Source organism: Paenibacillus sp. HJGM_3 (assembly GCF_045062745.1).
Lineage (GTDB): Bacteria > Bacillota > Bacilli > Paenibacillales > NBRC-103111 > Paenibacillus_AA.
In genome coordinates, this window is record NZ_JBJGED010000048.1 from 1 (window position 1) to 42,271 (window position 42,271).

A 42,271-nucleotide genomic window follows, 5' to 3' on the forward strand; every position below is an offset into this window, starting at 1 on the left:
CCCCATCGCTCCATGGTTTGGTTAGGAATTATTAACCAATATTATGGAGTTTGAAAAGGGAACCTAAGTAGTAACGGCCGGGTTTATTATTAACGAAAGATAGCCTTACAAACTGGTGAAAATCGCCAAAAAGTCGCGAAAATAGTAAGGATACCCGTCTAATTTGTAAGCTTTGGCTTACAACGGTTCGAAGTCCGAGTCGGCAAACATTTTCGAGGCAGATGCGCCCCCGGTAAACATACGGAACCATCCGTGGGGGACGTCTGGGCAGAGGCCACCTGTTTACGTGTCCTCTTGTTAGGCGAAGTTTACTTATTGTATGTCTAAATTTACAATTTTGGCGCGACGCTACCGCAACACCGTCCGTTAGTAAGGCAAAGTTATGTTAATAGGAAGGCCGGGTTTATTATTAACGAAAGGTAGCCTTACAAACTGGCGAAAATCGCCAAAAAGTCGCATAAATAGTAAGGATACCCGTCTAATTTGTAAACTTCGGCTTACAACGGTCCGAAGTCCGAGTCGGCGCAATTTTAGGGGCAAAGGTACCATGGTAAACATACGAAACCATCCCCCTGGGCGGCGACGTCTGGGCAGAAGCGACTTGCTTACGTATCCTCTTGTTAGGCGAAGTTTACAAATAAGCATAGTCGCCTAACACGTTATTGGTCGTTTTGGCCAGTGTGAGCCGTTTAGTAAAGCTGCTTTGCCTTAATAGTACAGCCGGGTTAATTATTAACGAAAATTTTGTTTGCAATTTACTCGGAGTGTCGGATTCTACGCGGAAATGGTATGGTTTGGTTTGTAAATTTCTCTTTACGAAGTCGAGTCAAGACTATGGCTTGCAGACCGGCAGCTACAGAAGGGCAGCAGTTATAAAAAAATCGCCCAGCAAGCTGCCGCGTCGGCAACTGCTGGGCGATCTTCGTCTCCCGCTCTATTCTTATCCTACTTCTTCATCGCTTTCAAGGCATCGGTGATTTCCTTGTCGTACTCGCGACCGCCGGCCTTCTCCCAGCCGGAGATCATCTCGGCATACGCCTTGTCGAATTCAGGTGCGATGATCGCCTTCGACACGCCTTCGTACAGCGATTTCTCGATCGCTGCCACGCTCTTTTGCGCGACTGGGCGGGGAGCGTCGATCAACACCTCCGGCTTGCCGAATTTCTGGAACACTTCGTACATCTTAAGCGTCGAGTTCGCATACTCTTCCTTCTTCTCCGGCGTCGGGAAATCCGGGCTGTTCGCGACGAGCTTCAGCAGCTGCTCCTTCGTATACGGCGGTACCCCTTGCTGGATGAGCGCCAAGTCTCCGGCACTGGACACCCACAGCGTTTTCTTGCTCGCCTCGGGATCCATACCGATACGCAAGCCGCCGTCGTCCTTCCAGTGGACGCCCTCAATGCCGCTTTGCACAGTAGCCAAGTTTTTCGGCTTCACCATCCAGTCGAGATACTTCACGACCGCTTCCGGATTTTTGCTCGATTTCGGCACCGCGATGAACATCCCATAGTCGGCTGCGATCGGTTGACGCTGCGTCCCGTCCGGCCGCTTGAGCGGATCCAGGGTGACCCATTCGGCCGTAGGCACCGATTTGCGCGTGTCTATGTTCAACTGCACCGCGGAAGTGTTGGAATCCGTGAAGCCTGCAACCCCGCTGTTGATTTGCTGGATATATTGCTGCGAGTTGATGTCGGTGACGAACTCCTTGGAGATCAACCCTTCCTTGTACAGCTTATTCATCCAACCCAGGAAATTCTTGCCTTCCGGCGTGGCGATCCCGGAGGTGAAGACGCCGTCCTTGTAGTTGCCGTTCGGAGCGTAGAACTGGTTGCCCGGACCGTCGTTGTTCACGCCGAAGCCGAACATCGGGCCGAAGAAGAAGCCCTTGGCGCCCTGATTGATCGCCGGCATCGCGAATGGGACGACCTTGTCTTTGCCTACCCCGCCCGGGTCCTTCTCCTTGAACGCCTTCAACACTTGATACAGCTCTTCGGTCGTTGTCGGCAGCTTCATGCCGAGCTTGTCGACCCAATCCTTGCGGATTTTCATATGAGCGCCGGCATAGGTGTTCGCCCGGATCGCCGGAATCGCATACCGTTTGCCTTTGTACATCCCGGCCTGGTCAAGCGCCTTCTTGTTGTTCTTGATGAGATCCGGATACTTGGCGAGGTACGAGTCGAGCTCCCACAGCCCGCCCTGCTCGGCGAACTTGAAGATCGTGTCGATCGAATACGTGATGATGACGTCAGGCGCTTCGCCGGAAGCCATCCACACGTTCAGCTTCTCCGACTCCTGCGCTCTCGGCAGGGAGACGAACTCGACGTCGAGGCCGATCTTCTTCGTCTCGTCGATGACCCACTTGATCAGATCGTTGTTGCCCAGGTTCTGCCCTTCCGGCGCATTGGCCCGATCCCACAGCGTGACGCGGATCTTGACCGGCTTCTCCGGTTCTTTGCTCGCCGACGGCGACGTGCTGGTACCCGGTGAAGATGTGGCGGTGCTGTTGTTGTCTGTTTTGGAGCAAGCTGCCAAAATACCCGATAGCGTGAGCGCCACCGCCAAGCTTCCGACTACCCCTTTTCTCAACCCATAGACCATACCGCGTTTCCTCCCCAACATGATTTCAGAATCGATCTCTCTCTCCTCCGATGGGCTCGCACCCATCCCAATCCGGGAAATTATGGTGATGAAGCGTTTTCATTGTTAATATAATCGCTTACATGCGTGGATTCCATTCGGTATTCTTGTCAATTTATTAGGTTTTTTGCTCTACCCTTTAACAGAACCGAGAAACGAGCCTTTGACGAAATATTTTTGCAGGAACGGGTACACGATCAGAATCGGCACGGTCGCGAACACGATCGTCGCCGCCTTCAGCGACTCGGCAATAACGTGGAGATTGTTCTGCGTCTGCTGCGTCTCCAAGGATGTATCCATCTGCGAGAGCAGCAAAATGTTGCGCAGCTTCACCTGCAGCGTGTATAAGGTGGAATCGTCGATCAGCAGCACCGCGTTGAAATAGCTGTTCCAGTGGTTTACTGCGTAAAACAAGCTGATCGTCGCCATCACGGCGCCGGACAAAGGCAGGATCACTTGAATCAAGTACCGCAAATTGCCGCACCCGTCCATGACGGCTGCTTCTCGAAGCTCTTCCGGGATGTTCTGGAAAAAGGTTTTCATAATAATGACATTAAAGGAGCTGATCAAACCCGGAATGATGAGCGCCCACAGGGAGTTCAGCAAACCGATCGATTTGATGACCAAATACCAAGGTATCAGCCCGCCGCCAAACACCATCGTTACGATCATATAGTTCATAAAATACTTACGGCCCTTCAAATCTCTGCGCGACAACGGGTAAGCGGTCGTAATCGTAAACAGCATGTTCAATGCGGTTCCCACTACCGTAACATAGACGGTAATCCAGAGCGAGCGGATAATGTTCGCATCGGTCAAGACGGACCGCATCGCGTCGAACTGCCAATCGACCGGCCACAGCACGACCTTCCCCGTCTGGATCGCGTGGTTGCTGCTGAAGGCGTTCGCCAGCGTGTTGAGGAACGGGAAGATGCAGATGAACGTGAACAGGATGAGCAAGGTGTAGTTCACGATATTGAAGCTGACGTCCCAGCCGGTATACCGGCCGAAGGGCTTACGCTTGATGCGTTGTTGCTGCACGTTGGTTGCCATTGATGACGCTCCTTTCTCCGATTATTACCAGAGCCCCTCGTTCCCGAGACGCTTCGCAAAATAGTTCGCACCGAGTACGAGCACCAGATTGATCACGGACTGCGACATTCCGATCGCTGTCGTCAGGCCGAACAGGCCTTGCTTAATCCCGGCGGAATAGACGTAGGTGCTGATGACGTCGGAGATGTTCATGACGACTGGATTCTGGAGCGCGAACGGATGCTCGACGCCGATGGAGACCATGTGGCCGATGTTCAGAATCAGAAGGATGACGACCGTAGGCATAATGCCCGGAATCGTAATGTGGATGATTTTGCGCCACCGCCCGGCGCCGTCCATAACCGCGGCTTCGTACAAGGACGGATCGATCGTCGTCATCGCCGCCAAGTAAATGATCGTACCCCACCCTGCTCCCGCCCACACGCCGGACAACGTATAGACGATAACCCACCAAACTTCCTCGATCATGAAGTAAATCTCTTCCATCCCGAAAAAGCGCATCGTCGCGTTCACGATCCCGTATTTCGGCGACAGCAGGTTGTAGATGATGCCGCCCATGATAATCCAGGACATGAAGTGCGGCAAGTACAGGAGCGACTGGGTGATTCGTTTGAAATATTTGGCCCGCACTTCGTTCAGCAGCAGCGCCAGGATGATCGGGGCCGGGAAGCCGACGATCAGTCCCAGCACATTGAGAAGCAGTGTATTGCGGACGACCTTGTAAAAGTCGGGAACCTGCAGCATATCCCGGAAGTGCTGCAGCCCGACCCAATCGGAAGCGAACACGCCTTTGAAAATGTTGTAGTCTTTGAACGCCACGATGAGGCCGAACATCGGAATGTAGCAAAAAATGAAGAAGAAGAGAATCCCGGGGATGAGCAAAATGTACAAATCGTAGTTTTTGAACAGTTCCTTCGTAAACGCGCTTCGCTTCTTTGGTTCAGCCGCGACCGTTACGCCCGGCGATAGATTGTGCGAACGTGCCTCCATACCCTCGCTCCTCTCTCTCGTTTACGCTTCGTGGTGTAAGCGCTTTCTGATTCTAAGTATACCGCGCCGGATCGGCTTATAAAATGTAATGAATTTTACATTTTATTAGTTTTCTTTACTTGCGGGCGGCGATCGTCTTCGTCCCGTTCGCCTGCGTCCAGCGCTCCATGTGCCGGCGGATCGACTCCAGCGTCTCCCGCTCCTCGGCGGGCATCGTCCGGATGAAAGTACGGCCCTGCTCCTCGCGCAGGCGGGTGCCCTTCTCCTTCACATAAAGGACGAACTCCTCCTGCGTCCGGTCGTCGCCGTAGTGGCGCATGAGCTTCTCCACCCACTTGTGGCCGAAGCTCACATGCAGCGTCTCGTCGGCGAGATCGAAGCGCAGCATCTCGACGGCCAGGTCTTCGCCCCCAACCTCGCGGGCGAGCCGCTCCAGATAGTCCGGCTTCACCTGGAAGCTGCCCGGCTCATACCAGCACGTCACGGCGGCATACCGCTCGTATGGCGCCATCTGAATGGAGCTCATGTACGTGGCCACCCACACCTCGAACTGCTCGGGCTTCAGACCGAGCGCCTGCATGAGCCGGAAGCCGAACTCGGAGTGCCGGGCTTCGTCCCATGTATGGCGGGCGACGTCATAGTAGAACTCCCAGGGCATGCCCTTCACCTCGTATAGGATCGGCGAGATGTATTCGGCGGCGTCCAGCTCGTTGTAGAGCCAGACGGCCAAAGCGGCCCGCTCCACGCTAGGGTCGCCCTTCAGGTTGTGCGACCACAAGTACCCTTCGATCGGATGCTCGTAGGAGTAATGCGAGCCGAGCGTCCGGTGCATCACGTCCGGCGAGCGGTACTCGCGGCCCGCGAACCGCCGCAAGGCGTTAACGGCCGCCTCGTCCGCGTCGCCGTAGAGGCCGTCCGCCGCTTCCAGCAGTGTGGCGATGTGGCGGGCCCACGCTTCACTGCTGCCGCCGGCGCCCGCGGCGGTAGTGGAATAGACGCGCTGCAGGAACGCGCTGCCCTCCCCAATCTGCATGGTGAGCGTGTCGATCACGTCGTCCAGGATATGCACGGTCGGCCGGTCGGGCAGCTCGTTCGTCCGGTCGCGGTACGTCGCATAGGCGTCCCGGAGAGCCGGCAGCAGCACCGTGTACAGCGCCGTCCCGAACGGAGCTTCGTCGTCCGCGAATAGCGCCTCCTCCAGCACGGCGGCGAGTTGGGGCTCGAGCGCCGCGTCCGGCTTGCCGCCCGGCATCTCGCCGAGTCGGCGACGCAAGTGATCCACATGCGTCGTCCACTCCCAGAGATGGCGGGCGGCCATGTACTTGGCCTCGGCGTGGCGGAGCCGGGCGATCCAGGCCCCGGCCGTGCCGATCAGGTGGCGTTCGAACGCCACCGGGCGGCGCAGGCTGGCGGCCTGCGGGATGCGGCGCAGCTCCTTTCGGCCGAGCGGCTTCTGCGGCTGCGGGCTCGGCTGCGATTGTTGCGGATGCTGCGATTGTTGTGGATGCCGCGGTTTCGGTTCATGCGACTCGTTCATGGTCGATCCCTCCCCGATTCATCATTAATCCTTCATCAATTCGTACATCGCCTGCAAGCAAATCTCTCCATGGCGCATCATGTCGTCGAGGCGGACGAACTCGTCGGCCTGGTGCACGTTCGTGTTCACGCCGCCCGGCAATCCCGCCCCGAAGGCGACGCCGCGACCCTGCAGCTTGCGCGCGTACGTACCGGCGCCCATACGCAGCAGGGTCGCCGGCTCGCCGGTGACGGCCTCGTAGGCGCGGCTGAGCCGGGCGATGACCGGATGGTCCTCCGGGACGTGAACCGGCAGCAGATGCCGGGTTCTCTCCGCTCGGAGGCCGTAGCCGGCCGCCTGCCGGGCGATGGAGGCGAAGATGCCGTCGCCGTCGTGGCTCACCGGATATCGGACGTTGCACAGCGCTTCGGCGCGGTTGCTGCCATCGGCCGTGATCGTGCGCAGGAAGACGATCAGCCCGCCCGACACCTCGTCGCGGCATGCGATGCCGAGAGAGGCGCCATCGGTCTCCGCGCCAATCCGCTCGTGCAGGAACGCGAGCAACCGGTCGATACCGGTGGCATAGGCCAGTCCCCGCAGGAAAGCGACCATGTTGGCGACCGCATTCCGGGAGCCGGTGGGGCTGCCTTCAACCGGTTCGTTTCCGGCCGTGAGCATAAGCGCTCCCTCCGGGCCGGACAGGCTCACCGCACCGAGGTTGGCGTGAGCCTCAACTTCCCGCTGCAGCCGTTCGGCCTGCTCCGCGTCGAGATGCTCCAGCGAGACGATCGCCGTGCATGTCTCCGGCACCAACGTTCTCGTGTTGCCGCCCTGAAGGGTGATGACCGGGAGTCGACTGGGCCCACACGACGACCAAGTATCGGCCGGGGCCTGCTCCTCCACGAGCAGCACGTTCATATTGCCCATCTCCACGTTGAAGATCGGATAGCCGGCATCCGGGACGAAGGCGAGACTCGGCAACGGCTCTCGCTCGAAATAGTAGTCGAGGTCGTTCATGCCGCTCTCCTCGTTCGTGCCGAAGATGAGCCTCAGCCGACGACGGCCCGTGATCCCTAGTTCCTTCAACGTCAGCAGCGCGTAGAGTGCGACGACGGCCGGGCCTTTGTTGTCCGACGCCCCACGGCCGATAATGCGTCCGTCCTCCAGCACGCCACCGAAGGGCGGGTACGTCCAGCCGTCTCCCTCGTGCACCGTATCCAGGTGGACGAGCACGGCGACCAGCTCCTCGCCGGTGCCGTATTCGGCGTGGCCGGCATAGCCGTCCACATCCTTCACTTCGAAGCCCAACGATGCCGCCAGAGCCAGCATATGCTGGAGCGCCCGATCCACGCCCGCACCGAAGGGCCGGCCCGGCTCGGGCGGCTCCTGGACGCTGCGAATGCGCACCAGCTCGGAGATTCCGGCGGCGATCGCATCGCGGTGCTTGTGAATGTGCGGTCCGATCAACATACTACGTACGCGTCGCCTCCTTTACATTTCGTTCAGCGCGCGGTCCAGATCGCCGATGATCGTATCCGCATGCTCGAGGCCGACCGAAATGCGCAGCAGGCCGATCGGAATGCCCGATTCCCGGGACGTCTCTTCATTGACCCACAAGCCGGGGGAATTGATCAAACTTTCGAACCCTCCCCAGCTCGGCCCCTCCTCGAAAAACCGCAAGCTTTTCATCATCGACTGAATCTGCTGCCGGTCCCCCTTCGGAATGAAGCTGAGCAGGCCCGAATAGCCGGACATCAGCTTGCGGCCCAGCTCGTATTGCGGGTGGCTAGGCAGCCCCGGGTAATGGACGGCGGCGACGCGCGGATGCGCTTCCAGGAAGGCCGCCACCTGCATCGCGTTCGCCTCATGCTGCTTCATGCGGACCGGCAGCGTCCGCAGGCTACGGATGAGCAGCCATGCCTGATGCGGGTCCATCACGGCGCCGAACAGGCTGCGCTCGTTGTTCATAATCGAATCTAGCACATCCCGGTTGCCTACGATGACACCGCCCAGAATGTCGCTGTGCCCGCCCAAATATTTGGATGCGGAATGCACGACAAGATCGATGCCGTGCTTCAGCGGATTTTGGAACAGGGGCGTCGCCCACGTGTTGTCCACGATGGTCGCGATTCCGTAGGACTTAGCCAAAGCCGCGATGGTCCCGAGATCCTGCAGCGTGAAGACGTTGGAGAGCGGGCTCTCCAAATAAATAAGCGTTGTACTCGGCCGGATCGCCTGCTCGATCTCTTCGACGCTGTCCCCGGCAACCAACGTGACTTCGACGCCGAATTTCTCCATGTAAGAGGAGAGGAACGCTTTGGTCGGCACATATACGGCGCGGGGACAGATGACGTGGCAATCTTTCTTCAAATAGTGCGTGATCGCCGCGCTGATCGCGGCCATGCCGGAGGAGAAGCAGCGCGCCGCCTCTCCTTCCTCGAGCGCGGCGATCTTCCGCTCGGCGATCTCGATCGTCGGGTTCGTCACCCGGGTATACGAATAACCGTGATTGATCGTCTTCCGGGTGAACAGCGAATTCTGGAAGATCGGAGGGACGATTGCCCCCATGTACCGGTCGTACTCGTCGCCCAGGTGGGCGCAGATGTCCTCCTTGCTCATGCGTATATCCCGCGTGTCCTCGCTCATGGGAACCCTCCTTCCTATTACATTCGACCCGCTTAGCGCGGGAGCGACTTCGCACCGTCCCATGCTCTCCACTTGTGATCGACAATCCGCCACTGCTGCGTCTCGAATTGATACGAGCTCAGCTTCGGCGTCTCGAACAGCACCTCCCCGTCGAATTCGAGACGGAACCCGTTCAAAAATCCGTATTGGAGCTCGGCCGAATCCTCGATGACGTAAGCGAAGTCCGCATCGGTCGTTACGCGGCCGTACTCGACCTTGCTGTCTACCCATGTGTAGCGGGGATAAGCTGCAGGGTCAAGCAAGCCATGCTCCAGGTCCAGCTTGTAAGCCAGATGGATCGCGGAGCTTCCGCGATACGTGAGCGAGATCATGTCGGCGCGGTCCGATAGCCGCTCCACCGCAACGCGGCCGGTCACCTCGGGCGCCGGGACCGATCGGCGGTGAGGCGTCAGGACGGTGACGTAGGCGCGCATCTCCCCCTGCCGCAGCGACGCCGATTCGGTCTCGTACAGCATGACCGCTTCGCCGTAAGCACGCTTGATCGGCTCCCGGCCGATCAAGCGGCCGCTGCCGGGGAACTCGATGGCGAGCGCCCATTCGCTGCGGTTCAGGTACGGATTTTGGTCTCCGGGGCCGCGGTGGACGTGCCGGACGAACGTGTCGAAGCTGCGCTCCCCAAGCTCCTCGGCCGACCCGGTGTGCCACAGATTGGCCGTCGTCACCGTCAGGTCCGCATCCGCCTTCGTCCAGTCGACGATAATGAAGACGCCATCTTCCTTGATATAAGTGATGTTACGATCCCACGTTGTCTTCGTCGCCATATCGTACATGCGCGTCCGGCTGTACTCCAGGCGTGCGAACGTCTGCATGTGGATTTTCTCGGTGATCGCCTGCTTGTAGTGGCCCTGGTCGTGCAGGAAGTCGTAGACGCTGCTGCCGTCCGGGATCGCGCCTGTTCGGAACACGAGCCGATTGTGGTAAATGTCGTTGCGGTATTTGCCGTTCGGCAGCTGCTCGCGATACCCACCGTCATGGAGCAGGATGTTCCCGTCCTTCACGAGGCAGCTGACCGCATTCTCGTCGCTGTGGCCGTGGTGCGCCTTCTCCGCCTTGACGGAGATCGTATTGCGCAAGTAATGGCGGGGCGTGAACGCGTACTGGCCTTCATCTCGGTAGCTCAGCAACATGTAGGCGTCCTCTTCGTTCCAGCCGTCGCGGAAAATGATTTTTTTGCCGACCACGTCCTCCAGCAGCTCCTCGGTGCCCCAGTCCGGCCGGACCGGCTGCACCTCGTCGTTCGCCCACATGTACGCATATGTCAAGTAGGCCGCCAGACCGATCGAGACCGTATCGCCGGTTAGCGCCATCCCGTGCTCGAACACCTTCTGCGCGGCATACTTCATATGCCCGTCGCGATAGACGGCTGCACCCTTCTCCAGGCAGGCCGCCCACAAGTACCAGTTCGAACCGTAATGGGAATCGCCGTAATCGGGAACGAATCCTTGCGGCGTCACGATGCGCAGCAGATAGTCGTAATAATACTTCGTCTGCGGCAGCCGGAAGTACGTCAATTCCTGGCCGGAGTAGAGCGCATACTCTTGACAAGCCACGAGCCACAGGATGAGGTAGAGCTGCGCGTCCTCAATCGACCATTTGCCGATCGACTCCTCGGCCAGATAACGCCGCATTTTGTCCCAAGTCCGCGTCTCCTCCGTATCGCCCAGCGCCTCGATCGCAAGGGACAGCGTCCACACCCGCAGCATGGACCGGTTATGCGCCCCCCATTCCGGGTAGTGGAACAAGGAGTCTACGCTGCACCGGATCGACTGCTCGATACGGGCCCTCTCTTCCGGCGTCACGACGCCGCTGTCCTTGATGTGCAAGTACCCGTACAGGAAATGTGGCGCCTGGAACATCGCTTCCACGACCGGCACGCCCTTGGCATATTCCGGGTGGCGGCGCCGATGCTCCTCCGGCACGATCGACGTATACGTATCCGCTTCCAGCAGCAGCCGTTTGGCGTGCTCCGCATAATCCAGGTTGCCGGTGATGCTGTACATGAAGCCCTCCAGCTGCACCTGAACGGGAATAATGCCCGGGGCCGTGTACATGCCAAGGAATTGATCCGGCTTGTACGCTTGCTTCCAGTTGCTCATATGCTCGCCGAACGTCTCCCGGCCGTTCGCCACCGCTTTCTCGATATAGGCCAAATAGGCAGCTCTGCTCATGTGTAGTTCCCCTCCCTATACGTCATTCATCGCCCGGCCGCGGACCGGCAGGATCGCCATTTCCGCCCAGAGCACCGTAAACTCGTCTGCCGGCAGCAGATCGATGGCGTTATACCCGTCGCGTACGGCTCCAGCCGGGACCTCGAAGGCATAAACCGGTCCTTCCGGAATCGGTTTGGGCAGAGTGATCCGACCGATGAAATCGCAATCGGCTCCGTTCAGCAGCAACCGCAAGCCTGTAGGTTCGAGCGTGTCGTCCATGCCGACACCGAGCCGCACTTCGGCATACTCGCTATCGGCGGGCATCGGCCCGATGTGGATGCGAAGCGCGGCATGAGCGCCTGCGGCGCAAGCGATAGGCAGCGCATAGGCGGCTCGCTCACCCGCCGCCCACGTATCGGCATACGTGACGACATGGCGTCGCGGCTTGCCGGCGAGCGTCTCCGGATGGCCGACTTCGCGAATGAGCTGCGGGTAGTCGTGGATGTCCTCGATCGTCGTATCGGAATCCATGTAATTGAACAGATAAATCCCGTCGGCGCCTCTCGCTAACAGCGATGTCGCCGCTCCCCGCACCGTCTCGAGCGAATTCGTCTGCCGGAGCGCCGAAGCGGGATACGCCCGGATCAGCACTTCCAGGCCTGCCGCCAGCCGGACGCCCGTCCCTTCCAGCAGCCGCTTCCACAGCTCAATCGGCATATCCGTCTCGATCGTCGCCCAGAATGGAGTTACGACGATCGTGTCGACCAAGCCTCGTCGCGCCCATTGGACCGCATCCATGCCAAGATGGAGCGCGGTCTGAGGGCGGGACGGGACCCGGGCCGACAGGGAGATGCGGTGTCCGCGCTTCGTCTCCCATTTGTCCAGCAGCGCCCGGACGTCGGCCGTGAAGGCGGTGAGGATAGCGGCACCCTCCTCCTCGTATCCCGGCTTGAAATGGTAGCCGAAACGCATCCAGTCGAGCTCCAGGCCGTCGGCATCATATCGCTCCATCATCTCCTGGATAAGCGCGAACGCATACTCTCTCACTTCCTGCTGCCCGTAATCGAGCGCCTTATCCGTCCAGCTCGTGAACTTGTAGGGCACCCGCCGCAGCTCCGGCTTGTCACGCCAGAAGCTGCTGTGCATCGGGTGCCGCTCTTCGTCAACACTGTGCACATCGTTCATGCGCATCGACAGCCGTGCCTTCATGCCGTTCACCCGGCAGCGGGCAATCCACCGCTCATAGATGTCGATGCCGTCGCGATGCAGCTGCCATGCCGTATGAATCCACTCGCGTGTCGTCTTCCGGGCCGCTGGCGTCACGTCCGCCAGGAACGGCTGCTCATCGCCGCCTTCCGGATCGTAGCCGTGCCACCACGGCTCCCACACCCGGCTCGCGTACGATGTGCGCATGGCATTGACGTTCAGGATGAGCTCATCGACCTGCGTTCCGGCGTACTGATCCGCCCAGGTGTCCACCTCGCGAATGCCCAGCGCTTTATTCCGGCGGTTCACGAAAAAGTGGTTGCAGTCCTCATTCAGCATCAGCCCGCTCATGCGTGATTCCCCCTGACTTGTGCTTCGATAAGCGCATGATACGCGCCTCGTTGCTTCAGCAGCTCCTCGTGCGTGCCCTGCTCCCGGATGACGCCGTGATCGAGCACGACGATCCGGTCCGCGCTGCGGATCGTGCTGAGCCGGTGAGCGATAATGAACGAATTGCGTCCGGCGAGCAGCGTCTTGAGCGCTTCCTGGATTTTCACTTCCGTCTCCGTATCGATGCTCGCCGTCGCCTCATCGAGGATGAGGATGCGCGGATTGGCCAGAAGCGCCCGGGCGAACGAGAGCAGCTGGCGCTGGCCCATCGACAGCATCGAGCCCCGCTCCTCGACCTCGGTATGGTAGCCGAGCGGCAGCTTCGTGATGAAGTCGTGCGCGTGCACCGCGCGGGCCGCCGCCTCGACCTCCTGATCCGTCGCCTCCAGCCGGCCGAAGCGGATGTTGTCCAGGATCGTACCGGAGAAGATGAACGTGTCCTGCATGACGATGCCGATCTGCGAGCGCAAGCTATGGAGCGTGACGTCGCGGATATCGTGCCCATCGATGAGCACCCGCCCTTCGACGGGATCGTAAAACCGGCACAGCAGGTTGACGATCGTGCTCTTGCCTGAGCCGGTATGGCCCACTAGTGCGATCGACTGCCCTTCCCGCACCTCCAGACTGACGCCGCGCAAAGCGGGACGGCCTTCCTCGTATTCGAACTCGATCCGATCGAGCCGGATATTCCCTAGGATCGGGGGAAGCGCCGGCGCGTTCGGCTTCTCTTGCACGACCGGCTGTTCGTCCATGAACTCGAAGATGCGCTCCGACGACGCCATCGCTACGAGCAGCTGTTGGTACATCGCTCCGAGCCGGTTGATCGGCTCCCAGAAGTTGCCGATATAGCTCGCGAACGCGACGAGCAGGCCGATCGTAATTTCATTCGACTCCACGAGCCGCGACCCGTACCAGAAAAGAATGAACGTGCCTACCGCCGCCGTCATCTCGATCACCGGGCCGAAGCTCATATTCAGGGAGATCGCCTTGTCCCACGACTTGCGGTTGCTTTCGATCATGTCGCCGAAGAAGCCGATGTTGTTCGACTCTTGGCCGAACGCTTGCGTCACCCGGATCCCTTGGATGCTCTCATTAAGATGGGCGTTGATGCGCGACTGGCGGGTGCGCACATCCTGCCAGGCGATGCGGATTCGCGTGCGCAGCGCCTGCGAGACGACGAACATTAGCGGGACGGTGACGATAATGGCAAGCGCCAGCTTGAAGTTCAACACGAGCAGAATGGCGACGATGCCGATCAGCTGCACGCAGTCGATCATCAGGTTGACGGCGCCGTTCGTAAACAGGTCTTGTAGGGAATGCACGTCGTTCGTCACCCGGACGAGCACCGAGCCAGCCGGCCGTTTGTCGAAGAAGCGGAACGACAGCTGCTGGAGGTGGCGGAACAGATCGAATCGCAGATCGTGGATGATTTTCTGACCGATCACGCTCGTGTACCGGGTGCGGTAGCTGTTCGCCGCCCACTGGATCACATACAGGACGAACATCGTCGCTACATAGATCGCAAGCAGACTCCCGTTGCCGTCCAAGAGCGCCCGGTCGATCGCCAGGCTGATCAGGAACGGGATTGCCAGCTTCGTCAGCGCTCCGACGACCATCATGATGATGATGACGGGCAGCAGCTGACTGCTGTAGGGTTTCAAGTACCCGGCGAGGCGGCGCAGCTGCGCCCAGTTGAACGACTTCTCCATCTGCTCGTCGTCTTCATAGACGAACCGATGTCCTTGTGCCGGCTTACTCATACACCACCAGCCTCCTCTCGTCGGCACCCGGCTTTCGGGCTCCGTCGAAGTCTCCCGAGCCGTACGACGCCTGCATGGTTCCTCCATCCGGTATGCTTCCGTCTTTCACGATTCCAGCTGCCCCGATCCCCGTATCCTGGCTTGCCTCGTGCTGGATCCGGTACGTCTGTGCGTACCGGCCTCCCGCCGCGAGCAGACCGTTATGGCTGCCCCGCTCCACAATACGGCCTTCTTCCAATACGATGATCTCATCGGCATGCTGCAGCGAGGAGATCCGGTGGGCGATGATGAAAACGGTGCTGCCTTGGAGCGAGCGAATACCCTGCTGGATGCGCAGTTCCGTCTCCATATCGACCGCACTCGTCGCATCGTCGAGCACGAGCAGCTTCGGCCGCTTGATGAGCGCCCGGGCGATCGCGATCCGCTGCTTCTGCCCGCCGGACAAGCCGAGGCCCCGCTCGCCGACTACCGTGTCGTAGCCCTCCGGCAGCTCCATGATGAAGTCATGAGCCTGGGCCAGCCTGGCCGCCTCCTCGATCTGCTCTTGGCTCGCTTCGAGCAGGCCGTACGCGATGTTGTTGCGGATCGTCGAAGAGAACAGGAACGTCTCCTGGAAGACGAACGCCATCCCGCTCCGCAAGTCCTCGAGGCGCACGTCGCGGATATCGCGGCCGTCGAGCGAGATCCTGCCCTCGCTTACGTTGTACGCACGCATGAGCAGTTGAATCAGCGTCGACTTGCCGGAGCCGGTACCGCCCAGGATGCCGATCACCGCTCCCGGTCGTGCGTCAATGTCGATCTGCGTTAGCGCCGGCGCCTTCTCCCCGTAAGCGAACGAGACGTTGTCGAAGACGACATGGTGTCCGCCCGAGGCGGAATTCGGGAGCGGCCCCGCATCGGGTGCGTCCTTGATCTGCACGAAATGCTGGAGCACCTCGACGACCCGCTCCGCCGACGCTTTCGTCTGCGCATATACATTGATATGGTAGCCGACATGCCACAACGGGCCGATGATGTAGCCGACCAGGCTGAAGAAAGCGACCAGATCGCCTAGCGACAGCTGGTCCCGCAGGACGAGGTAGCCGCCCGCGCCCATTAGAATAACTAAGCTCAGATTGACCGTCCATTCCATCGCCGGAATGTAATTGGAGAGAATCGTGGCGGTCGAGATGTTGATCTCTTTGTAGCCTTCACTGTGCTTGCCGAACTTCGCCACCTCGTAGGGCTCCCGGGAGAACGACTTCACCGTCCGCACGCCGGAGATGTTCTCCTGCGCCGCGCTCGTCAGCTGGCTGATCGACTGGCGAATGGAGCGCAGCGCGGGCTGGACGCGTGTCTGGAACTTGACGGCGAGGACGACGAGCAGCGGCATCGTGACGAGCACGATCAGCGTCAGCTTCCACGAGATCGTCATCATGACCGCGGCTCCGAACAGGATGCTCGCGCAGAAGTTGAACATGTGCGGCAGCTCGTAGCCGAAGAAATGCCGGACCGCCTCCAGGTCGCCCGTTAACCGCGACATCAGGTCGCCCGTCTTCGCCTTGTCGTAGTAGGAGAAAGAAAGCGCCTGCAATTTCCGGTACGCCGCGTTCCGCAGGTTGTAGGCGATCCGATTCCCCGCCCTCCCGCCGAAGTGCCCGTAGGCAAACGTGAACGCCGCCTTGACCGCGGTAACCGAGATCACGAGCAAAGCCAGCATCGGCACTTGGTCGAATTGCCGCTGCATGATGACGTCGTCGATCAAGTAGCGGAGCAGATTGGGGTACACGAGGCCTAGCGCCGTGCTCAGCAGCAGGCAGGCGATGGTCAGCACGATCAGCTTTCTTTCCTTGCGGTAATGCTCCTTCAGCGCCCTGAACACATTCATCGATGGTTTCCCTCCAAAGCCCAATGGTCGGTTATCGCCTTGGCGTGCTTGGTTTGATTTCAGTGTTCATTGTAAGGGCTGGCGGAGGCGTAATATATGGGAACTCCTTGCTCTTTTATTAGGTTTCTTGACATCGGGAGGAGGGCTCGTTCGCGCTTGTAAGGGCGAATCCCGATCTTTTTTGTTTAGTTTGCCTTACAATTTGTAAACATCAGTTCACTCCCGTTTCGTCCATCACTATCACCATCACCATCACGCTCACACCCGCACGACATCCACGTCCCAGCCGGCGGTCCGCACCGGGTCGAACTCCGCCTCGATCCCGACCGGCAGCGAGACGCGCATCGTCCGCTTCTCCTCCTCCCGGGATCAGGCGACGGCGATCCGGCCATACGGTGTCGGGATCGAGCCCTCGGCCCAGAGCAGCTCCGTCTCCGGCGGGCTGATCCGGACGCGCACCCAGCCGTCCGCCAGCTTGCGGACGCCGAGCAGCTGATCGCCGAGCACGAATGCCGGCGCCGCGGACCAGGCGTGCGCGTGGCTGCGCGGGAAGACGGCGAACGTCTCCCACGTAGTGGTCGCTCCGTACCGGATCTTCCACGGTCAAGGATCGGTACAGCCTGCTCTTGCTCCAACGTCGGACAGCCTCCTATCTTTCTCCTCCTTCCTACTACTGTACACGACGAGTGAAGGGGTTCTAATGAGACAGATTTGAGCTTTTATAAGAACAGGCCGTAAAAACCATACCTTTAGGCGTTAGGATGTAAGGACTTCGGATGGGGGCGGCTAAGCCACATCAAGTATCGGAAAAAACAAACATTTGTTCCCCTCCTGTGTTATACTAGATACAGGAGGGGAGCCATGTTACGAACATATAAATTTCGATTGTATCCTACAACAGAGCAGCAAGAAAAGATCGGTTTTACACTGGAACGCTGCCGTTTGCTATACAATCGTTTGTTGGAGGAACGTATCCTCGCCTACAAAACGGAAGGTAAAAAACTGTCATATGGCCAGCAAGCGAACACGTTTAGCGAACGCAAACAGCATATCCCTACCTTGAAAGAAGTCCATTCCCAAGTATTGCAAGACGTCGCCAGACGCCTCGACAAGACGTACCAAGCCTTCTTCCGACGTGTCAAGAACGGAGAAAAGGCGGGATTCCCACGCTATAAGTCGATTAGCCGCTACGATTCATTTACCTATCCGCAAAGCGGATTTACTTTTGAGGGATCACGTCTTCAACTATCCAAGATCGGAGAGGTATGAATCAAGCTGCATCGGCAGCTGCAGGGGACAATCAAAACCTGCACGATCACGGTAAAAAACGGCCGTTATTACGCTTGCCTGTCGTGCGAAGTCGAAGCGCAGCCGCTTCCCAAAACAAACCGTCATGCGGGTGTGGATCTTGGCGTCAGGCAATTGGCAGCAACCTCGGACGGACAAGTTTTTGCAGCGCCGAAGTATCTACGAAACTGCGAGGCGAAACTCAAACGGCAACAAAAGAATGTATCCAGGAAACAGCGCGGCTCAAACCGCAGATGCAAAGCAGTTATGGTGCTGGCGCGGCAGCATGAGCACGTAGCCAATCAGCGCAAGGATTACGCGCACAAAATAAGCAGAAGGCTAGTCAACATGTACGACCTCATCGCCTTCGAAGATCTGAACGTGCAAGGGATGGCGAGAAATCATCATCTTGCCAAAAGCATTGCGGATGCGGGATGGAATGCACTCATACAATTTGTGACGTACAAGGCTGAGAGCGCCGGTCGTCAGGTTGTGCGGGTTGATCCGCGCCATACATCGCAGCATTGCTCCGTATGCAACAAAATCGTGAAGAAGACGCTTGCCGAACGAGTACATCACTGCCCGCATTGCAGCACAACATTAGACCGGGACGTGAATGCGGCGATCAACATCCTGAGACGCGCGAAGCAGCAAGTCTCGTAACCGAACCAATAATCGTCAGGCTCGGGCGGAGCCTTCGCGGAGGGATGAGGTTACGAGTCCCAATGATTCGAGAAGCCCACAGCTTTAGCCGTGTGGAGTCGTCACTAGGTTTCTTTACTTCGGTTCTTGAATTCCTTCGGCGACTGCCCTTCGATCCGCTTGAACACTTGGTAAAAATAGGCGTATTCCTTATATCCGACCCGTTCGCCGACTTCGTTCACTTTGTTCTTCGGATCCATAAGCAGCTGCTTCGCCGCTTCGATTCTCGCCTTGGACACGAGGTCCACGAAGTTGATGCCGGTCTCGGTCCGGAGCAGCCGGCTCAAGTAGCTGGGGCTCAAGCCGAAATGGTCGGCGATCGACGTCAGATTGATGTTCTCGGCAAAATGATTGTTGATGTAGTCGACGACCTTTTTCACAATCAGGCTGTATTCCTTGTCCTCGCCCTGGAGCTTCTTCTTGATATGCCCGATAAAGGCGGCGAGGTAGGCCGACGCTTCCCGCATACTGGACAAGCGGTACACTTCCTCGAGCATTTGATCGACGCTCTTGCCGAGACCGAACTCATCCCCGGTCACCCGGAAATAATAGCGCGCCGCCGCGAGGCATACTTCGGACAGCAGCCCCTTCACTACGAGAATGTTCCCGTCGCTGTATACCGAGATCTGGTTCAGGAACCGCTCCATATGGGCGATCATGTCTTCGCCCGACTTGTGCTCCAGCATCTGGTTGAATTGCTCGAGATCTTGAATGATCGAGAATTTGACCGTTTCCTTCGCCTGGGCGCCCTGCTCCGGGAAGAGCACGCTCTCATCGGCGCGGAAAAAGCTCGTGTCCATGAGCTGCGACGCTTCCCGGTACGCTTCCGGCAGCTCGCGCAGCGACCGGTAGACGGAGCTCACGGCCACACAGCAGGCGACCTGCTCATGGAGAGCGGCGGCGTCGATGAACTCTTTGCAGAAGCTCTGCAGCTTCATGCGCATCTCCCGGGGCGGCAGCACCTTGGGGAACAGGCAGACGAATACGAGATCGTCGTGGCGCAGCGACTCGATTAGCTCGAGGTCCCGCTTGGCGGTCAGCCGATGCGCCCGCTCCGACAGACGGAGCCGGAGCTGCGGCATTAGCTTCGTCTGCGTCAGGCCGGCGGCGCCCTTCGGCTGCTCCTTCGCCCGCACGAGCAGCAGCGCGAAGCGGCTGAACAATATTTCTACACGGTGCCCCGACTCCTGCGTCTCCGACTCCATCGACGTTCCGAGAATCATGTCGCCGATTAGCTTGCTGCGCAGTGACGGAATCACGCTCGAATGCTGCCGCTCAAGCTCGACGAACGCGCTCGCGATCCGGGCCGCATTTTCCTGCTCCGTCCGTTTGCTGTCCAGCTCCGCTACGGCACTGCGGATTACTTGGCTCAGCTCGTCATTATTGACCGGCTTCACGATGAAATCGAAGACGCCTAGACGTACAGCCCGCTTCGCATACTCGAAGTCCTGGTATCCCGTAATCAAAATCGTCTTCGCCTGCGGCAGCGTTTCGATCATCACCTGCGCCAGATCGAGCCCGCTCAGTCCGGGCATCTTAATATCCGTCACGAGAATGTCGGGCTTCAGCTCGAGCAAGAGCCGCTTGCCTTCCAAGCCGTCTTCGGCCTGCCCCACCACCTCGCAGCCCAGCGCCTCCCAGTCCATCGTCTTCACGATCGCTTGGCGGATAAGCGGCTTGTCGTCGATCACCATCACTTTGTACTTCACTAGGAGGCCTCCTCGGTCAAAATCGGCAGACGAATCCGGATGGACGTGCCGTGATGCAGCTCGCTCGTGATGCTGAGTCCGTAGCGGTCGCCGTACAAGATTTGAATCCGTTTATGCACGCTGATGATGCCTACGTTCGTATGCTTGTCCTTCCTCTTCAGCTGCGAGCCCTCCGACGGGCTGAGCAATTGGCTCTTCGTCTCCTCGTCGATGCCGACGCCGTTGTCGGACACTTCGAGGTACAGATCTTCGTCCTTCACCCAACAGCCGATGCTGACGATCCCTTTGCCCGGCTTCTCCTCGATGCCATGCTTGATGGAGTTTTCCACCAGCGGCTGCAGGATGAATTTGGGCACTTGCAGCGACATCAGGCTGGGCTCGACATGTACATTCACTTCGATTTTGTCTCCATAAATGATTTTATGGATCGCCAGGTAGCTCGTAATGTAGTCGACCTCGTCCTGCAGCGGGATGATGTCGCCCTTTTTGCCGATACTCTCGCGGAGCAGCTTGCCGAGCAAGTAGATCATGTCGCTCACTTGCTTGTCGCCGCTCAGCTTGGCGAGACTATGAATCGACTCCAGCGTGTTGTAGAGGAAATGGGGATTGATTTGCGCCTGAAGCGCTTTATATTCGAACTGAAGCGTGCGGTATTCCGCCTTTTGCTTGAGCAGCTTCTCCTCGTATACCGTGTGGATCAGCTCGCCGATCTTCTCCGCCATGGAGTTGAACTTCTCCGCGAGCAGTCCCACCTCGTCCCGGCTCCGGGCGACGATCCGCTTGTGGGTGAAGTCCACGGAGAAGTTCGTCATGCTCTGCAGCAGCATCCGCACGTTTTCCGTAATGTTTTTGGAGATGATGACCGCCAGGATGAACGCGATGAGCAGAGCGACCGCTATCGTGCTGACCGTCCAGAGCTTGATCGCCTCCGTGCCCCGCTTCAATTCGTTCACCGCGATGATCTGGATGATTTTCCACTTGTCGTACGGGGTGGTAATGATCGTGGAGATGTAGGCCTCCCCTCCGTACTGGAACCCCTGATTCGTCTGCTGCGTCTCATACATGCGGTGCTCGACGAAATACCGCGAAGGGGCGGATTCCAATTTGTTAAGCAAGAGCGGGGTGAGCTCCTCGTTCAGAATGACGATGTTGCCTTGGGTCAGCTCGTCCACATTCGAGTAGATCGCGTTGATCAGACTGCTGTCCACCCCTACGATAATGATGCCTACGTAACGGTTGGAAGCGATATCATAAATGGCTTTTTCCATGAAAATCACATTGCTGCTCCCCGGCACCCACGAAGCCCGTCCCCGCTTCTCCTGGATCAGGTCGATGTTCGCGTCGGCGAGATCCTTGTTGTAATTCTGAGTGGCGCTGCGTTCGAGTCCGAACCGCTTGCCGGTGCTGTCGATCACCATAACCGACATATAGTAGTCCCTCGAGAACAACAGCTCGTTCATAAATTCGCTGATCGTGCGATCTTTCGTGAATAAGTCTGTTGCAGAGCTATTGTTGGAAATGCTAAGGGCGGCGCTGAGCGAGGAATTGCGGAACTGCTGGAAGACGTGGTCTTCGATGTCCTTCGTCCGCTTCTCGAGATTGATCCCGATCTGTTCGATGAGGTATTCGGAGAAATTAGCCGTATTGCGTTTGATCGCGTTCATGGACACGTAATAATTGACCGTGCTGATCATGAAGATCGTCAGGAGCACGATCACGGTAAAAGAAAGCAGGAACTTCGTGCGGAGCTTCAAATCGTAAAACCGGGTCATCAGCGTTGCCATTTCCCCACCCCCTTGCTCGCGCTCGTAATCTACGTATTCCACCTTCGGGCAGGAATCCCTGCTGCGCCGGTTGCTGCTCGAGCTTACGCTACTCGGTTGCGTGCTTCGCCTTCACCTGCTGCCGGAACACCTCCAGCTTCTCCAAATAATTCAGCGCGATGTCCACCTGCAGGTCCATCAGCAGTCGTCCCTTCTCGGCGGTCGCCGCCTCCGGGAAGCCCCAATAGCCGTCCTCCGTCAGCTCGGACGTATCGAAGTAGTCCATATAGTCTTGCGGCACCGTCGTCGGCGCGCGCTGCGGGCGGATGTCCCGTACCAGCTCGGGCGCATGGGACAGCATGAGCGACGTCTCGAATTCCCCGGCGTGAATGTCGTGCTGCGTATGCTGGAGGATCGTGGGCGTCCTCGGGTCGGGTATCCCCGGGGTGAAGATCAGGACCACCTTCATGTCGGTCCCCTGCGCCTCGAAGTCTTTGTTCAGCTGGCGGATGGCGGGCTTCAAGCTCCAATTGCCGCCATGGAAGTTGACGACGACGAGCTGCCGGTACCCGGCATAGCGGAGCGACTCGGCGATATCCCGGACGAATAAGGCTAAAGTAGTAGACCGGATGTAGACGGTTCCGTGCGAGTCCCGGTGCTCGATCGAGGAAGAGATCGGGAGGGCCGGCAGCAAGTAGGCATTGAGCTTGTCCGCCAGCCGCCGGGCTAACTCCTGCGCGAAAATCGTATCCGTCCCGACCGGCAGGTGGCTGCCGTGCTGCTCCAGCGCACCGATGGGCAGTACCGCCGTACGACAGCCGGCCTGTTCGAAATCACGCCGCGTATTGTACATCGTAAGCATAAGGACCCGCCTCCTAGGAATAACTTCGTGTTATTCTCATTATACAGATTGAAGCGGGTCGGAAGGGCGGTAATTAATTGTTATAATTTTCTGACTTTTTACACAGCATTAACAATCGTGTGGTATGATTCAACTATTACAAGCAGGAGGGATGTCCATGCCAATTATGATTTTCGCGTTCATCGTTTTCATCATCATCGTCGTTAGTGTAGTTTCCAAGATGTCTCAAGCCGACAACGGCGGCCCCCGGAGGAATACCCGGAATCGGGGCCGGGCGGACGACGGATATTCCGGCTTCCACTCGCCGACTATGACGCCTTATCCGCATAACGGGGGGAGAGATGTCGGCCAGGATCTCAATTGCCGGGACGGCAACGGTGACCGGGGCGGCTGGAGCAATGACGGAGACGGCGGACGCTCGGGCAGCGACAACGGGGGCTACAACAGTGGGGGCAGCGATGGCGGGGGCTGGAGCGGCGGAGGAGACAGTGGCGGAAGCGGCGGCGGTGGAGATGGCGGCGGCGGCGGTGGCGGAGGGGATTAGTCGGAATCCGCAACACCTCCCCACAGCCGCACAGCCGCTCCTCTCACAGTCTGCTCGCCCGGCAAGCGTGTACGAACGCTTCGAACAGCAGCCTGGCCGCAGGATCGCCGGAGCGGGTCATGTTCTCCGGGTGCCACTGCACCCCAAGGGCGAACCGGTGCTGCGTGCTCTCGATCGCTTCTACGATGCCGTCGCTTGAATAGGCCGTAATTGCGAAGCCGGCTCCGGCACGGCGGATCGCCTGGTGGTGGAAGCTGTTCACCTTCAATCGGATGTTCTGCACGATGCTGTGGAGCATCGATTGCTCTACAATGTCGATATAATGGGACGCATGTTCTCTAGGAGCCTTCTGCGAATGCTGCAGCAGAGGGCGTCCGGACTGGGCATAGATGTCCTGGTACATATCCCCGTCCGCTGCCACGTTCAGTACTTGGCATCCTCGGCAGATCCCGAAGACCGGTTTGTTGCGCTGCAGAAACCGGCGTATCAGGGCGATCTCGAACTGGTCCCGCTCCGGGCTTACTTCGCCTAGAGCCGGGTGCGGCTCCTCGCCGTACCATGTCGGATCGACGTCCCCCCCTCCCGTCACGAGCAGGCCGTCGAGCGAGGCGGCGAGCTGATCCAGCACGCTCTCGTTTGCTATGTTCGGCAGCACGAGCGGTACACCTCCCGCATTCACGACGGAATGGGCGTTATCCATGCCCATAGTTAACAACGTGCCTTCCCTGATCGAAGAAGTAACCCCGATAGACGGCGCCATAACGATCCCCCATTTCCTAATTCCGTTACCTCATTATAGTTCGGGAGGGTTCAAAATACATCCGGAACGATCCGAAAATTTATGACGCCGCTTCCTCTTCCATCTGCGCATATACGAGCTTCTTGTAAATCGTGTCGCCCGCCATCAACGTGTCGTGCGTCCCCTCTTCGGCGACGCGCCCTTGGTCCATGACGTAGATCCAGTCCGCGTTGCGGATCGTTGAGAGCCGGTGGGCGATGATGATCGTCGTGAGCCCCTCCCGCGCCTCGTCGATCATCTTCTGCACCCGGCGCTCGGTTTCGAGATCGAGCGACGACGTCGACTCGTCGAGAATGAGGATCTCCGAGCGCTTCAGCAGCGCCCGCGCCAGCGCGAGCCGCTGCTTCTGGCCGCCGGACAAGTTGATGCCCCGCTCGCCCAGCTCCGTGTCGTAGCCTCGCTCCAGCGAGACGATGTAGTCGTGAATGTTCGCCTGCCTGCATGCTGCGACCACCTCTTCCTGAGTATGGGAGCGCCCCATGAGCACGTTGTTGCGAATCGTGTCCGGGAATAGATAAGGGTCCTGGAACACGACCGACAGCCGATCCGTCCAGGCCTCGCGCCGGATGTCCGTCAGCGGGATCCCGTTCACGAGGATGCTGCCGCTGCTCGGATCGTAGAATCGCACGAGAAGCTGGGCGATCGTCGATTTCCCGCCGCCGCTCGTCCCGACGAATGCGACCTTGCGGCCTACCGGAATTGAAAGCGACAGCTGCTCCAGCACGTTGCGGGTCTGATCCGAGTAGCGGAACGTCACCTGGTCCAGCTCGAGATTCGCGATCGGCCCCTGAATATCCCGCTCGCCATCCTCGATCTGCGGGCCCTCCACCAGCGCGCGAATCCGGTCGACCATGGCGAGCCGGCTCTGGGCTTCCATCGCGAAGCCATAAATATCATGGATGGCGGTCATGAGCTGGGACGTGAATTGGAAGATGACGACGTACATCCCGATCGACAGCGCCCCGTCCATCACGAGGTACCCGCCGTACCCGAGCACGAGCAGGCTCGCCCCCCACTTCAGCGGATCGCTCCAGAACAGCTTCTTGTTCTCCAGCTTCGCTTCCTCGAGCACCTTCGCATACAGGAGAGCGAAGTTATCGTTCATCTTCCGCTGCTCCCACTTCTCCCGGTGGAAGGCGATCACTTCCCGCGTCGACGAGACCCCTTCCTCCATATGGACGAGGAAGCCGGACCGGGCATCCTGGACCTCCTTCGACAACCGGCGGATCGGCTGCCCGAACTTCCTCCCGAGGGCGAGATACAGGAAACTGAAAGCGAGAATGCTGACCAGGATTACCGGACTGCTCCACCCGATGACGGCGCACAGGATGATCGCCGATACCACGTTCGCGATGCCGTTCGGCACGAACTGGGTGAACGCCACGATCGTCCAATTGATGTCGTTCGTGAAGTAACTCACGTACTTGGCGATTCGTTCATTGTGATACACCTGCGTAGGGGTCCGGTAGATGGTGCGCATCGCATCTTCAGTCATCTGCGCATAGATCCGGTACGCGTTCACCCGGCCGGTATGCGTCCACAAGACGCCGAACAAGCCCGAGCAGACGATAGCGGCCGCGAACCAAAGGAGCGTCCCGGGCAGCAGCTCATACTGCCCGTCCAGGAAAATATCGTCGATCACCACTTTTTGTACCGCCGTTACGGCGATGCCGGCTACGGTCGATAACAAGAGGAAGAAGAGCCCGATCAGGAAGCCACCTCGAAATTGCAGCACATATCGCTTCAGCCACAGCACGCTTTTCATACCGCCGCCCCCCTCTCCGTTCGAATCGCCGCTGCGCCGCCGTCCGTCCGCACGGCCGCGTGCGCCGCGTCTTCCACATGGGTTCGTTGCATGACGAGCCGATAAAAAGCACCCTGCAACGCCATAAGCTCTTCGTAAGTGCCCGATTCGGCCGCACGGCCGTCTTCCATCAGGATCAAGCGGTCATAGTCCTTGACCGTCGACAGCCGATGCGCCACCGCCAGTGTCGTGCGGCCTACCAGCAGACGCTCCAGCGCATGCTGCACTTCCTTCTCGCTCACGTTATCGAGCGCGGATGTCGCTTCATCGAGCAGGATGATCGACGGGTTGTTCAAGAACATCCGCGCGATGGCGATACGCTGCCGCTGTCCTCCCGACAGCTTAATGCCGCGCTCGCCGACCAGGGTCTCATAGCCGTCCGGGAACTGCAGGATGAAGTCGTGCGCGTAAGCGGCTTGGGCCGCGGCGACGATGTCCTCGTCGGTCGCATCCGGACGGCCGAAGCGGATATTCTCCTTCACCGTCGTGCCGAACAAGTATGTATCCTGGAACACGAAGCCGATCGCGCTGCGCACTTGGTCGAAGCCGAGCTCCGGCAGAGGAACGCCGTCCAGCCGCACCTCGCCCTCGCGCGGATCGTAGAACCGGCCGACGAGCTTCAGCACCGTGGACTTGCCGCCCCCGCTCGTCCCGACCAAGGCCACCCGCTCGCCCGGCCGCACATGCAGGGAGAATCGCTGCAGAATGGAGGGATGCTCACCGTAGCCGAAGCTGACCTCGTCGAATTCAATCGCTCCTTCTACGGCAGGCAGGCGCTTCGGCGACGCGGGCTCGACGACTTCCGGCTGTTGCTGCAGGAAGTCGTACAGCGCTTCCGCCTGCGACGCGGCGACCCGCTGCTCGGTTATTACCGCCACGAGAGACGTAACCGCGCGCATGAACAGCATATAATAGAGAACGAATGCGATGATCTCGCCCACGGTTAGCGTTCCGGCCTGGATATCCCGCGCGCCGAACCAGAGGATGAGCACCAAGCCCATCGAAGTCGTAATGTTTCGCAAGTTTTGGCACAAATGCCCGTTCAACTGATACTTTACAATCATCTTCACGATATGGTTCGTGCCGTCCATCAGGCGGCCCATGTCCCACTCTTCCGCCGAGTGGGCGCGAAGCTCCGGCGTAGCGGAGATGCTGTCGTAAATTTTTTTATTGTAGAGCAGCCGGTACGACATCGTGGCGCTGATGTACTTCGAAGCCAGATGCTGGAAGTACGGGCTGATTACGTAGTAGGATAGGAAGCAAGGTATAGCGAGCAAGCTCAGCCTCACATTCATGAACAGCATGACGATACCGAACAGCACCACCATGAACAATCTCTGCACCATGTCGGGGAACTGCCACCGGTACAGCCGCTGTACCGCCGCGACCTCCGTATTCATGAGCGACAGCGTCTCTCCGACCGGGTTCTGCTCATGGTAGGCGAAGCCCAGACGACGCAGGTGCCGGAACAGCGCGAACTGCAGATCGCGGCCCGCCTGCATCGAGAACACGCGCTGCAGCTTGTTCCGAACGGCGGTGAGCGCGATCATGATCGCAATGAAGCCGATGACGACGGCGAACAGCTGGAGCAGCCTTCGCCCGTCCCGATCCGGGACGATCTCATCGACGACGGCTTGCAGAAACTTTGGGATCACGAGCTCGGAGAACGAGATGACAATGCCGCAGGCTATGAACAGGAAGAAGTGGGGCCAATAGCGGATCAAGTAGGAGACGGCCCAGCGGTAGACGCGGAGCGCTTTGGCGGTACGGGCGAGCCAGGATGCAGACAGAGGTTGGGGCTTGAATTTAGACATGGGGGCAGCCAGCCTTTCCGGGACAAATTCCTGGGCATTTACAAAATTTTCTTAAATCTAACTCAGTGTATAGAACGTATGTACGGAATGTCAACGGGGAAATTGGGTATGAGGGAAACTAGCGGCAGGCAGCTACGTTTAGCTTGGGGCGATTCGGTTTACGATAGTTTGGTAGGCATCATCGTTTGATAGGCATCATTCGAATTATGGAGGGTTGGCATGCGTATAGCGAAGGATTGGTGGAACGATGTGCTGGAAGCGGGAATGCTGCTGCTCGCGGCCGGTTGTTTGATCTATTTTCTCGTGGTCGGCTCGTGGCCCAAGGTGCTGGAGTGCATCCTGATTATTACGGTGCTGGTCGGAATTCGGCTGCTGCTCAAGCTGAAGAAGACATCGCTTTTCCCGGTTCTCCGTACATCGATTTTGCTCTTCATATGTCTAACGATGTTCGTTGCGAATATATTCGGCATGTATGGCGTTATCCCTCATTTGGACGACATTGAGCATGTCGCTTCCGGGGTTATTCTTGGTTTTGTCGGGCTTCTCGTATTCCGGCAAATCAGCAAAAACACGAACCTCGAAACGTTTCGATCGTCGATGATTCCGGTCTGGTTCTGTTGGTTTTTCGCCGTGGCCATGGCGGGCTGCTGGGAGATGTACGAGTTCACGACGGACCAGCTGCTCGGGTTCCACTCCCAAGGGGGCGGCCTGGTCGATACGATGGGCGATATCATCAACGGCTCCCTCGGCGGGACCGTCACCATCATGTACTTGGCCTCGCTGGCCAAAAAAGGGAAGCTCCCCCTATAGGCGGAAGCTTCCCTTTGTTAATTTAGCCGGGGATCACTCTTCTGGCAAACAAATAATGCTCGTACCAATACTCCCCTTCCTTCTGGTCTTTATGGATATTGCTGATGATGACGCCGATTCCTTGTTCGTACGTATGCAGTATTTTTCCGTCCCCCATATAAATGCCGACGTGGCGAACTTTATTCAGACCGGTCTCGTTCGGGAAGTCCTCATCGGAAAAAAACATGAGATCTCCTTTACGCAAATTGATAAACGGTATTTCATCGCCTTGGACAGCCTGATCTCTCGAAGTATACCCCAGCTCGATCCCCCGGTTGCCGTACAAATACTGCACATAGGAAGAACAATCGAACGCTTTGTCGTTAAATCGTTCCGCGCCGTAAACATACGGCGCCCCCATATAAGTAACCCCCTCGGCAATAATGGCGTCGGCCGTCTTCTCCCATTCGGGCGCATCCGCCGCTTCGTTTATTTTGAAAGGTTTCGTTTCTTGCGCCGTGTAAGGCCCGTTCCTTTCGTTTTCATTGGCTCGAGGCTCCTTCTTGTACTGACAAGCCGATAAGACGCCAAAAGCGCATGCGATCATGAGAAGCCAAACGGTTGCGCCCTTATACCATTTTCCTTTCATTCCTGTCACCTCCAGTGGTAATAATGGATTATTTTGCGTCGGACTTTCCGAATTATTCATGCACGCTCCTGATGGATGCGACAGGCCGAAAATAATAAAGCAGCCTCCCATATTGGAAGACTGCTTGAATCAAAATGAATCTTTCCACTCTTATATCCCGCTAGATCAACTTCTTGATCCGTTTCTCCAGCTCCTCCCGGTTCACCAAATTCAGCACTTCCACGATTTTGCCATTCTTGTCGATCAAGAACGTCATCGGCAGCGCCGCCACCTTGTACAGATCGAGCCCGACCGCGTCCGGATCGGTCAGGATCGGGAACTTCAGCCCGAACTGCTGCACCTTCTTCTGCGCCAGCTCCGGCTCATCGTGGAACGTGGCGTTCACGCCGTAGATGTCCAGCTGGTCGCCGTATTGCTCATACAGCGATTGCAAGTCCGGCAGCTCCTCCTGGCAAGGCAGGCACCAGGAGGCCCAATAATTGAGCAGCAGCGGCTTATCGCGCTGTCCGCCGATCGCCCACTCCCGGCTGCCGTCCAGACTCTGCAGCTGAAGCGACGGCGCGGCGAATCCGGGCTTCGGTGCGCCATCCACGGGCACCGCATTCCGCTTGGCCGCCCCATGCTGATAGACCGCGCCGCCGAGCAGGACGAGCACGAACGCCGCCACGATCCAGTTGCGTGTACGTTTCATCCGCATCCGGCCTCCCTCCCCGCTTAGCAGCTGCCGCCGATGCCCGGCAGTGCTTTCATTTGAATCCCGTGCGGTATCGCGCCTACCTTGATCCGCTCGATCTCCGCTTGAGCCGCCGTGTCGATGACAGCCACCTCATCGGTGCCGCTCAAAGTCACGTATGCCTTCGATTGCTGCCGGTTGAAGCTGATATGCCTCGCCCCGCTCAAGCCGGTCAACGTCTTCACGACTTTATTGGCCTTTAGATCGACGAATGCGACGGAGCTGCCTTCCATGCCGGTGACGATCGCCGTTGACCCGTCCTCGGTTATAGCGACATCGGTTGCCCCGTCGACCACGTCGATTTTGGACACAAGCGAGCCGTTCTCCGTATTGTACACCTCAAGGGTTTTTCCTTTGGCCGTCGGCACGTATAGCGTCTTCCCGTCCTCGCTCAGCTTGACAGCCCGAGGCACCGCTCCTGTGTTCAGCGTCAGCTCCACCTGCTTCGTCTTCGTATTGACCGCGTACACTTTGTTGTTCTCATGATCGCTCACATACAGACGGCTGCCGAACAGAGCCAAGTAATTCGTCTTCGCGCCGGTCCCAAGATCGATGGTGCCCGCTTCCTTCCGTTCCTTCGTATCGATCGTGTAAATGAATTGGTCCGCGACTGCCGCCACATAGAGCGTTTTGTTGTCCGGGGACAGCGCCATGCCGTGGGGCATCGGCCCGACCGGTACTTCCTTCTCCACCTGCAGCGTCTGCGTATTGACGATCGAGACGGTGCTGCTGTTCATATTCGCCACATACGCCTCGCGCATCGTGCTGGAGAACACGACGGTCGACGGCGCTTCGGATACCGGCACTTTGCACACCGGCTTCCCGGACACGACATCGATAATGGAGAAGCTGTTCTCCTTCTCGCTCGGCACATAAAATTGTACGCTTGTCAGCTTCCCCGCTTCCGGACAGGCCGCAGCCGTAGCCGCGCCGGTACCGCCTTGCGTCGTCTTCCCGTTCAATCTCAGCTGCGCTTCCTGCTTCGTCTCCATCGCGCAGCCGCTCGCCAGCAGCCCGGCCGTGAGGAGCAGCAGCCCCATTTTATACAGCTTCCCCGGTGTCATTCTCGGTGAATCCCCCTTCTTCTCTCGGAACAAAAATTAATCCTTGTAATCCGGTCGGAATAAATGTTATTATACAGGGGATTCCAACATACGGCAATATATTTTAAAAGTCGAGAGGGGCTCTTATTCCATGAAAGTCAAACTATCCCTGCTGCTGCTCACCCTGTTATTGGTGCTGACGGCATGCTCCGAGAAACCGTCGCAAACGACGACGAACGCCGGGTCGCCTGCCGGCACGCCTGCGCCTTCCGGCGCCAAGACATCCGATACGTACCCGAACGCTCAGCTGCTCGCCGATACGAAGTGGGTGGAAGAGCATTTGAAGGACACGAAGGTACGCATCCTGGACGTTCGTTCGAAAGGATACGAAGCCGGGCACATCCCGGGCGCGATCGCCTTCAATTCCGGTCAGCTGAAGGATTCGAAAAATAACACGATCGTGGATAAAGATAAGTTCACGGAAATTTTCCAGGCTCTTGGCGTCAATGCCGATACTACGGTCCTTGTGTATGACGAAGGCAATGGAAACGGGGCTACTCGGGTCTTCTACGCTCTTGAGTATTACGGCCTGAAGGACAAGGTGAAGCTGCTAAACGGCGGGTTCCCGGCTTGGCAAGCGGCAGGCAAAGAAGTCGCGACCGACGTGCCGACTGTAGCGGCCAAAGGTACGTTCACCGCTGTGCCGAACGACAAGCTGATCACGACGAAGGAAGAGCTGCAGAAGCTGGATATGAAAGGCTGCGTCCTGCTCGACGTCCGCTCGGCTAAAGAATACAGCGGCGAAGATCTGCGCGGCAACAAGAACGGCGGCCACTTGAAGGGTGCGGTCAACAAAGAGTGGAGCGATGCGATCGATTCCAATCCGGCCGACGGCGTACCGAAATTCAAGGCGTATCCGGAGCTTAAGGCGCTCTATGAGAACGTCGGCGTCGTAAAAGACAAGACGATTATCCCGTACTGCCAGACGAATATCCGAGGCGCGCACACTTATTTCACGCTTCGCCTGCTAGGATACTCGGACGTAGCTCCGTATGAAGGCGCTTGGGCGGAGTGGGGCAACGCCGACGACACGGAAATCGTAAAATAAGCGGAGGTGCGCACCATGGCACAGCTCATCGAAGGGATCTCGCATCTGAACGCGCTGCAATTGCGCGAGCTGTTAGCCCGGCCGGACCGCACGACGGTCGTCATCGATGTCCGGGAGCCGGAGGAATATGAAGCGGCCCATATCCCCGGCATTCCGCTCATCCCTATGGGCGATATGATCGACAAGGTAGAGACGCTCGATCCGGCCCAAGAATACGTCTTCGTCTGCCGCAGCGGCCGGCGCAGCCTGGAAGTGGCGAAGTATTTCCAGTCGAACGGCTTCGACCGGGTCCACAACTTCCTCGGCGGCATGCTCGATTGGCAGTCGGAAGGGCTGGAAATCGCCGTCGGCCTGGAAGAAGGCCCGTTAATATCCGAATCAAACTAAAAATCACGCAAAAGGAGCAGACAACTATGAGCTTATCGGAGCAGCAGTTGCTGGAATTGAAAACGGACATCGTCGTCGATGCGATCGGCGAGGTGTGCCCGCATACGTTGAACTTGGCCTTGGACGGCCTGAAGAAAGCGAAGTCCGGGGAGATCGTCGTCGAGATTACAGACCATTCCATTGCGACCAAGACGATTCCCGCGGCGGTTAAAATGAACAAGTACGGGGAATTCCTCGGCGTAGCGAAGAAAAACGGCAATTATCATATTTTCATCCGGAAAGCGTAAAGGCAGGTCACCGCTATCATGGCTTACACATGGGACGTCTTCTTATTAGCAGCCGGGTTCGGCTTCGCCTATGGATTTCTGTTGCAAAAGGCGGACTTCTGCTTCGTCGCCTCGATCCGCGACTGGATCAGCGTCCGCGATACACGCATTCTGAACGGCGTCATCGTGCTCATCGCCACCTCGCTGCTGGGCTGGGGGCTTGTGCTCGCATTCGGGCTGCGCGAGATCTCCGACTTATGGGTCGTCCCGCTCGGCGGGGCGAACCTGCTCGGCGGCCTGCTGTTCGGCATCGGCATGACGATCGCCGGCGGCTGCGGCTCCGGGACCCTGTACCGCTGCGGCATGGGGTACGTACAGTTCTGGCTCGTGCTGCTGTGCGCGATTATCGGCAATCTGCTGTTCGCGTTCCTCTACGATCCGTGGGGACGCCAAGTGCTTGATCCGCTCACGGTCGTGGACGGCGGCTACACGCTATATAACTGGCCGCTGCCGGTGTGGGTGCTGCCCGTCGTCATCGTCGCGATCATCGTCGGCATCGCGATCTATCGCTTCGGCTGGGCCTCGTTCTGGAACGGTGTCCGCGAGTCGCTTACCGACTGGGAGCGGAACCCGCTGCGCCAGGGCCACTGGGACATTCGTCTCGTCGCCTTCCTGATCGGGATCGTCGCGATCATCCAGTTCATCTTCATGTCGAACGTCGGCATCACCGGCCCGGAGACGCGCATCGGCGCAACCGCGCTGGCCCTCGTGTTCGGGGACGATCTCGTCACGAACAACACGTACTTGAACGCGCTGTTCGCCGACTTCCCGCGCATCGGGCTCGGCCCCGAGGAGACGCTCGTCATCTTCCTCGTCGTCGGCGCCTTCGCTTCCTCCTGGCTGAGCGGCAGCTTCAAGCTCCGCTGGCCGCGCAAGTCCCGCCTGCCGTACGCTATCGGCGGCGGCCTGCTGATGGGCGTCGCGTCCCGGATCGCGCCGGGCTGCAACATCGCCAACATCATCACCGGGGTTGGCGGGCTGTCGATGAGCAGCGTACTCGTGCTGCTCGGCATGGCCGTCGGCGTCTTCATCGGCGTCGCATATATTTTCAAGATGCCGCTCCTGCTGTTCCAGCGCGACGCGGACATGTAGCGGAAGAGCCGCTCGATTCATTCGAGCGGCTCTTTTTTATTTGAGCTTCTGCTGCACAATTAGAAGGCGTACCGCCACAACTCCGTGCCGTTGTGCTTGTAATACAGATTGCCGTATCCGTCCGGAGCGAGCATATCGGCCCCACTCGTCAAAATGTTCGTGACCGCTTTCGTCGAAATGTTGATTTTGAACAAATACGTATTCTTGATTGTGCCGTAGATGTAGTTCGGATCTTTGTCCACGAGCACCAGATCCGCGTCCCGGTACGTGCCGGCCGTGCCGTACGTAACGTCCGTGAATTTCTGCTGGAAGTATTCGAACGTGTTGTTCGCGGGGTTGAACACGAACAAGTAGCCGTCGGCGAAGCCCCACAGCTTCGTTCCGACCACGATCAATTCGGTCACCGCCTTGATCCCCGAGACCGGCAGGCTGTATTCCGTATCGGTGTCGGTCACCGGATCGAACACGAACAACTTCGCGCCCGTCGTCGTCGGCGTCGTGGCATAGCCTCCTCTTACAGTCGTGCCGCCGTAGACTTTGCTGCCGTAGTAGGCGAGAGCGATGACGCTCTGGTCGTTCACGATGCCGACATGCACGCTGGAAGCGCCCGTCGCGAGGTTATACTCCGTCAGAGCGCCGTCCATGGCGCCGGTCTTCGCCGTCGTGCCCATGAACACCTGGCCCCCTCCAAAGGCGATCGCCTTCGGCCGGTCCTGCCCATTGACTCCCGTGGACACGAGCAGCCGCGGATTGCCCGTCGGCCCCGCCACCCAGGGCTGAGTCGGATCATATTCATGCAGATTGCCGCCAGGGTAAGCGCCGATGTACATTTTCCCGTTATAAGCCGCCATCTTGTCGATCTGGGTGATCGGGGAGAACATCGTCTCCTCCGTACCGTCGTTGGCGTCCCCGCGGATCGGCTTATAGACGCCGAGGCCGCCGGTCAAGTAGGCGCTCGTATAGATGCTGCCGTCCGGGGCCGTCGCGATCATGTTGAGCGCGCCCGGGATTTTGGCCGCGCCGCTTACCTGCACGTACCGGTGAGCCCCGTTCTGCGGATTGTATTTCAGAATATACGTCTGGTTGTTATTCGCGGCGATGCCTACGAGCGTCTCGCCGGGGAAGTTCGTCTGATCCGCCAGCGTCACCCAGCCGAACCGCTTCACGCGGCCGTCCACGGCCTTGTGCAGATTTGTGGCCGTCTTCGAAGCGATGTCGTATTCGTATAACTCGCCTTGGCTCGCCCAATACACCTTGCCGCCGCGCTCCGGCGAAACGTTCGAGGTGGACACCGATGCCGCCTCCTGGGTCACGGAGTTGAACGACCCGTCGGGATTCTCGGTCACCTTCAGCACGACCATCGTCCCGCCTATGTTGACGAAGACCCGGTCCCCGGCGTAGTCGATCGATCCGGGCAAGGAAATGCTCGAGTAAGCGGCGGGCAGGATGTTGGTCGTCTCTCCCGTCACGATGTCGAACCGGAGGACCGAGGCGTTCGGGCCGACGCCAAGATAAGCTACGTCATGGGTCGCATCGAACGCCAGCGCGCGCACATACTGCGTTCCGGCGAGGAACGGCTTCGTTCCGATCTGGGCGAAGCCTCCGGTCGGCGTATACTTGAAGAATGCGGCACTGTCGTAGGTGCCGCCGTACACCTTGCCGCTCTCCCCGGCAGTCAGGTCGTAGATGACCGTTTCGCCCGAGGAGGCTTGGCCCAAGTCTGTCATCGTCGTCGTGCCCGGCGTATGCTTGTAGAGATGGCCGTTCGAATAGGCGCCGAAGTAAACGGAGCCGTCCGTGGAGGTCGCCGCTCCCCAGGCGCCGGTCGGATTCGTCGACGCGCCCGGGAACGTAACCGTGGAGAGGACCGATTCCGTATTCGTGTCGATCACTTCCAGCTTGGGCAAGTAGCCTTCGGAGCCGGTAACGGCGGCGAACGCCTTATGCGCGTTCGGTCCGATCCCGAAGGTCGTGCCGTTCGGCCCGGCGTCGTACACTTGGACCCCTAGATTCGTGAAATCCTTCGTCAGCATCACTTCGTCCCAATACGCGGTACCGGTGTTCCCGTTGTTCGAATACAAGAGTACAGCGACCTTGGCGGTGTTCGCCGGAGCGACGAGCTTCGTCTGCACGGTCGTCCATTGTCCGGTCGGGGAAGAGACCGAGGTGAATCCGCCGGTGAGGTACGTGTTCGAGCTATTGTAGTAGCGAATGTACAGATCGGCGCTGCCGCTGGAGACATAGACGTTCGCGTATGCTATGTAGGTCTCCCCTGCCGCCGCGGTCAGACGCGCGCTCTCCATCCCGAACCCAACCGCCGAATCGTTGTCGACGATTTTCAAGCTCTGGCTGCCGACGTCAGCCTGCTCGGTCGAGGCGGATATCGTGCCGTCCGGATCCCCGGCGCCATAGGTCTGCGTCCAGCCTGAGGTGCCGCTCTCGAAGCTATGATTCGTAATCAGCTTGTCTGCGGCAAACGCCGGAACGGCAAACAACAAGATAGTGATAAGGCCAAACACAGGCAAACCGATCCAATTCAATCGTTTCATTCTTCAATCATCCTCCTTCATAATCGGGATTGCTCGTCAATCACTTTCATGTAAGCGCTTAACAATTCGTGATGACTATGTCGCTCGTGATGCCGAAGTTCTCGCCCCACCCCCATTGCTGCATCATCAAATTCGAACATGTCTAATACTAGTATGTTACTAGTATCTGACTAGTTCATGCCAATCATAGCACAGCGGTCTTCCTCCAGCAATTGGAACATGATAAGATGTTAGCACAGCCGTTATTCGGTAAGGAGTGGCACAAGATGGGGATTGGGAAAAGAACGGCATTCGGCGACCTCTACGAGCACTTCAGGCAAGATATCCGGAGGCAAATCCTGGACGGGACGCTTCGACCGGGAGAATTCCTCGTGTCCGAGGTGCGCCTCGCGGAACTATACGGCATCAGCAAAAATCCGGTTCGGCGCGTATTGGCCGAGCTGGAGCGCGACGGACTGATCGAGAAAATCCCGTGTATCGGCAATCGGGTGTGCGAGCGGCCCCAGCCGCTTGAAGCTTCCCGCATACAGCCTCCACGGACTCCCGCACCCGTTGCAACGCTAACCCTAATGGTCTACGAGGTGTGCTATGAGCTGGAAGTGTACAAGCGGGTCATCGCTCTCTTCGAGGAGCTACACCCGAACGTGAAGGTGAAGCTGGACATCGTGCCGAATGCGGTATACACCGAACGGATCATCGAAGCCTTGTCCGGCGGCGATCAAGGCGCGGACCTCATCGTCCTGTCGGATCATCACTACTATCAGCTCGCTCACAGCGGACATACCCGGCAGCTCGAGGAGTTGACGGAAACAGCCTTCCCTGCACTCGGCGAAGTGTACCCTCAGCTGCTGTCCATGTATACGTCGGAGGAGAAGCTCAGGGCGATGCCCCTCACGTTCTCGCCTATCGTGTACTGCTGCAACACCGGAATCATCCCAGACCCCGAGCAGCTTCAGCTGCACGGCTGGTCGGATCTCGCAGAAGCCGCCCGCCGCTACACAATCCCCGATGCGAACGGGCTGCTGCGGCAATACGGACTCGCCTCCACCATCTCGTTCCGGCGCTGGCTCGTCTTCCTCCTGCAGAACGGAGGCTTCGTCAGGGACAAGGACGGGACCCGCCGGATCGACCTGCGGGCCAGCGCGGAGGCGCTGCAGTTTTTTTGCGACCTCGTCCACAACAACCTGCTGACGCCGGATGAGCAAGGCGGGCTGAAGGCCGATCACTTCCTGTTCGAGAACAACCGGGTAGCCATGATGATGTCGAGCTACTATTTTATGAACGACCTGCAGCATTTGTCCGTCCGATGGGACGTGCTGCCCTTCATGCCCGGGAACGTCTCGGGTTCGACGCTGCTCGTCGGCACCGGCATCGCCGTCCCTGCCTCCGGCGGGAACAAGGAGCTCGCTCACAGCCTGATCCGGCTGCTGTCGAGCGCCGAAGCCCAGAGCCAGCTGAAGCTGGGAGTCTGCTCGATCCCCGCTCATCGCAGCGTGGCGGAGAACACCCGCTTGTTCAATCCGGCGATCCATCCCGCTCACTACCACGCCTTCGCCGGGTTCATGGCGGAAGCCGTTCCCCTGATGGAGCTCGGCGTCGACTATGGACAGCTGTACCGGATTACACGAGAGCTGATCTATGTCTGGTCGCGGCTGGAATCGGCACACACCGTCTGGGACCGCATCGGCGAGCGAATCCTGTCTCCGGTCCCGGGTTGATTCCGGCGTCGTCTTTTCGACAAAATCTGTCATATGTCCTGGATTTCTTTCACGAAGTCCTAGTACATCGGACCGAAATCGCGTATAATGCTTCGTAGACCCGATACTGGCAAACTTGCCGAAAGGCAAGGACGCAAAGCTGCAGACCTAATGGCGTACGCGCCGACGGTGGCTGGGCTGCCGAAGGCTGGGAACGCACCATACGCCCTTGTATGCCGTCATCCTTAGCTGATTTGTAGCGGGATGATTTTTTTGCATTTTTAACGGTTGCGAGGAGGAGTCGGTGAATCATGATTTGTACCGAGTATGAGGAATTGGTAGGCAAACGGCTGCTGCATGACATTCAGGATTCCCGCGGGGTCATGCTGATCCCGGTGGATACGGTGCTTAACGCCGCGCATGCGAAGAAGCTGGAGCAATTCAACATTTCTATTTTCGAAATACATGTGGAAGCGCTTCACGACGAAGTAGCCGCGCAGACGGCCGCACCGGATTCCGGCGCCTGGGTGAAACGAACGGAAACGAAGCTGAAGGAAATCGAGGATTTCATCCACAAGAACGGCAAGGTGCCGGTCGAGGACGTGCAGGAGCATGTGCTGCCCGCCATTATGGCGGCGACCCAGCAGCGCAACATCTACAAGCTGTTCGGGGAACTGAAGGCGGAAGGCGACTACCGCTACAATCACAGCATCGGAGTCGCGATGATCGCCGCCACGATCGGGCGGTGGCTCGGACTGGACGCGAACGAGATGAACCTGCTCACGACGGGAGCGAGCCTCTGCGACATCGGCACGGTCAAGCTGCCGAGCGAGCTGGTGCAGAAGAAGGCCGCGCTGCAGCCGCACGAGCACGAGATCTACAAGCAGCACACCGTCATTGGCTACGACCTGCTCATCGAATCGGGGTTTGACCGCCGCATTGCGCTGATCGCGCTACAGCATCACGAGAAGTGCGACGGCAGCGGGTATCCTCGGCAATTGAAGGGCCATGAGATCGATCCGCTGAGCAAAATCGTAGCCCTGGCCGATATGTATCTCGCCATGACGTCCGATCGCCCGCACCGGCCTGCCCTGCCCTTCTATCAGGTGATCCACAACCTCTATGAGGACATCCGGCTCGGACGGCTCGATTCCCACGTCGGCTTGACGTTCCTGAACCGGCTCATGTCGGCGCAGGTCGGCAGTCAAGTCCTGCTCGAGGACGGACGCCGAGGCACGATCATGCTGACGAATCCGAACTATCCGACCCGGCCGCTCATCTCGGTGGGGGATACGTTCCTCGATCTGGCCAAGTCGCCGGACGTGCGAATGAAGGAAATCATTGGCTAGCCTGGCGAAACGCGGCCGATGTACGAACGGACAGCCAGAACCAGATCACGACCGCCGCACACACGCCGGAGTAGATTACGAAGGTCGTCCGGAGCCCCGCGAACGAGGCAAGAATGCCGCCGGCCAAGCTGCCGACGATCGTGGCCATGCCCTGCATGACGATGGCGTTCAGCATTTGTCCGCTCGCCCTAAGCTCCGGAACCACGGAATCGTTTACATACTCCATCAAACTCAGGGTCATCAGAATCACCGTACCGCCATGCAGCACCCACAACAGCAAGATCGTGCCGGGCGATAGGACGTAGGCGAACAGTACCATGCGTACCGCTTGGACGATGCCGGCCACGAGCAATATTTTCGTAATCCCGAACGTGTTGTACAGCTTATCGAAAAAAATCATAAACGGAAACTGGCTGACCGAGCCGATCAACAGGCCGAGTCCGATCAGCCCGGTGCCGATGCCTTGCTCTATGCTATAGATCGCTTGGAAGGAAAAGTAAAAGCTGATCGTCGCTTGAATGAACATGGCGTAGAGGAACATGTGAACGAGCTTCCTGTTCTTAAACAGCACGCGCATATTCAGCTTCTTCCCGTCCCGCTGATGGCCCTTGACTTTCGGTATGAACGGGGTAAGCGCGAGGGTCAGCAGCATCAAGGACGAGTACATAACGAAGATATAGATCAGATCGTACTTAATGATCCACCCGGAAAGAAACGACATCAAGGCGAACCCGACCGAGCCAAACGTACGCACGCTAGAAAATTTGAAGTTGTTCTTGCTCGCGATCTCAAGCGTCACCGTCGTGCTCATCGGGAAAATCGCGCATTGAAACACGGTTATGAGCAATGTGGCGCCGATGAGAATGCCGAAGTGATCGCCCGACAGCGGCACGAGCCAGATGCTGAGCCCGGTGACAAGCGTGCAGATGACCAATACGTTGTTCTTGTACTGGGCCCGGTCCCCGATTAAGCCCCAATACGGCTGGACCAGGATCGCCATCACGGCGGACAGCGTACTGAGCGTCCCGATCTGGGACGTATCGAAGCCGACATCGGTGTAATACAGCCCGATATACGAACCGTAGGCGCCGGCGCTCATGAAGATGAGACAATAATAGATCGAGATGGTGACGAAATTTCGCTTCATGCTTGCCCACTTCCTCGCGCTGGATATGACGCCATAATACCATAGCCCATCCGAATTGGACACCCTCGTAAGCAGGGTGTTCTTGTTATTTTCCCCCGCCTCTTCCGCATCATCTGCCTCTGTGTACCGAGTTTATGGCCGTTCAAAAATGGGCAAACCTGTATGTATCACTACAAGGGTATGACTACAAGGGAGCCTGACTTATGAACGCCCACGCCAACTCCAACGTCCCGCAGGTGCCGCTCGCTTCCTCCCTGCAAACGAATCACGATGCGATCCGTTCGATCTATGCCAATTGCAAGGATGTTATGTTTCGTCCGTTCACCATCGGGGGGACGACGGATGCCGTGCTGTTCTATATTGAAGGCATGGTGAATCTCGAGATCCTGGATCTGCATGTACTGACTCCGCTCCTCCGCGTCTCGCAGGCGGATTGGGAAGCAGCCGAACACCGCTTGGCGTCGGTAATCACGATCTCTCGGATGGTAGAAGCCGGCACGCTGGCCGACATTGTGGACCGTATTTCCGGCGGCTATGTCGGCCTGCTGCTGGATGGTGTCCCCCATGGATTCTGCCTGGGGATCCCGTTTTGGGAGAAACGCAGCATTGAAGAGCCAGCCGCCGAATCCATCGTTCGGGGGCCGCGCGAGGGCTTCACCGAAACGATGAGCGTGAACACCGCGATGCTGCGCCGCAAGATCAAAAGTCCGTCACTCAAAATGGTCTCCATCGAAATCGGATCGCTCACCCATACGGAAGTGGTCATCGCGTATATGGAGGGTATCGCCTCGGAGCAGCTCATCGCCGACGTGCGCCAGCGGATCGAGACGATCCGGATCGACGGCATCTTGGAGAGCGGCTATATCGAAGGGTTGATCGAGGACAGCCCGTTCTCGCCGTTCCCCCAGCTGCAGACGACGGAGCGGCCGGACGTCGTGAGTGCTTCGCTGGTCGAAGGCCGGGTCGCCATTTTGGTCGAAGGCACTCCGATCGCGCTGCTCGCACCGGCAACCTTGTTCTCGATGCTGCAGTCGCCCGAGGACTATTACCAGCGCTGGATGATCAGTACGCTCATCCGGTGGTTGCGTTACTTTTTCCTTATCATTACGCTGCTCCTCCCGTCCCTGTATGTCGCGATTCTGACCTACCACCAAGAGATGGTGCCTACGAAGCTTCTGCTTAGCATAGCGAAGTCGAGGGAAGACATCCCCTTCCCCGCGCTGATCGAAGCACTGCTGATGGAGATCTCGTTCGAGGCGCTGCGCGAGGCGGGTGTGCGTCTGCCCAAGCAAGTCGGCGCAGCCGTCAGTATCGTCGGCGCGCTCGTTATCGGCCAGGCAGCCACATCGGCGGGACTCGTGTCCGATCCGATGGTCATGGTCGTCGCCATTACGGGGATCGCCTCCTTCATGCTGCCGCAATATCCGACCGGCATCGCGTTCCGGATGCTGAGATTCCCGATCATGTTCCTGTCCGGCATGCTCGGCCTGGTCGGGCTCATGCTCGGCTTGATCGTAATCGTCATTCATCTGTGCTCGCTACGGTCGCTCGGAGTCCCATACCTCGGGCCGATCGCACCTTTCCGGAAGGGCGACTGGAAAGATGTGCTGGCCCGAGCGCCGATCTGGGCGTTGCGGACGAGGCCCTACTGGGCACCGGGGGCCGGTGAGCCTACGAACCGCAAGCGGTTGTCGAACCGGCCGAAACCTGACCCGCAGAAGGACTGATATGCATGCTCGAAACCGGGAAGCTGACTCCCGCCCAGATGACGATCATCATGCACCCGACGATATTGGCCACGGCCGCGCTCTATGTACCCGCCGTTACGATGAGAATCGCGGGG

The 42,271-nt window shown here is 58.5% G+C and carries 33 protein-coding genes and 1 riboswitch; of the genes, 11 read left to right on the top strand and 22 right to left on the bottom strand.

The annotated features are described in order from the left end of the window. Nucleotides 1–945: 945 nt before the first annotated feature. The 11 genes from ACI5FR_RS32605 to ACI5FR_RS32655 all read right to left on the bottom strand — a co-directional run bounded on the left by ACI5FR_RS32605 (nt 946) and on the right by ACI5FR_RS32655 (nt 16,782). Nucleotides 946–2,598, bottom strand: coding sequence for an extracellular solute-binding protein (locus tag ACI5FR_RS32605; protein ID WP_405462389.1), 1,653 nt, complete (start codon nt 2,596–2,598; stop codon nt 946–948). Nucleotides 2,599–2,769: 171 nt separating this feature from the next. Further along, nucleotides 2,770–3,690 carry a carbohydrate ABC transporter permease gene (locus ACI5FR_RS32610; protein WP_405462391.1) on the bottom strand — a complete coding sequence of 307 codons (921 nt, stop codon included), beginning with the start codon at nt 3,688–3,690 and terminating at the stop codon, nt 2,770–2,772. Nucleotides 3,691–3,714: 24 nt separating this feature from the next. Continuing rightward, nucleotides 3,715–4,680: an ABC transporter permease gene (locus tag ACI5FR_RS32615; RefSeq protein WP_405462393.1), complete on the bottom strand. Its 966-nt coding sequence runs from the start codon at nt 4,678–4,680 to the stop codon at nt 3,715–3,717. 115 nt (nt 4,681–4,795) lie between these two features. Next, nucleotides 4,796–6,217 (bottom strand): DUF455 family protein, encoded by a 1,422-nt coding sequence (locus ACI5FR_RS32620; RefSeq protein ID WP_405462394.1) that lies wholly within the window; start codon nt 6,215–6,217, stop codon nt 4,796–4,798. A 24-nt stretch (nt 6,218–6,241) separates the two neighbouring features. Beyond that, nucleotides 6,242–7,666: a Sapep family Mn(2+)-dependent dipeptidase gene (locus ACI5FR_RS32625; RefSeq protein ID WP_405462397.1), complete on the bottom strand. Its 1,425-nt coding sequence runs from the start codon at nt 7,664–7,666 to the stop codon at nt 6,242–6,244. Nucleotides 7,667–7,687: 21 nt separating this feature from the next. Then, nucleotides 7,688–8,842, bottom strand: coding sequence for a trans-sulfuration enzyme family protein (locus ACI5FR_RS32630; protein WP_405462399.1), 1,155 nt, complete (start codon nt 8,840–8,842; stop codon nt 7,688–7,690). Between the two features lie 32 nt (nt 8,843–8,874). Then, the gene (locus ACI5FR_RS32635) at nt 8,875–11,070 is read right to left on the bottom strand and encodes a hypothetical protein (protein WP_405462401.1); all 2,196 of its coding nucleotides are present in this window, start codon (nt 11,068–11,070) and stop codon (nt 8,875–8,877) included. Nucleotides 11,071–11,085: 15 nt separating this feature from the next. Further along, nucleotides 11,086–12,609, bottom strand: coding sequence for a glycoside hydrolase family protein (locus ACI5FR_RS32640; RefSeq protein ID WP_405462403.1), 1,524 nt, complete (start codon nt 12,607–12,609; stop codon nt 11,086–11,088). Further along, a complete protein-coding gene (locus ACI5FR_RS32645) occupies nt 12,606–14,408 on the bottom strand; it encodes an ABC transporter ATP-binding protein (protein ID WP_405462405.1) in 1,803 nt (600 codons plus the stop codon). Before ACI5FR_RS32645 ends, ACI5FR_RS32640 begins: the two co-directional genes overlap by 4 nt. Further along, a complete protein-coding gene (locus ACI5FR_RS32650) occupies nt 14,401–16,275 on the bottom strand; it encodes an ABC transporter ATP-binding protein (RefSeq protein WP_405462406.1) in 1,875 nt (624 codons plus the stop codon). The genes ACI5FR_RS32645 and ACI5FR_RS32650 overlap by 8 nt, the downstream gene beginning before the upstream one ends. Before the next feature lie 369 nt (nt 16,276–16,644). Beyond that, complete coding sequence (locus tag ACI5FR_RS32655; protein ID WP_405462408.1) at nt 16,645–16,782, bottom strand: alpha-L-rhamnosidase C-terminal domain-containing protein; 138 nt, start codon at nt 16,780–16,782, stop codon at nt 16,645–16,647. Between the two features lie 354 nt (nt 16,783–17,136). On the opposite strand from ACI5FR_RS32655, the gene ACI5FR_RS32660 reads away from it, so the two are divergent. Both ACI5FR_RS32660 and ACI5FR_RS32665 read left to right on the top strand, forming a co-directional pair. Continuing rightward, nucleotides 17,137–17,544: an RNA-guided endonuclease InsQ/TnpB family protein gene (locus ACI5FR_RS32660; RefSeq protein ID WP_405462410.1), complete on the top strand. Its 408-nt coding sequence runs from the start codon at nt 17,137–17,139 to the stop codon at nt 17,542–17,544. A gap of 18 nt (nt 17,545–17,562) precedes the next feature. Then, a complete protein-coding gene (locus tag ACI5FR_RS32665; protein WP_405462460.1) occupies nt 17,563–18,225 on the top strand; it encodes an RNA-guided endonuclease InsQ/TnpB family protein in 663 nt (220 codons plus the stop codon). 104 nt (nt 18,226–18,329) lie between these two features. On the opposite strand, the gene ACI5FR_RS32670 is transcribed toward ACI5FR_RS32665, so the two are convergent. The 3 genes from ACI5FR_RS32670 to ACI5FR_RS32680 all read right to left on the bottom strand — a co-directional run bounded on the left by ACI5FR_RS32670 (nt 18,330) and on the right by ACI5FR_RS32680 (nt 22,598). Next, nucleotides 18,330–19,973, bottom strand: coding sequence for a response regulator transcription factor (locus ACI5FR_RS32670; RefSeq protein WP_405462415.1), 1,644 nt, complete (start codon nt 19,971–19,973; stop codon nt 18,330–18,332). After that, on the bottom strand, nt 19,973–21,757 hold the full coding sequence (locus ACI5FR_RS32675; protein ID WP_405462418.1) for a sensor histidine kinase: 1,785 nt from the start codon (nt 21,755–21,757) through the stop codon (nt 19,973–19,975). The genes ACI5FR_RS32670 and ACI5FR_RS32675 overlap by 1 nt, the downstream gene beginning before the upstream one ends. Before the next feature lie 88 nt (nt 21,758–21,845). After that, nucleotides 21,846–22,598 (bottom strand): creatininase family protein, encoded by a 753-nt coding sequence (locus ACI5FR_RS32680; protein ID WP_405462420.1) that lies wholly within the window; start codon nt 22,596–22,598, stop codon nt 21,846–21,848. A gap of 157 nt (nt 22,599–22,755) precedes the next feature. Here ACI5FR_RS32680 and ACI5FR_RS32685 point away from each other — a divergent pair, with 157 nt between their 5' ends. Further along, nucleotides 22,756–23,142: a hypothetical protein gene (locus tag ACI5FR_RS32685; RefSeq protein WP_405462422.1), complete on the top strand. Its 387-nt coding sequence runs from the start codon at nt 22,756–22,758 to the stop codon at nt 23,140–23,142. A 43-nt stretch (nt 23,143–23,185) separates the two neighbouring features. Here ACI5FR_RS32685 and ACI5FR_RS32690 read toward each other — a convergent pair whose 3' ends face one another. From ACI5FR_RS32690 to ACI5FR_RS32700, 3 genes are all read right to left on the bottom strand, one after another. Further along, entirely contained in the window at nt 23,186–23,902 is a 717-nt protein-coding gene (locus tag ACI5FR_RS32690) for a gamma-glutamyl-gamma-aminobutyrate hydrolase family protein (protein ID WP_405462425.1), read from the bottom strand. A gap of 79 nt (nt 23,903–23,981) precedes the next feature. Beyond that, a complete protein-coding gene (locus tag ACI5FR_RS32695; RefSeq protein WP_405462427.1) occupies nt 23,982–25,706 on the bottom strand; it encodes an ABC transporter ATP-binding protein in 1,725 nt (574 codons plus the stop codon). Continuing rightward, the gene (locus ACI5FR_RS32700) at nt 25,703–27,559 is read right to left on the bottom strand and encodes an ABC transporter ATP-binding protein (protein WP_405462429.1); all 1,857 of its coding nucleotides are present in this window, start codon (nt 27,557–27,559) and stop codon (nt 25,703–25,705) included. Before ACI5FR_RS32700 ends, ACI5FR_RS32695 begins: the two co-directional genes overlap by 4 nt. A gap of 219 nt (nt 27,560–27,778) precedes the next feature. Here ACI5FR_RS32700 and ACI5FR_RS32705 point away from each other — a divergent pair, with 219 nt between their 5' ends. Further along, nucleotides 27,779–28,369 carry a DUF2238 domain-containing protein gene (locus tag ACI5FR_RS32705; protein ID WP_405462432.1) on the top strand — a complete coding sequence of 197 codons (591 nt, stop codon included), beginning with the start codon at nt 27,779–27,781 and terminating at the stop codon, nt 28,367–28,369. 22 nt (nt 28,370–28,391) lie between these two features. Here the strand turns inward: ACI5FR_RS32705 and ACI5FR_RS32710 are convergent, their stop codons facing one another. From ACI5FR_RS32710 to ACI5FR_RS32720, 3 genes are all read right to left on the bottom strand, one after another. Further along, a complete protein-coding gene (locus ACI5FR_RS32710; RefSeq protein ID WP_405462434.1) occupies nt 28,392–28,997 on the bottom strand; it encodes a C40 family peptidase in 606 nt (201 codons plus the stop codon). A 160-nt stretch (nt 28,998–29,157) separates the two neighbouring features. Further along, nucleotides 29,158–29,688, bottom strand: a complete 531-nt coding sequence (locus ACI5FR_RS32715) for a TlpA family protein disulfide reductase (RefSeq protein WP_405462437.1) — start codon at nt 29,686–29,688, stop codon at nt 29,158–29,160. 23 nt (nt 29,689–29,711) lie between these two features. Then, nucleotides 29,712–30,794: a YVTN family beta-propeller repeat protein gene (locus ACI5FR_RS32720; protein WP_405462439.1), complete on the bottom strand. Its 1,083-nt coding sequence runs from the start codon at nt 30,792–30,794 to the stop codon at nt 29,712–29,714. A gap of 130 nt (nt 30,795–30,924) precedes the next feature. On the opposite strand from ACI5FR_RS32720, the gene ACI5FR_RS32725 reads away from it, so the two are divergent. From ACI5FR_RS32725 to ACI5FR_RS32740, 4 genes are read left to right on the top strand one after another with little or no spacing between them, the layout of a single operon-like run. Beyond that, entirely contained in the window at nt 30,925–31,881 is a 957-nt protein-coding gene (locus ACI5FR_RS32725) for a sulfurtransferase (RefSeq protein ID WP_405462440.1), read from the top strand. Between the two features lie 15 nt (nt 31,882–31,896). After that, nucleotides 31,897–32,268 (top strand): rhodanese-like domain-containing protein, encoded by a 372-nt coding sequence (locus ACI5FR_RS32730; protein ID WP_405462442.1) that lies wholly within the window; start codon nt 31,897–31,899, stop codon nt 32,266–32,268. A 26-nt stretch (nt 32,269–32,294) separates the two neighbouring features. Then, nucleotides 32,295–32,555, top strand: a complete 261-nt coding sequence (locus ACI5FR_RS32735) for a sulfurtransferase TusA family protein (RefSeq protein WP_405462444.1) — start codon at nt 32,295–32,297, stop codon at nt 32,553–32,555. An 18-nt stretch (nt 32,556–32,573) separates the two neighbouring features. Beyond that, nucleotides 32,574–33,686: a YeeE/YedE family protein gene (locus tag ACI5FR_RS32740; protein WP_405462446.1), complete on the top strand. Its 1,113-nt coding sequence runs from the start codon at nt 32,574–32,576 to the stop codon at nt 33,684–33,686. 59 nt (nt 33,687–33,745) lie between these two features. Here the strand turns inward: ACI5FR_RS32740 and ACI5FR_RS32745 are convergent, their stop codons facing one another. Beyond that, nucleotides 33,746–36,235, bottom strand: a complete 2,490-nt coding sequence (locus ACI5FR_RS32745) for an NHL repeat-containing protein (RefSeq protein WP_405462449.1) — start codon at nt 36,233–36,235, stop codon at nt 33,746–33,748. Nucleotides 36,236–36,501: 266 nt separating this feature from the next. Here ACI5FR_RS32745 and ACI5FR_RS32750 point away from each other — a divergent pair, with 266 nt between their 5' ends. Together ACI5FR_RS32750 and ACI5FR_RS32755 are read left to right on the top strand one after the other, a co-directional pair. Continuing rightward, nucleotides 36,502–37,953: an extracellular solute-binding protein gene (locus tag ACI5FR_RS32750; RefSeq protein WP_405462450.1), complete on the top strand. Its 1,452-nt coding sequence runs from the start codon at nt 36,502–36,504 to the stop codon at nt 37,951–37,953. Nucleotides 37,954–38,051: 98 nt separating this feature from the next. Next, a riboswitch (cyclic di-GMP riboswitch) is annotated at nt 38,052–38,138 on the top strand. Nucleotides 38,139–38,243: 105 nt separating this feature from the next. Further along, nucleotides 38,244–39,281, top strand: a complete 1,038-nt coding sequence (locus ACI5FR_RS32755) for an HD-GYP domain-containing protein (RefSeq protein WP_405462453.1) — start codon at nt 38,244–38,246, stop codon at nt 39,279–39,281. Here the strand turns inward: ACI5FR_RS32755 and ACI5FR_RS32760 are convergent. Further along, nucleotides 39,271–40,428 (bottom strand): MFS transporter, encoded by a 1,158-nt coding sequence (locus ACI5FR_RS32760; protein ID WP_405462455.1) that lies wholly within the window; start codon nt 40,426–40,428, stop codon nt 39,271–39,273. The two genes, ACI5FR_RS32755 and ACI5FR_RS32760, sit on opposite strands and share 11 nt — an antisense overlap. A gap of 203 nt (nt 40,429–40,631) precedes the next feature. On the opposite strand from ACI5FR_RS32760, the gene ACI5FR_RS32765 reads away from it, so the two are divergent. Beyond that, complete coding sequence (locus ACI5FR_RS32765) at nt 40,632–42,155, top strand: spore germination protein (protein ID WP_405462458.1); 1,524 nt, start codon at nt 40,632–40,634, stop codon at nt 42,153–42,155. Nucleotides 42,156–42,271 lie beyond the last annotated feature (116 nt).

Bases quoted from the DNA above. Each gene is read 5' to 3' on its own strand.
- ACI5FR_RS32700 (WP_405462429.1), bottom strand. From the start codon at position 27,559: ATGTCTAAATTCAAGCCCCAACCTCTGTCTGCATCCTGGCTCGCCCGT.
- ACI5FR_RS32720 (WP_405462439.1), bottom strand. From the start codon at position 30,794: ATGACACCGGGGAAGCTGTATAAAATGGGGCTGCTGCTCCTCACGGCC.
- ACI5FR_RS32750 (WP_405462450.1), top strand. From the start codon at position 36,502: ATGGGGATTGGGAAAAGAACGGCATTCGGCGACCTCTACGAGCACTTC.
- ACI5FR_RS32675 (WP_405462418.1), bottom strand. From the start codon at position 21,757: ATGGCAACGCTGATGACCCGGTTTTACGATTTGAAGCTCCGCACGAAG.
- ACI5FR_RS32755 (WP_405462453.1), top strand. From the start codon at position 38,244: ATGATTTGTACCGAGTATGAGGAATTGGTAGGCAAACGGCTGCTGCAT.
- ACI5FR_RS32615 (WP_405462393.1), bottom strand. From the start codon at position 4,680: ATGGAGGCACGTTCGCACAATCTATCGCCGGGCGTAACGGTCGCGGCT.
- ACI5FR_RS32625 (WP_405462397.1), bottom strand. From the start codon at position 7,666: ATGTTGATCGGACCGCACATTCACAAGCACCGCGATGCGATCGCCGCC.
- ACI5FR_RS32710 (WP_405462434.1), bottom strand. From the start codon at position 28,997: ATGAAAGGAAAATGGTATAAGGGCGCAACCGTTTGGCTTCTCATGATC.
- ACI5FR_RS32715 (WP_405462437.1), bottom strand. From the start codon at position 29,688: ATGAAACGTACACGCAACTGGATCGTGGCGGCGTTCGTGCTCGTCCTG.
- ACI5FR_RS32630 (WP_405462399.1), bottom strand. From the start codon at position 8,842: ATGAGCGAGGACACGCGGGATATACGCATGAGCAAGGAGGACATCTGC.
- ACI5FR_RS32685 (WP_405462422.1), top strand. From the start codon at position 22,756: ATGCCAATTATGATTTTCGCGTTCATCGTTTTCATCATCATCGTCGTT.
- ACI5FR_RS32690 (WP_405462425.1), bottom strand. From the start codon at position 23,902: ATGGCGCCGTCTATCGGGGTTACTTCTTCGATCAGGGAAGGCACGTTG.
- ACI5FR_RS32650 (WP_405462406.1), bottom strand. From the start codon at position 16,275: ATGAATGTGTTCAGGGCGCTGAAGGAGCATTACCGCAAGGAAAGAAAG.
- ACI5FR_RS32730 (WP_405462442.1), top strand. From the start codon at position 31,897: ATGGCACAGCTCATCGAAGGGATCTCGCATCTGAACGCGCTGCAATTG.
- ACI5FR_RS32640 (WP_405462403.1), bottom strand. From the start codon at position 12,609: ATGAGCGGGCTGATGCTGAATGAGGACTGCAACCACTTTTTCGTGAAC.
- ACI5FR_RS32705 (WP_405462432.1), top strand. From the start codon at position 27,779: ATGCGTATAGCGAAGGATTGGTGGAACGATGTGCTGGAAGCGGGAATG.
- ACI5FR_RS32760 (WP_405462455.1), bottom strand. From the start codon at position 40,428: ATGAAGCGAAATTTCGTCACCATCTCGATCTATTATTGTCTCATCTTC.
- ACI5FR_RS32765 (WP_405462458.1), top strand. From the start codon at position 40,632: ATGAACGCCCACGCCAACTCCAACGTCCCGCAGGTGCCGCTCGCTTCC.
- ACI5FR_RS32695 (WP_405462427.1), bottom strand. From the start codon at position 25,706: ATGAAAAGCGTGCTGTGGCTGAAGCGATATGTGCTGCAATTTCGAGGT.
- ACI5FR_RS32605 (WP_405462389.1), bottom strand. From the start codon at position 2,598: ATGGTCTATGGGTTGAGAAAAGGGGTAGTCGGAAGCTTGGCGGTGGCG.
- ACI5FR_RS32620 (WP_405462394.1), bottom strand. From the start codon at position 6,217: ATGAACGAGTCGCATGAACCGAAACCGCGGCATCCACAACAATCGCAG.
- ACI5FR_RS32645 (WP_405462405.1), bottom strand. From the start codon at position 14,408: ATGAGTAAGCCGGCACAAGGACATCGGTTCGTCTATGAAGACGACGAG.
- ACI5FR_RS32660 (WP_405462410.1), top strand. From the start codon at position 17,137: ATGTTACGAACATATAAATTTCGATTGTATCCTACAACAGAGCAGCAA.
- ACI5FR_RS32735 (WP_405462444.1), top strand. From the start codon at position 32,295: ATGAGCTTATCGGAGCAGCAGTTGCTGGAATTGAAAACGGACATCGTC.
- ACI5FR_RS32680 (WP_405462420.1), bottom strand. From the start codon at position 22,598: ATGCTTACGATGTACAATACGCGGCGTGATTTCGAACAGGCCGGCTGT.
- ACI5FR_RS32725 (WP_405462440.1), top strand. From the start codon at position 30,925: ATGAAAGTCAAACTATCCCTGCTGCTGCTCACCCTGTTATTGGTGCTG.
- ACI5FR_RS32635 (WP_405462401.1), bottom strand. From the start codon at position 11,070: ATGAGCAGAGCTGCCTATTTGGCCTATATCGAGAAAGCGGTGGCGAAC.
- ACI5FR_RS32610 (WP_405462391.1), bottom strand. From the start codon at position 3,690: ATGGCAACCAACGTGCAGCAACAACGCATCAAGCGTAAGCCCTTCGGC.
- ACI5FR_RS32745 (WP_405462449.1), bottom strand. From the start codon at position 36,235: ATGAAACGATTGAATTGGATCGGTTTGCCTGTGTTTGGCCTTATCACT.
- ACI5FR_RS32740 (WP_405462446.1), top strand. From the start codon at position 32,574: ATGGCTTACACATGGGACGTCTTCTTATTAGCAGCCGGGTTCGGCTTC.